Raw genomic sequence first — 51,944 nt, 5'->3', positions numbered from 1 at the left:
GGCGGGGGCGATCCGTGGAGGGGGAGTCGCGCCTCCAGGCCTGGGGAGGAACGTGCCGAGGACGGAGACGACAGAACCGACGTCGTACGACGGCGACAGTGTCGTTCCGCGTCGCCGCGCAAGCCCCGCGCCGTCCCGATCACGCCCCCGGTTATGACCAGATCCCGAGCGAGGAGTACAGTCGGGGCCGCTCCGGAACACGCAACGCCGCTCGGACGGCGAACCAGCCGACCGCCGGGGCACCGTGCTGCACAACTGCACGGCGGCAGAACCCAGGAGCATCGTGTCCACCACGACCACCGGGCACGGCGAAGACCGTGCGTTCAAGGGGAAGGTCACCCTGTTCGCCATCGCGGCGGCGGTCGGTGGCTTCCTGTTCGGCTTCGACTCGTCCGTCATCAACGGCGCCGTCGACGCGATCAAGGGCGAGTTCAACCTCTCCGACGCGGCCAGCGGTTTCGCGGTCGCATCGGCCCTGATCGGCTGCGCGTTCGGCGCCTACTTCGCCGGCCGCCTCGCCGACCGTTACGGCCGCACCCGGATCATGTTCTGGGCCGCCGTGCTGTTCTTCGTCTCGTCGATCGGTTCGGCGTTCGCGTTCGCGACGTGGGACCTCGTGATCTGGCGTCTCGTCGGCGGTCTCGGCATCGGTACCGCTTCGGTCATCGCGCCGGCGTACATCTCCGAGGTCTCCCCGAAGGCGATCCGCGGGCGGCTGGCCTCGTTCCAGCAGCTGGCGATCACGCTCGGTATCTTCGCCGCGCTCCTGTCCGACCAGCTCTTCGCCGTCACCGCGGGCAGCGCCTCGGCCGAGGTCTGGGGCCTTGCGGCCTGGCGCTGGATGTTCCTGGTCGGGGTGATCCCCTCGGTCGTCTACGGCGTCCTGGCGATCACGCTGCCGGAGTCCCCGCGCTACCTGCTCACCAAGGGCCGTGCTGACGATGCGCGCGTGGTGATGGGCAAGATCGTCCCGCGCGACACCGTGAACACGAGCCTGGAGGAGATCCAGGACGGCATCAAGAAGGAAGCCAACGAGAAGAAGGGCTCCATCCGGGGCAACCGCTTCGGGCTCCAGCCGATCGTCTGGGTGGGCATCATCCTGGCCGTGCTGCAGCAGTTCGTCGGCATCAACGTGATCTTCTACTACTCGACGACGCTCTGGCAGGCCGTCGGCTTCAAGGAGGAGGACTCGTTCCTCATCTCCACGATCACCTCGGTGGTCAACGTCGCCGTCACCTTCGTGGCGATCTTCCTGGTCGACAAGGTCGGCCGCAAGCCGCTGCTCGTCGCCGGTTCCGCGGGCATGTTCGTCTCGCTCACCATGGTCGCCATCGCGTTCTCGCAGGCGACGATCGTCGACGGCAGCCCGAGCCTCCCCGGCTCGTGGGGCGTCATCGCGCTGATCTTCGCGAACCTCTTCGTGGTGTCCTTCGGCGCGACATGGGGTCCGCTGATGTGGGTGCTGCTCGGCGAGATGTTCCCGAACCGCATCCGCGCCACGGCGCTCGGCATCGGCTCGGCCGCCAACTGGATCGCGAACTTCATCGTGACGATCTCGTTCCCGGTGCTCTCGGGCTTCAACCTGACGGTCACCTACGGCATCTACGCGCTGTTCGCGCTGCTGTCGCTGTTCTTCGTCATCGCCAAGATCCCGGAGACCAAGGGCCGCTCGCTCGAGGAGATGGGCATCTCCGCCGACGGCGACACGGTGGACGCCAAGGCCTGATCAGGACGGCTGGATCCGCCGGGATCCGCCGGATCGACCGGACTGGAGGCCCGGATCACGTCAGCCGCGAGGCGCGCGTGATCCGGGCCTCCCTTCTGTTAGCATCTATCCAGCAGCGTGCTGATGCGCGCTGACTTCGCGTGTCCACCAGGCCCTCACGGGCTCGGTACCCGACCACCGGTCCCGCTCTCACGAGCGGGCGGTCGCGTGCCAGGACACCAGGGACCACGACCGACGGTCGTGATCGACACAACCGCAACAGGTCCGCAGCGACGTGCGAGAGCACGGCTGCGCGCCGAGAACACAGAAGGAGGACGGCACATGGCCGTCGTCACCATCCGCCAGCTGCTCGACAGCGGCGTCCACTTCGGACACCAGACCCGTCGGTGGAACCCGAAGGTGAAGCGCTTCATCCTCGCCGAGCGCTCGGGCATCCACATCATCGACCTGCAGCAGTCGCTGGCCTTCATCGACCGCGCTTACGACTTCGTCAAGGAGACGGTCGCGCACGGTGGCACGATCCTCTTCGTGGGCACCAAGAAGCAGGCGCAGGGCTCCATCGCCGAGCAGGCGACCCGCGTCGGCCAGCCGTACGTCAACCAGCGTTGGCTCGGCGGTCTGCTCACGAACTTCCAGACGGTCTCCAAGCGCCTCGCGCGCATGAAGGAGCTCGAGGAGATCGACTTCGACGACACGACGAAGGGCTTCACCAAGAAGGAGCTCCTCATCAAGAAGCGCGAGCTGGACAAGCTCCACAAGACCCTCGGTGGTATCCGCAACCTCACGCGGACCCCGAGCGCGCTCTGGATCGTCGACACCAAGAAGGAGCACCTCGCCGTCGACGAGGCGCAGAAGCTCGGTATCCCGATCATCGGCATCCTCGACACCAACTGCGACCCCGACGAGATCACGTACCCGATCCCGGGCAACGACGACGCGATCCGCTCCGTCGGTCTGCTGACCCGCATCGTCGCCGACGCCGCGGCCGAGGGCCTGAAGACCCGCCACAACGGTGGCGACGAGGACGAGGCCAGCGAGCCCCTCGCCGAGTGGGAGCAGGAGCTCCTCGGTGGCGAGACCGCCGCCACGACCGAGGCGCCCGCCGCCCCCGTCGAGGAGAACGACGCTGACGCGCAGGTCGCCGCGAAGGAGATCGGCGAGCCGATCGCCGACGAGGCGAAGAACGCGGAGCCGACGGCCGAGGCCGAGGCAGCCGCGGAGACCACCCCCGCCGAGTGAGTCGCCGGGGCGCCGGACCCCACCGGGTCCGGCGCCCCGACTGCACTCCACTCTCCACACACGTACAGTCCAGAAAGGACTCCAGTCAATGGCAAACTTCACCGCTGCTGACGTGAAGAAGCTCCGCGAGGACCTCGGCGCCGGCATGATGGACGCGAAGAACGCGCTCGTCGAGGCCGACGGCGACTACGACAAGGCCGTCGAGCTGCTCCGCATCAAGGGTGCCAAGGCCGTCGCCAAGCGCGACGACCGTGCCACCTCCGAGGGTGTCGTCGTCGCGACCTCCGAGAACGGCGCCGCCACGGTCGTCGAGCTCGCGAGCGAGACCGACTTCGTCGCGAAGAACGAGAAGTTCACGACCCTCGCCGACAAGGTGCTGGGCGCGGTCGCCGCTGCCGGTGCCGCCGACGTCGCTGCCGCCAACGCCGCACCGCTGGACGGCAAGACCGTCCTCGAGGTCGTCAACGAGTCGGCTGCCGCGCTGGGCGAGAAGCTCGAGGTCCGCACGGTCCGCCGTGTCGAGGGCTCGGCCTTCGAGATCTACCTGCACAAGACCAGCCAGGACCTGCCGCCGCAGATCGCGGTCGTCATCGCGTACGAGGGTGACAACGCCGCCGAGGCACGTTCGATCGCCCAGCACGTCGCGTTCGCGAACCCGACGTACCTGACCCGCGACGAGGTCCCGGCCGAGGCCATCGAGAAGGAGCGCGCGACCGTCGAGGCGATCACGCGCGAAGAGGGCAAGCCCGAGGCTGCGCTCCCGAAGATCGTCGAGGGCCGGGTGAACGCCTACATCAAGCAGGTGTCGCTCCTCGACCAGGACTACGCGAAGGACAACAAGATCTCCGTCGCGAAGGCCGCCGAGAACGCCGGCATCACGATCCAGGGCTTCGCCCGCGTCAAGGTCGGCGCGTAACGAACCCGTGACGGGGTCAGGAACCAACCAGGTTCCTGGCCCCGTTTTTCGCGCGCGCCGGCACGACACGCGCGCGACACATCCGCGAGTACATTTCCACGAGACCACGACGAAGGGTGCGGACCAGATGACCGACGAGAAGACCGGACGACGCCGCGTTCTGCTGAAGCTGTCGGGAGAGGCGTTCGGCGCCGGCTCCCTCGGGGTGAACCCCGACGTGATCGGCACCATCGCCAAGGAGATCGCCGTCGCCGCGCGCGAGGTCGAGATCGCGATCGTCGTCGGCGGGGGCAACTTCTTCCGCGGAGCCGAGCTCTCGCAGCGCGGCATGGACCGCGGGCGAGCCGACTACATGGGCATGCTCGGCACGGTGATGAACGCACTCGCGCTGCAGGACTTCCTCGAGCAGGCGGGCGCTGCGACCCGCGTGCAGTCCGCCATCGCGATGACCCAGGTTGCCGAGCCGTACATCCCGCGGCGCGCCGAGCGGCACCTCGAGAAGGGCCGGGTCGTCATCTTCGGCGCCGGGGCCGGACTGCCGTACTTCTCCACCGACACGGTGGCGGCGCAGCGTGCGCTCGAGATCAAGGCGGACGAGGTCCTCGTCGCCAAGAACGGCGTCGACGGCGTGTACACCGCTGACCCGAAGAAGGACGCCACCGCCGAGAAGCTGCACCACGTGACCTACCAGGACGCGCTGCTCAAGGGCCTCAAGGTCGTCGACGCCACCGCGTTCTCGCTCTGCATGGACAACGGCATGCCGATGCACGTCTTCGGCATGGAGGGCGACGGCAACGTCCAGGCCGCGATCCGTGGCGAGCGCATCGGCACCGTCGTCAGCAACTGACCCCCGGCGCTGACTAGACTCGACGCCAGTACCGAAGGAGTAACACCGTGATCAGTGATGTCCTGACCGAAGCCACCGAGAAGATGGCGAAGGCTGTCGAGGTCGCCAAGGACGACTTCTCGACCGTCCGCACCGGCCGCATCAACGCGGCACTCTTCCAGAAGATCCCGGTCGAGTACTACGGCACGCCGACGCCGCTCGCGCAGCTCGCGTCGCTGCAGACGCCCGAGGCCCGCACGCTCATCGTGACGCCGTACGACAAGACGGCGCTCAAGGAGATCGAGCGCGCGATCGCGACCTTCCCGAACCTCGGTGCCAGCCCGACGAACGACGGCGACATCGTGCGAGTGACGATCCCGGAGCTCACCAAGGACCGCCGCAAGGAGTTCGTCAAGCTCGTTCGGACGAAGGGCGAAGACCACAAGGTCGTCGTCCGGAACATCCGCCGCAAGGCCAAGGACGACCTCGACGCACTCAAGGGTGAGATCTCCGACGACGAGATCTCGCGCGGCGACAAGGACCTCGAGGCCCTGACGAAGAAGCACGTCGACCAGATCGACGAGTCGCTGAAGAAGAAGGAAGCCGAACTCCTCGAGGTCTGATGCGGCGCTCCGACCAGGGCGATGACCGCCCCACAGCAGAGCACGGGCCCGCGTCGAGCGGGCCCGTGAAGAAGGGGCTCCGTCAGGACTTCGATGCGCGCGCACGAGCGGCGCGCACCGACTTCGAGGCGCAGCTCCGCCAGCGCAAGGCCGACTTCGGCGCGCGCAACGAAGCGCTGACCGCGCGGACCGGGCGCAACCTGCCGGCGGCGATCGGCATCGCGCTCGCGTTCGCGGTCGTGATGCTCGGCACGCTGCTCCTGTGGCCGCCGTCCTTCATGGTCGTCGCGGCGTTCCTGCTGGGCGTCGGCGTCTACGAACTCACGAGCGCGATGCGGTTCGCCGGCCGCGACGTCCCGCGGATCCCGAGCGTCGCCGTCGCGATCGCGATCGTGCCGGCGGCGTTCCTGCTCGGCCAGGTCGCGGCGCTGTTCACCCTGCTCGGCGGCATCGTCCTGATCAGCGTCTGGCGACTGCTCGAGGTCGCCGTCGCGCGGCAGAAGCCCCCGGCCGGCAACGTCGCCCGAGACCTCACGAACGGGCTGTTCGTGCAGGCCTACATCTCCCTGCTCGGCGCGTGCGTCGTGCTGCTCTCCGCCCAGCCGGACGGCAACCTCTGGGTGATCGGGTTCATCCTCGTCGTCGTCGCGGTCGACACCGGCGCGTACGCCACCGGGCTGAACCTCGGCAAGCACCCGATGGCTCCCCGCATCAGCCCCAAGAAGACGTGGGAGGGCTTCGCCGGGTCCGTGGCAGCGAGCATCATCGTCGGCATCCTGGTGGCCGTGTTCATGCTCGGGCTGCCCTGGTGGACCGGTGTCCTGCTCGGTGTGCTCATCTCCGGTTCGGCCACGCTCGGCGACCTGACCGAGTCGATGATCAAGCGCGACCTCGGCATCAAGGACATCTCGTCGTTCCTGCCCGGACACGGCGGCCTGCTCGACCGCATCGACAGCATCCTGCCGTCCGCCGCCGTCGCCTACGTGCTGTACCTCGTCGTCAACCACTGACCACTGACCGCTGTCGGGCCGGGCTGAACGCCGCACTCAGCGCGTCCAGGTTGTGCCACGGTCGGGGACTGGCAGAATGACGCCGTGGCCACCACCTTCCCGACCGCAGCCCGTTCCGCCCTCGGTTACGACGTCGACGAAGTCGAGCGTTTCCTCGAGGACGCCCGGCGCGCGTACTCCGCCGACGACAGCGCCCCCGGCATCGAGGCCGCGAAGATCCGCGCCACGGCGTTCTCGATGCGCAAGGGCGGCTACTCCACGTCGCACGTCGACGCCGCACTCGAGCGACTCGAGGACGCCTTCGCGGCCCGCGAGCGTGAGCGGGAGATGAGCGAGGTCGGCAAGAAGGCCTGGTACGCCGAGGCACGGACGAAGGCCTCCGACGTCGTGGCGCGGCTCGAGCGGCCCGACGGGCAGCGGTTCAGCCGGGTCAGCGTGCTCGGCACCGGCTACCACCCGAAGGACGTCGACGCGTTCGCCGCCCGGCTCGCCGGGTACTTCCGCGAAGGCAAGCCGCTCAGCCTCACCGAGGTCCGCTCGATCGTCTTCCGCCCGAAGCACGGCGGGTACCGCGAGGCGCAGGTCGACGCGCTGCTCGACGCCGTCGTCGAAGTGATGCTCGCTGTCCGGTGACGACGCGCTGTCCCCAGGTGCTTCGCTTTCCGTGATCGTTCCGTTACCCTGGTCCTACTCATGGGCAGGCACACGGCAGACTCAAGCTCCGACCGCGATACCCGCGAGCACCTCAGCCTCCAGGCTTCCGGTGAGCGCCGCGCGGCAATGCAGCGAACCCGCACGACGGAGACGTCGGCGTTCGGGGTGACCCCGCAGGCAGCGCCCGCGACGACGGGTCCGGTCGCCACGCCGAAGTCGGTGGCGGCGAACCGCGTCTCCGACGAGCGTGTGGCGTCCTTCGCCCACGATGCGCTGGTCGACGCCGACCAGCGTCCCGCGAAGCAGCGCACCGCGACGGTGCAGCGCCGTGCGACGCCGAAGCTCGTCAAGCCCACCGCGTCCTCGGTGAACGCCGTCGCCCGCAAGCGCGCGGTCGCCCCGATGATGTCCTTCGTCGGCGTGTTCCTGTTCGTCGGCGGCTCGCTGTTCAACCCGCTGCAGGCCGACGTGGCACAGGCCGCCGTCGACACCCCGGTGCTCGTGAAGACGCCGCCGGCGCCGCAGCAGTACACCGCGCACGGCACCTACGCCGTGGCCGCTGCCGACCGTGACGGCTACGACGTCACCGTCCCGGCCCCGAAGGTCGTCAAGCCCGTCGTCGAAGAGGACGAAGCCGAAGCCGACGCCGAGACCACCGACGACAGCGCGGACGCCGCGGCCACCGAGAACCAGCCGGTCTCGGCCGCCAACACGCTCGCCGCCACCGCCGCGACGCCCGACCCGGGCAGCGCGCAGGCGATCGCCCTGCAGCAGGTCACGGCTCGTGGCTGGGGCACCGACCAGTACAACTGCCTGGTCTCGCTGTGGAACAAGGAGTCCGGCTGGCGGGTGAACGCCTACAACCCCAGCGGTGCGTACGGCATCCCGCAGGCCCTCCCCGGCAGCAAGATGGCCACGGCCGGCGCCGACTGGCAGACCAACCCGGCGACGCAGATCACCTGGGGTCTCAACTACATCGCCGGCGTCTACGGCACCCCCTGCGGTGCCTGGGGACACAGCCAGGCCAACAACTGGTACTGATCGGCTGCTCGGGTGCCGCGCAGCAACCGACCGCGGCGTCCCCGTGGTCGCGACGTCGAGCCTGACGAGGAGACCACCCTCGACCGGCTGATGAGCTCGTGGAAGCGCACCGAGGTCCGTCACGGTCGCGAGTACCAGGTGCAGCCGATCTCGGCCGCGTCGGCGCAGAAGGAGTACATCTGCCCCGGGTGCGGCGGAAGCGTCCTGCCCGGCACCGCCCACGTGGTGGTCTGGCGTGCGGACGGCGTGCTCGGCGATGCTGCCGACCTGGCGTCGCGCCGGCACTGGCACAACCACTGCTGGAGCATCGCATGACCGAGCACGACGTGCCGCACGACACCGAGATCCGGTCCGCCACCGTGCTGCCGGCCCGTCGCACCGATGTCGAGCTCGTCACGGACGACCACCTGACGCTCGTCGGTGAACTCGCCGAGCCGGCCGACACCCCGGCTCGCGGGACCATCGTCACGCTCCACCCCCTGCCGACCGCGCACGGGTTCATGGACTCGCACGTCCTCAAGAAGGCCGCGGCACGGTTGCCCGCCCTCGCCGACATCGCGGTGCTGCGGTTCAACTTCCGGTCCGTCACGTCCCCGCGCGGGACGTCCGAGGGCGTCTTCGGCGATGGTGTGTCCGAGGGCTTCGACCTGCGCGCCGCCGTCGCCGAGGTCGTCGACCGTGGCCTGCCGACCCCGTGGCTGGTGGGGTGGTCCTTCGGCACCGAGGTGATCCTCAAGCACGCGCTCGAACACGTCGAGGCCGGCACGGTCGCCGGTGTCGTCCTGCTGTCCCCACCGCTGCACCGCACCTCGGACGAGGAACTCGCCCGCTGGGCTGCCGTCGGGGTCCCGGTCGTGGCGCTCGTCCCCGAGCACGACGACTTCCTGCAGCCCGACGCCGCGGTGGCACGGTTCGCGCTCGCCCCGAACGTCCGGGTCGTGCCCGTCGACGGTGCGAAGCACCTGTGGGTGGGGGAGCGGTACGTGCGGATCGTCCTCGACGCGATCGCCGACCTCGTCGTGCCCGGCAGCGCCCCGCTGCCGACCCACTGGCCCGTCTGAGCGCGTCCGTACGACGCCCTGCGGCCCGCCACCTGCACCAGGTGGGACGGCCTGGAGGCGCGGGTCGCGCCTCCAGGCCGTGGACCGTCAGCGGTCGGTCGCGTCCACGTCGTCGTCAGCGTCCGCAGCGGACGCCGCGGCGGGTGCCGTGCCGAGCAGGCCCGTGGCGTTCGTGAGGACCCCGCGGAGGTTCTCCAGGTAGCCCGCGACGGCTTCGCGTTCGGTGCGGATCGCCGCCAGGCGGTCCTCGGCCTCGGCGATGACGCCGGCGGTGCGCTCCTCGGCGTCGGCGACCATCCGGTGCACCCGGTCCTGCGCGTCGGCGACGATGGTGCGGGCGTGCTCCTGGGCCTCGGCCGTGCTGGTGCGCTCGAGGTCGTCGGCCTCCTGCTGCAGGCGTTCGGCGCGTTCGCGGGCCTCGGTCGCGCGGCGCGTGGCCTCGGCGAGCTGCAGGTTGGCCTCGTCCAGGTACTTCTGCGTCTCGGTCACCGTCTCGTGGTGCTTCCGCAGGTAGTCCTGCTCGGCGTCGTCGCGGCGGGAGGCGAGTTCCGACTCGAGCGTCGTGCGGGCCTCGTCGCGCTCCCGAGCGATCTCGGCACGGACCTCGTCGCGCTCCTTGACCAGGGCGGCGCGTGCGGTGTCGATCTCCTGCCGCAGGGCGGTGCGCTCGGCCTCGAGCACCCCGAGCTCGGCGGTGCGGCGGTCGGCGATCTCGGTGTCGACCTCGGCGTGCTCGCGCTCGCGTCGGGCGGCGATGGCGTTCTCGTGCTCCCGGACGGCACGCTCGGCTGCCGCGTCGGCCTCGTCGCGCTCCTGCGCGATCCGGGCGTCGTGCTCCTCGAGCTCACGGGCGATCCGGTCGGCGGTCTCCTGCACCAGGCGCGCGTTCTCGACGCGGGTCTGCTCCTCGTCGACGCGGAGCTGCGCCTGGGCCGCCTCGATCTCCTGCTCCAGTGCGGTGCGGGCTGCGGCGAGTTCGCGGTCCCACTGGGCGCGGGCCGCGGCGAGTTCCTCGTCGAGCTCGCGGCGGCGGTCCGCGACCTCGGAGTCGAGCTCGGCGCGGCGGCGGGTGACCTCGGACTCGAGTTCGGCGCGACCGGTCTCGAGTGCCAGCGCGTGTGCCTGCTGCTCCTCGTCACGCTCACGGTGCCAGGCGGCACGGCCCTCGGTGACCTCGCGCTCCAGGGCCTCTCGCCGGGTCGTCTCCTCGCGGTCGAGGTCCTCGGTGCGGCGGGCGTGGTCGGCCTCGAAGACCGAACGGCGGTGCTCGGTCTCGCGGTCGAGCTCGGCGGCGGCGGTGCGGGCGTCGGCGGACTCGCGCTGGGCGATCTCGCGCAGCTCGGCGACCTCGTGCTCGACCTGGGCGCGCAGTGCGTTCGTCTCGCGGATGGCGACGGAACGGACCTCGGCGGCCTCGGTCACGGCGGCCCCGCGGATCGCGGCGGCTTCGTTGCGGGCGTCCTGCGTGAGCAGACCGGCCTCGGCGCGGGCACGTTCGACCGTGTCGGCTGCCTCGGCGCGGGCGCGGGTCAGTTCGTTGGTGGCGCGGGTGCGGGCGTCCTCGAGGGTGTCGCGCGCTTCCTCCTGGGCCTCGCGGACGGTGCGCTCGGCTTCGGAACGGCTCGAGGCCCGGAGGCGCTGGGCGTCGATGTCCGCCTGGCTGATGAGGCGGGTCGACTGCTCCTCGGCCACACGCAGGGTGGACTCGAGGCGGGTGCCCAGTCCGCTGTACGTGGGGGTGCCGGCTTCGTCGAGCTCGCCCTGCAGTTCGGAGACCCGGGCCTGCAGGAGACGGATCTCCTTCGCGGCGTCGGCGCGGTCGTTGTTCGACTTGATGAGCTCGCGGCGCAGGTCGTTCAGCGAACGCTCCACCTCGTCGCGGCGGTACCCCCGCAGCTCGGTCCCGAACTCGGCCTCGTCGTTCGCCACGTGTCGCTCCTGGGTGCTCGGCGGAGGGCCTGGATCGGCCCGCGGTCGATTGTAGTGGCGGCCGGAGCGGGTCGTCTGAGTCCGGCGACAGCGCGGATTGATGCGCTGTCCAGCGTTGCTCGCTATCCTGAGTCGCTGATTCGCGCGCCGACATCCCCACCCCGGCGCGGTAGGGAGAGAGTTCGTGCGATTCGTCCTGGCGATCGTCAGTTTCGTCATCGGTCTGCTGCTCGTGGCGCTGGCGGTGGGACAGCGGACCGTGTTCGCGCCGCCGTCCTCGCTCGTGGCCGAGAGCTCGACGACCAGTTCCGCCCCGGTGACCGTGATCCCGGGGACGACGCTCAACGCCAACCCCGGCTACCAGCGCATCAACGTGTCCGGCTCCGGCAAGGTCTTCGCGGCCTACGGCAAGACCGCCGACGTCGACGCCTGGATCGGTGACGCCGAGCACACCACGCTCCGCTTCGACGCCGAGAAGGGCTCGCTGGTCGGGTCGACCTCGGGCAGCGAGACCAGCGTCCCGTCGCCGAAGGGCAGCGACCTCTGGTACCAGGAGTACGACGGTGCCGGGCAGTTCACCGTCCGCCTGCCGCAGGACGTCTCGGTCCTCGTCGTGAGCGACGGCAAGGCCGCAGCACCGAGCGACGTGTCCGTCACCTGGCCGCAGGACACCGCGACGCCGGCGGTCGGTCCGCTCCTCGTGGCCGGCGGCGTGTTCGTCCTCGGAGGCCTCGTGTTGCTCGTCCTCGCCTTCCTGCACCAGCGCCGTGGCCGCGGTCCCCGCCGTCGCAGTGGTGGCAGCCGCCCGCCGCGGGTGCGTGCGTCCCGTCGAGCCGCCGCCGCCGGAGCCCAGGTGCCGCGTCGCGGTCGTCGCGGCACGCGCGCGCTCATCGGCGTCCCGGTGCTGCTCGTCGGCGCCCTGACCCTGGCCGGTTGTTCCTCGGACTACTGGCCGCAGGGCGGCGACCCGTCGCTCGCCACACCGACCCCGACGGCCACCGCCACGGGGGCTGCTGAGACCACCGAGCCGACGGCTGCGACCAAGCAGCAGATCACCCGCATCGTGCAGCGGACCGCCGCCGTCGCCAAGCAGGCCGACGGGGCGCGCGACCGTGACCTGGTCCGGACCCGGTTCTCCGGCGCGGCGCTCGACCTCCGTCTGGCGAACTACTCGATCCGCGGCAAGGACTCGGACGTCAAGGCACCGCCGGCGATCTCGGCCGCGCAGGTGTGCGTCGCGCTGCCGCAGCAGACCGACACCTGGCCCCGAACGGTCTTCACGATCGTCGCCGAGGACTGTGACGCCAAGTCGGCACCGCAGGCCCTGACCCTGGTGCAGGACACGGCCCGCGATCCCTACAAGGTGGCGTACGACGTCTCGCTCGAGGCCGACGCGAAGATCCCGAGCCTCGCCCCGACGACGATCGGTGCCGCCCTGCTCGCGCCGGAGTCGAAGCTCCTGACGATCCAGCCCGACCAGGTCGCGACCGCCTACGGCGACATCCTGTCGAAGGACACCGCCAGCGAGTACGCCGACCTGTTCGCGACCGAGGGCGATGCGCTCCGCACCACCATCGGCAAGGCGTACAAGGACAAGAAGGCCAAGGCCCTGCCGGACACGGCGAAGATCGAGTACTCGTCCGAGGTGCCCGCCGACTCCGCCGTCGCCATCGCGACCGACGACGCCGGCGCCCTGGTCTCCGCGGACCTGGACGAGATCGAGAAGGTGACCCCGACCGCGTCGGGTGCCGAGGTGAACACCGAGGGTGCCGTCAAGGCGCTGTCCGGCGTGGACACGAGCAAGAAGGGCATCAGCGCGACCTACAGCGTCCAGCTGCTCTTCTACGTGCCGCCGGTCGCCTCGGATGGCAAAGTGGTCCTGCTCGGGTTCACACAGGGCCTGACCGCAGCGAGTGAGGTGCAATGAGCAACATCCCCCCGACCCCGTCCGGGCTCCGCGGAGCCGTGGACCTGTCGTCCCTCGTCGACCGCGCACAGCGGCCGCCCCAGCCGTCCGGTGCTCCGGCTCCGGCGGGTTCCGCCGGCGGAGCCGTTCCCGGCACCGAGGCCGGCGCCGTGAACGGTGCCGACCTCACCGTCCCGTCGCTCGTGATCGACGTCACCGACGCGACCTTCCAGGACGTCCTGGAGCTGTCGAACGTCGTCCCGGTCATCGTGGACATCTGGGCCGAGTGGTGCGGGCCGTGCAAGCAGCTCTCGCCGATCCTCGAGCAGCTCACCGCCGAGTACGACGGCCGCGTGGTGCTCGCCAAGGTGGACGCCGACACGAACCCCCAGCTCGTGCAGGCGTTCCAGGCGCAGTCGATCCCGACCGTCGCAGCCGTCATCGGCGGACGCCCGCTCGGGCTCTTCGTCGGGGCACTGCCCGAGGCGCAGGTCCGCGACGTCTACGAGCAGGTGCTCCAGGCCGCCGAGCAGAACGGCGTGGCCGGTCGCGTGAGCGTCGCCGGCGCTGCGACCGACGTCGACGCTGAGCAGGGCGAGCCGGAGCCGGAGCCACTCCCGCCGCACCACCAGGCCGCGTACGACGCGATCGAGCAGGGCGACTACGCCACCGCGATCGAGGAGTACAAGACCGCGATCCTGCAGGACCCGCACGACCAGATGGCCGTGGCCGGGCTCGCACAGGTGTCGCTGCTCGACCGGCTGAACGGCCGGACGGCCGACGAGATCCGTGCGGCCGCTGCCGCCGGACCGCAGGACGTCCAGGCACAGCTCGCGGTCGCCGACCTCGACATCTCCGGCGGGCACGTCGACGACGCCTTCGGACGTCTCCTGGACCTGGTGCCGACGGTGTTTGGCGAGGACCGTGAGGCCCTGCGCGTCCGGCTCGTCGAGTACTTCGAGCTCATCGGCAGCGAGGACCCGCGCGTCGTCGCGGCGCGTCGCCGCCTGGCGAACGCGCTGTACTAGACCTGCGGGGTCCGTACGGCGAAGAAGACGCCGTCGTCACACCGAGACGCCGCCGAATCCGGCGGCGTCTCGGCGTCTCGGGGGCGTCTCGAGGACACGACGGCGTCCCGAGCACAACCGCTCGCCCGGGACGAGACAGACGGGAGGCCCGGTGCCAGCTGGCACCGGGCCTCCCGTCTGTCCGTCGGTCGCGTCGCGGACGCTGGCCGGGCTACTGGGCCAGCTTCAGCCAGACGGCACCGAGCGGCGGCACCACGAGGTGCGCCGAGGCGGGGCGGCCCGCCCACGGGGTGTCCTCTGCGGTGACGACGCCGAGGTTGCCGACTCCGGAGCCGCCGTACTCGGCAGCATCGGTGTTGAGCACCTCGTGCCACTCGCCGGCGGTCGGCAGCCCGAAGCGACGCTCCACCGGCACGCCGGAGAAGTTCACGAACACCGCGACCCGGTCGTCGCCGTCCTTCCGCAGGAACCCGAGGGTCGAGTGCGGTGCGTCGCCGCCCTCGAGCCACTCGAAGCCGTCGGCCGTCGAGTCGTGCGTCCAGAGCGCAGGGGAGTCCTTGTACACGCGGTTGAGCTCCGCGACGAGGTCCTGCACACCGCGGTGGCCTGGCTGGTCGAGGAGCCACCAGTCGAGGCCCTTCGCCTCGGACCACTCGGCGGGCTGCGCGAACTCCTGGCCCATGAAGAGCAGCTGCTTGCCGGGGTGCGCCCACATGAACGCCAGGTACGCACGCACGTTGGCGAGCTTCTGCCACTCGTCGCCGGGCATCTTGCCGTACAGGGAGCCCTTGCCGTGCACGACCTCGTCGTGGCTGATCGGCAGGGTGAACTGCTCGCTGAACGCGTAGACGAACGAGAACGTGATCTCGTCGTGGTGGTAGCTGCGGTACGCGGGGTCGCGCTGCACGTACTCGAGCGAGTCGTGCATCCAGCCCATGTTCCACTTCTGCCCGAAGCCGAGTCCGCCGGCACTCGTCGGCTGGGTCACGCCCGGCCACGAGGTGCTCTCCTCGGCGATCATGACGATGCCGGGGTAGCGCTTGTACGCCGTCGCGTTCGTCTCCTGCAGGAACGAGATCGCGTCGAGGTTCTCGCGGCCGCCGTGGATGTTCGGCAGCCAGTCGGTTCGGGAGTAGTCGAGGTACAGCATCGAGGCCACCGCGTCGACCCGGAGGCCGTCGATGTGGAACTCCTCGAACCAGTACAGCGCGTTCGCGACCAGGAAGTTGCGCACCTGCGGCTGCCCGAAGTCGAACACGTAGGTGCCCCAGTCGAGCTGCTCACCGCGGCGGGGGTCCGGGTGCTCGAACAGCGCGTAGCCGTCGAAGCGACCGAGGGCCCACTCGTCCTTCGGGAAGTGCCCGGGGACCCAGTCCATGATCACGCCGATGCCGGCGGAGTGCAGGCGGTCGATCAGGTAGCGCAGGTCGTCCGGCGAACCGAAGCGTGCGGTCGGCGCGTAGTACCCGGTGACCTGGTAGCCCCACGAGCCGCCGAACGGGTGCTCGGCGAGCGGCAGGAACTCCACGTGGGTGAAGCCGGTGTACTCCATGTGCCCGATGAGCTGGTCGGCGACCTCGCGGTACGACAGGCCGGGGCGCCACGAGCCGAGGTGCACCTCGTAGACGCTCATCGGGGCGTCGTGCGTGGTGGTCTGTGCGCGGCGCTCCATCCACGCGGCGTCGCCCTCGGACCACGTGTACGTGGACTCGGTGACGACGGAGGCCGTCGCCGGGGCGATCTCGGCCTCACGGGCGAACGGGTCGGCCCGCTCCACCCAGCCGGAGTCGGTGAGGATCTGGAACTTGTAGCGCTGCCCGACGACGGCGCCGGGCCAGAACAGCTCCCAGACGCCGAGGTCGCTCAGACGGCGCATCGCGGTGGTGCGGCCTTCCCAGCCCTCGAAGTCGCCGATCACGCGGACGGCGGTGGCCCGGGGTGCCCAGACGGCGAACGCGACACCGTCGACACCGTCGACCGTGCGGGCGTGTGCGCCGAGGTGGTGCCAGAGCTGCTCGTCACGGCCCTCGCCGAACAGGTGCAGGTCGAGCTCGCCGAGCGTCGGGGCGAACCGGTACGCGTCGTCGGTGGTCCAGGTGGCGTCGTCTTCGTCCGTGGACTCGTCGTAGTCGTACTCCGACTCGACGCGGTAGCGACCGAGGGTTTCGGCAGTGGCGCCGGCCCAGAGCCCGTCGCCCTCGTGCGTGAGTTCGATGTCGTCGCCGTCGGGGCGCACGAGGCGCACCGCGCGGGCCAGGTGCCGGACGACGCGGACGCTGGTGCCGCCGTCGACCGGGTGCGGGCCGAGCACGTCGTGCGGCTGGGACCAGCGGCCTTCGGCCACCTGCAGACGCAGCCAGTCCTCGATCGGAGCCGGACGCGGATCCGTGGCCGTACCGGTGGCGGCAGCGGCGGCCGGAGCCGAGGCAGCAGCCGACGCCGAAGCAGCGGCGCTGGGGGCGACCGGCGCGTCGACGGAAGCCGGACGGACCACGGGTGCAGCGCCGCCGGTCGGGGCGGTCGGGGCGGTCGGGGCGTCCGACGATGCCGCGGCTGCCACGGACGGCTGCCGCGGGTGCGTCGGGTCGGCGGGGTGCCCGGCGAGCGTGGCGGACTCCGCCACGCCGCGGTCGGGCGCCTCGCGCTGCGCCGGTGGAGCGCCGGGCAGGTCCTCGTCGGGCGCGGACACCTTCGGCTCGTACCGCGGCACGGCCGGCGGCGGAGGCGGCACCGGCGGGACGGCCGGTCCGCGCTTCGTGGGGTCGGTCGGTTCGGGGGTCATCGGTGGGGTCCTTCCACGACGAGCAGGTGCACGGGCTCCTGGAACGCGTCCAGGCGGACGTAGTTCGACGCGCCCCAGGTCCAGCGCTGACCGGTCACGACGTCACGGACGTCGAACAGGCCCTCGGTCGGCAGACCGAGTGCGGCGAGGTCCAGGTGCACGGTGGTCTCACGGGCGGAGTGCGGGTCGACGTTGGCGACCACGATCACGGTGTCGGGGCGCCCTGACCGGATGTACTCGCCAGACAGGTGCTTCGAGTAGACGACGATCGCCGGGTCGTCGGCGGCGTGCACGTGCAGGTTCCGCAGCTGTCGCAGCGAGGGGTGCGCCGCACGCAGGCGGTTGAGCATCGTCACGTACGGCGCCAGGGACGCACCCTCGGCCTCGGCCAGGGCGAAGTCACGCGGCTTGTACTCGTACTTCTCGTTGTCGATGTTCTCTTCCGAGCCCGGACGGGCGACGTCCTCGAACAGCTCGTACCCGGCGTACATGCCCCACGTCGGCGCGCCGGTGGCGGCGAGTGCCGCGCGCACCTTGTAGCCGGCACGACCGCCGAACTGCAGGTACTCGGTGAGGATGTCGGGCGTGTTCACGAAGAGGTTCGGGCGCAGGTAGTCGCTCGTCTCGTGCGAGAGCTCCGTGAAGTAGTCCTCGATCTCGTCCTTGGTGTTGCGCCAGGTGAAGTACGAGTACGACTGCTGGAACCCGGCCTCGGCGAGCGCGCGCATCATCGCCGGGCGGGTGAACGCCTCGGCGAGGAACACGGTGTCGGGGTGCTCGTCGCGGATCTCACGGATGACCCGTTCCCAGAACCAGAGCGGCTTGGTGTGCGGGTTGTCGACGCGGAAGATCCGGATGCCGAAGTCGATCCAGTGGCGCAGGACACGCTCGACCTCGGTGACCAGGCCCTCGGGGTCGGTGTCGAACTGGATCGGGTAGATGTCCTGGTAGCGCTTCGGCGGGTTCTCGGCGGTCGCGATGGAGCCGTCGGCCCGCTGCGTGAACCACTCCGGGTGCTGGGTGACCCAGGGGTGGTCGGGGGAGCACTGCAGCGCGAAGTCGAGCGCGACCTCCATACCGGTGTTCTTCGCCGTCTCGACGAAGTCGCGGAAGTCGTCCTCGGTGCCGAGGTCGGGGTGGATCGCGTCGTGCCCGCCCTCGGGGGAGCCGATCGCCCAGGGGCTGCCGGGGTCGTTCGGCCCGGGCGTGAGCGTGTTGTTCGGCCCCTTGCGGGCGGTGGTGCCGATGGGGTGGATCGGCGGCAGGTAGATGACGTCGAAGCCCATCCGGGCGACGGCGGGCAGCCGGCGGGCCGCGGTGCGGAAGTCGCCGCTCTTCCAGGAGCCGTCGGGGTTCTTCTTCGCGCCTTCGGAGCGGGGGAAGAACTCGTACCAGGCGCCGACGCCGGCGCGGGTGCGTTCGACGTCGAGCAGCTGGGTGGCGGAGTGGGTCCGGAGCGAGGTGAGCGGGGCTTCCTCGACCTCGGCGACGATCCGCGGGTCGTCGACGGCGGCCAGGCGCTCGGCCGGGTCGAGGTCGGTGTCGCGGACGCGTGCGGCGGCGCGGGTGGCGGCGGGGGAGTCGGTCTCCTCGGCCAGCCGGTCGAGCAGCACGGCACCGTCGAGCAGGGTCGCCTCGGTGTCGACGCCGGCCGCGATCTTCAGGCGTGCGCCGTGCAGCCAGCTCGCCCAGTCGTCGGAGTACGACTCGACGTGCCACGTCCAGACGCCGACGTGGTCGACCTGCACCGTGGCTTCGTAGCGGTCGGTGCCGGGGGCACCGAGGGTCATGGGGACGGTGCGGGTTCCACCGTCTGGGCGTTCGAGGACGAGGTCGGCGCCGATGATGCCGTGTCCTTCTCGGAAGACGGTTGCACCGAACGTGATCACCTCGCCGTCGAATGCCTTGCCGGGGAAGCCGTTCGGCGTCCTCGGGGCGAGCTCGGTGATCGGGATGCGCCCGATCTTCGGGCGGCGGGGTCGGTCTGCGGTGGCCACGGAAGCGACGCTACCCGGCGAGCGGCTCCGCGTTCCCCGGAATCGGCCCGCTGTGGAGGGCCGGGCGCGCCGTGGAGCCTGTTGAGGACCGGACGGGAGGCCCGTGGCGGGGCCGCCACGGGCCTCCCGTCCGCCACCCGGTCGCGACGCCGGGCCGCACCCGCCTGCTCGGCGCTACGCCACCTCGAACAGGTGGATGCCGGGGCCGTAGGCGGTGAAGACCTGCCCGGCGGGACGCAGGCGCTCGTGGTCGCGGTGCTTCTCGCTCGACCAGGCCAGGCGGTACCCGAGGACGTCCTCGCGCACCGGCAGGGTCAGGTCGCGGGTGCGGCCGCTGCCGTGCACGACCACCAGGACGCGGTCGAAGGGCTCGTGCTCCGGCGTCGACTCGACGAAGTACTGCAGGGCGCGATGCACCGGCTGGTCCCAGCCCTCGATCGTCATCGGGTGCCCGTCCGGCCCGTACCAGGACATCCGCGAGGCCCCGGGGGTCTCCTGCCCCTCGACGCCGAAGCGTGTGGGGCGGAGCGACGGGTGCGCCTGCCGGAACCGGGCCAGCGCGGCGACGGCCTCGGTCATCGTCTCGGCGTCCTCGTCGTCGGACCAGTCCACCGGGGTCAGGTCGTCGGACACCACGTAGGCGTTGTTGTTGCCGTGCTGCGTGCGGCTCCGCTCGTCGCCGGCGGTGAGCATCGGCACCCCGGCGGAGAGCATCAGGGTCGCCACCAGGTTGCGCATCGACCGGCCGCGCGCGGCGCGGACCCCTCGGTCGGCGGTGTCACCCTCGATGCCGTGGTTGAACGAGCGGTTGTCGTTCGAGCCGTCGCGGTTGTCCTCGCCGTTCGCCTCGTTGTGCTTGCCGTCGTACGACACCAGGTCGAGCAGGGTGAAGCCGTCGTGCGCGGTGACGAAGTTGACGCTCGCCAGCGGGCCGCGGTCGGCGCCGAAGACGTGACGCGACCCGGTCAGGGCTCCGGCGAGCGCACCGATCCCGGTCTGCGGCAGGCCGGTGCGGCGCTCCTCAGCGATGTCGGTGAGCCAGAACTGGCGGACCGTGTTGCGGAACCCGTCGTTCCACTCGCTCGTGCGGTGCCCGGCTGCGCCGAACTCCCCGGTCTTCCAGCCGTCCGGGCCGACGTCCCACGGCTCGGCGATCACCAGGGTGTCCTGCAGGTCCGGGTGGTTCCGGATGCGCTCGAGCAGCGGGTGCGACGGGTCGAACCGCTGCTCGCCGTCGCGGGCCAGGGCGGCCATCAGGTCGAAGCGGAACCCGTCGACCTGCACCTCGCGCGCCCAGTACGCCAGGCTGTCGAGGATGAGGTCCGCCGTCGCCTCGACCGAGGTGTCGAGCGTGTTCCCGCACCCGGTGGTGTCGTAGTAGGTGTCCCGGCGGGGCGGGTCGGTCTGCGCCCAGCGGTAGCGGTTCGCACCGTCGATGCCGCGCAGGCTCGTCGTCGGACCACCCAGGCCCTCTTCCGCGGTGTGGTTGTAGACGACGTCGAGGACGACCTGGATGCCGGCCTCGTGCAGCAGCCGGACCATGCCCTTGAACTCGCGCAGGACGGCGTCGGCGCCCTCCTGCTGCGCCGGTGCCGAGGCGTGCGCGGCGTGCGGGGCGAAGAACCCGAGCGTGTTGTAGCCCCAGGCGTTCTGCCGGCCGGCCTCGCGGAGCCACCGCTCGGTGTCGAACGCCTGCACGGGCAGCAACTCGAGCGTCGTGACGCCGATGCGGTGCAGGTGCGCGATCGTGCTCTCGTGGGCGACCCCGGCGTACGTGCCGCGCAGGTGCTCCGGCAGGTGCGGGTTCGCGGCCGTCAGGCTGCGGACGTTCGCCTCGTAGACGACGGCACGGTCGAGCGGGACCTGCGGCTTCACGACGCCGCCCCAGTCGAACGCGTCGTCGATGACCACGCTGGTCCAGCGGGGGCCGGACGCCTCGTCGTCGCCGGTCGGCAGGATGCCCCGCGAGTACGGGTCGAGCAGCGGACGCGTCGGGTCGAACTCGTGCCGCGGCCCGACCGGCCCGTCCACGAGCAGGTGGTAGCGGTCGCCGGGCACGACCCCGGGGACCTCGCCGGTCCACACGTCCGTGTCCGGCACGCGCTCGAGCGGGTACCGCGTCGGCCGCACGTCGGAGGGGTCGGCTCCGTCGGCGCTCCCCGCGCTCGCCACGACCAGGACGACGTCCGTCGCCGTCGCGGACCGCAGGGTGAACCGGGGGACGGTCCCGCCCAGGGAGAACCCCGGCGTCAGGTCGATCGCTGTCTCGTGCACGCGACAAGGGTACGAGGACCGGCGCGTATCCTGGACACTGCTCGATCCAGGGGGTGCATTTGTCGGTCTACCTCGACCACGCCGCGACGACGCCGATCCTGCCGGAGGCGCTCGCCGCCTTCACCGATGCCCTGGGCACCGTCGGCAACCCGTCGTCCATCCACAGCGCCGGTCAGCGCGCCAAGATGCTGCTCGAGGACGGCCGCGCCGCCGTCGCCCGCTCGCTCGACGCCGACCCCGTGGAGGTCGTGTTCACCTCCGGCGGCACCGAGAGCATCAACCTCGCCGTGAAGGGCCTGTTCTGGGCTCGCCAGCGCGACCGCCAGCGGCCCCGCATCGTCGTCCCGGGCGGCGAGCACCACGCCACCGTCGACACCCTGACCTGGCTGGAGACGCACGAGGGCGCCGTCATCGACGTGGTCCCGTTGGACGCGCAGGGTCGCGTCGACCTCGCCGGACTGGAGGCGCGGCTCGCCGACGCCTCGGACGTCGCCCTGGTCACGTTCCTGTGGGCGAACAACGAGGTGGGCACCATCCAGCCCGTGTCACGGATCGTGGAGCTCGCGCACGCCGCCGGCGTGCCCGTGCACAGCGACGCGGTCGCCGCCTACGGGCAGGTGCCGGTGTCGTTCGCCGGGTCCGGCCTCGACGCCCTCAGCGTCTCCGCGCACAAGATCGGCGGGCCCGTCGGCATCGGCGCACTCGTGCTCGGGCGGAAGGCCACCGTCGAACCCCTCATCCACGGCGGTGGGCAGCAGCGGCAGGTGCGGAGCGGCACGCAGGACGCCCCGGCGGCTGCGGCCTTCGGTGTCGCGGCCACCGCGGTCGTCGCCGAGCCGATGCCGCACCCGTCGCTCGTCGCCCTGCGGGACCGCCTGGTCGCCGGGGTCCGTGCGGCCGTGCCGTCAGCGGTGCTGATGGGGGACCCGGTCGACCGGCTGCCGGGCAACGCCCACTTCACGTTCCCCGGGTGCGAGGGCGACTCGCTCCTGTTCCTGCTCGACGCCGCCGGGGTCGCGGTCTCGACCGGGTCGGCGTGCCAGGCCGGTGTGCCCGAGGCGTCGCACGTGTTGCTCGCGATGGGGCTGTCGGAGCAGGACGCTCGTGGTGCGCTCCGGATCACGCTCGGCCACACGACGACCGATGCCGACGTCGACGCGTTCCTGACGGCGCTGCCCGATGCCGTCGCTCGTGCCGGTGCAGCTGGGATGGCGTCGCGGGAGCCGCTGCTCGGGCGGTAGTGGTTGACTCCGGCGCAGTCGTTGCGGGTTGCGCCTGGGTGGGACACCGGCGATCTCGGCTGCGACGCTGACGCCGGTCCCCTTCCAGGGCATACTGCTGCTCGTGGTGCCGAGGCCGGACGACGTACACGACGCAGGGGACGTCCGCCGTCCAGCGCGCGTCCGACCGCCGCGGGACGACAACTGGTACCGCTCGACCGAGTGGAACGACGAGATCGCTGCGGCGTTCGAAGCAAAGCTCGCACGTGCGAGATCGTCCAGGCTCGAGTACATCCGCATCCAGGGGGCGACCCTCGCCCTGCAGGGCGAAGCAGACGAGGGCGTCCGCGAGGTCGGTCGGGGGCTGCTCGTCCGGTTCATGGCGGAGATCGAGGCCGTCGGCGGGTCGCAGGCGCGCGTGAACGACGGCGGGGAGGTGCTCGCGATGTCGCTGGCGTTGTCGGGACGTCTGCGTGACGCCGTTGACGAGTACTGGAGCGTCCTCCGGCGCATCGCCGAGTGCGGCTCCGACTCGTTCACCACCGGCATGTCGGAGGTCCTCCTGGCCGAGGTGCTCATGCAGCTCGGCGATCCCTCGTCGCTCGCCGAGGCGGACGCACTGCTCGCCGGCGCCGAGGACTCGATCCGGAAGACGGCGTTCTTCCGCGATCGCGTCGTCCGGTACTTGACAGCGCGGGCCCGCGTCGCGAGCCGGCTGGGCGACCCGGAGTCGGCATCCGGGCACGCCCACGCCGCACTGACCGTGCTCGGGATCGAGGGCAACCCGTTCCCTCGGCACCCGGGTGTCGGTGTGCCGACCGTTCATGCGGACCTGCGTGTGGAGCTGACGCGATTGGCACAAGGGCTTCGGCCCGTGGCGGTTCGGCGACGGTCGTTCCGGTTTCCGTTCCGCAAGGGACGACCGTGACGGCGTGCATCCCGGAACCTCGAACGCCGCACACCCGGGGGACGGGCGCCACGCACGACGTCGAGGGCGGCCCCGGATGGCGGATCCGGTCCGCCGATCTCCGTCCGGTCATCACCGACCTCGCTGCGTTCCGCGCAGGATCGGCAGACGACCCACTCCGTGAGGAGATCGAGTTGCTGTGGACCGGCAAGGCGGGCGATGCGCTTCGTCGTCTCGAACGGGTCGCCTCGACGCAGCGTGTCCGAGCACTGCGGGCCGACTGCCACCGTGACCTCGGCGACACCCGCACCGCTGTGCGCGAGTACGACCTCCTCGTCGCCGAGTGCATCGGGACGACTCGCGAGGCCGTGATGCGGCAACACCGAGGCAAGGCGCTGCTCGCCGCCGGGAACGTCGACCGTGCCGTCGAGGACTTCACACTCGCCGTCGCGCTCAGACAGGCCAGTGATCCGGTGCTCCTCGCGTCGGCTGAGCAGGCACTGGCGGTCGCGCGGTCTCGGGTAGGTGACGGCACTGCGCAAGTGCTCACCGGGAGCGACGAGGTGGACGCACGTCCGCCGGTAGCCTGAGCCCGTGACCACTCCGAGCCCACAGGGCAGCGCCGATCTGCGCCGGGAGCGCTGACCGTGGCCACGACCAGCGGTGAGCACCGTCCGCGGAACGGCACCCGGCGGGACAGCCGCTGGGCCGTCCCGATCCGTCGGGTCTTCCCCTGGTGGTACCTCGGCGGTGCGGTGGCGACGCTGGCGATCCTGATCCTGGTCGATCCCGGCGGCAGCCAGGCCACGGTGGCGTTCTGGGGGCCGATGATCGGGATCGCGATCCAGGACCGCGAGCGAGCTGCGCGTGCTCGACTGGACCGCGGCCTCCCGGTCGACCGACGGTCGCTCCTGTCGCCTCCGTGGCTCGAACCGACCTGCGCGGTGTTGCTCACCGGCGTGGCTGTCGGACTCGGCATGCTCATCAACGCGCTCTTCGGGCACGGCACGTCCGTCACGACGTGGGTCGGGGCGGGGGTGTTCCTCGGGAGCGCCGCGTCCTTGGTCGGTCTCCTGCTGGTCCTGAGGAGCCGACGCCGCCGACGGTCGAGCGGTGCGGGCGGCCAGCCGGACGACGTCAGCTGACGGGGCGCTCCGAGAGGAACCGCCCGGCTCGTCGGTACTGCACGGCCAGTTGCACGACCCCGAGCGCCACCGCGAACGACGCGACGAGCTCGATCAGCTTGATGGGCAGACTGTCCGTGCTCACCGCCGTCGAGGCGGCGAACAGCATCACGGCGCCGAGGATCGGCAGGATCCCGAGCGTGGCTCGACGGTTCTGCACGGCCACCGCGACGACGATGTCCGCGTGCTCGTCGTCGATCGGCTCCTTGCCGGCGATCTGACGCCGCACCGACCGCTGCTCCGCGCGGGAGATCGGGCTGCTCACCGATCGCCAGCGAGTGACGTAGTGACCGGAGCGGAAGGCCCACACGAAACCGACGATGCCGACGACCAGCCCGAGCAGCAACAGCAGGAGCTGGACGAGCAGCTGCACGCCATCGCCGCCACTCGCGTGGCTGCTCCCGGTGGCCGGCACCAGCACCAGTGCCAGGACCACCCCGACCGCCCACGAGACCAGGACGAGTGCCCCCGCCCACACGAACACGCGGGTCCGGCGGCGGCGGAGCCCGTCGTCACTCTGGCCGTCGGCGAGCCGGGCGGCGGCTGCCCACCGCTCGGCTCCGGCTGGGTCGGTTGCGGGGCTGGTCATCGTTCGGGTCCTGACGTCGAGAGTCTCTCGACTCTACGGGTCACGGTCGGTGCGGGTCGCGCGTGCGACTCCGGAAGCGACTGCCATCGGATCCGCACGAGGGGATCGCCACCGACCCGCTTCGTTGTGATACTTGGACATGCTCGAGTTGGTGAGGCCGCAGACGGCGTTGTACGAGGCGTGGGCCGAAGCGCATGCCGAGTGGGGGCCGGGTGTGCACGAGGACGGGTTCGGGATCACCGCCCACGACGACGTCGGCGACGAGGACGGGTTCCGCACCTGGGTCGGCCGACTGCACGCCAGACCCGGGGCGCTCTGGTGGATCGTCGAGGACGGGCGCGTCCTGGGCGGGATCGCACTCCGGGCGCCGGGAGACGCGGCCGGCGTGCAGCGGTTCGGCCATGTCGGTTACGGGATCCGCCCGTCGGCGAGGGGCCGAGGCGTGGCGACGTGGGCGCTGGGCCAGGTGCTCGCGCACGCATCGCGCGTCGGGATCGACCCGGTGATCGCCGTCTGCCGCGATGACAACGACGGCTCCATCGGGGTGTTGGAGCACTACGACGCCGTCCTGCTGTCGACCGAGCGCCGCGGTGGCGTACGGCTGCGACGGTACGCGATCGCCAGGTCGCACCGGAGGCCCGGATGACGGGGCCGGGGCGGGTGTGCGAGGCGTGCGGAGGAAGACCGCGACAAGCGAGACGGACCTGCGCCGGGCCTCCCGGTCGGCCTTCCGGGTGCGCGCCGGACAGGCGGGCGCGCTGGGACCCCGGACCGTCGGCGACGTCGTCGTCAGCGGTCGCCGTCCGTCGGTCTCGGACCGCTCGTGGTGCGCCGCACCACGAGTGACACCGGTACTCGGTGCACGCGCGGCTCCGGGTCTCGCCCCTGCACGCGTTCACCGAGCCACCGTGCCGCCTGGGCCCCGATCGCGAACGTCCCGTTGTCGACAGTGGTGAGCGAGATGTGCCGGATGCTGCCGAGGTAGGTGTCGTCGTACCCGACGAGGGACACGTCGTCCGGGACGACGAGGCCGAGGTCGTCGGCCGCGGACAACGCGCCGATGGCGACGAGGTCGTTGTAGGCCACGAGCGCGGTCGGACGGTCGGCCGTGCCCAGGACTCGTCGGGCCGCCGCGTACCCGCTCTCCTCGCTCATGCCGGCCGGCACCACGACGGCGTCGGCACCGTGGCGGGTCATGGTCGCGCGGAAACCCTGCTCGCGGAGCTCTCCGACGCGCCCCGGGCCGACGAGGTGACCGATCCGGGTGTGTCCGAGCGCGAGGAGGTGCTCTGTCGCGATCGAAGCGCCGGCGTGGTCGTCGTTCACGACCACGTCGGCGTGCAGGTCGTCAGGCTCGTACGTCCCGGCGAGGACCACCGGGACCTCCTGGACCGCCCGACGGAGCGCGGCGTCGTCCTCTGTGGTGCCGACCACGACGATGCCGTCCACCTGTTGTCGCAGGAGCATGTCCACGGGCGAACCGCCCACGCGCCGTGTGGTCGCCGAGTCGACCAGGATGGGTGCCAGTCCGACGGTGTCGAGCGTCGCGGTGAGTCCGGCGAGCAGGTCGACGAACCAGGGGTTCCGCAGGTCGTTCAGGAGCACTCCGACCGTGCCCGTCCGCTGCTCGCCGAGGCTCCTCGCTGCGCGGTTCGGTCGGTAGCCGAGTTCGTCGACTGCTCGTTCGACGGCCGCCCGACGGGCGTCGCTGACTCCTGGGTCGCCGCGGAGCGCGAGTGAGACCAGCGACTTCGAGACCCCGGCGCGCTCGGCGACGTCCCGGATGGTCGGAGCGTGGTGCGGTCTCGACATGAGAGCAGGCTAGTCCTATTCTGGACCGGTCCAGCTAGTTCCAGTGCTGTCCAACGAAGCGAGCGCAGATGCCCCCGAAGATCTCCATGAACGTCACGACGACGTTCCACGGCAACGTCGTCCAGGACGTCCGCCTCGCGAAGGAAGCCGGCTACGGCGGCATCGAGCTGCAGAGCCCGAAGCTCTACCGGTACCTCGATGCCGGCTACGACGTCCAGACACTGCCGCCACTGCTCGAGGGCCTCGAAGTGACGGGGCTCGGTGCCGTGCTCGACATCGAGCGTCAAGGTGCCGGTCGCGACGACTTCGTCGCGGAGGTCGAGCGGATGTGCGGTGTGGCGACCGCCGTCGGTGCGCCCATCGTGCAGCTGTGCACCGGGCCGGTCGATTCCGCCGTCGTCCGTGACCACCGCGCTGGCCGGCTGGCCGACGACGACACCCGGTACCGGGCGACGCTCGGACTCGACGAGGACGCAGCGGTCCGCATCACCGGTGCGAACGTCCGTCTGGCGGCGGACATCGCCGCGGACCACGGGCTCGAGGTCTACCTGGAGCCCCTCGCCTGGGCGCACCTCAACCGATGCCGGCACGCGCTGGACATCATCGAGGAGGCCGGGCGCGACAACGTGGGGATCGCACTCGACACCTGGCACTTCTGGACGACCGGGGACACGCTGGCCGAGGTCCGAGCGCTGCCCGCGTCCATCATCAAGGCCGTCCACCTGTCGGACGGGTTCGACCTGGACCGCGACCGGACGGTTCCCGACCAAGCCGTCCACCGCAACGTCGTCATCGGTGGCGGCGCGATCCCGCTGCAGCAGTGGGTCGACGCGATCAAGGCCACCGGGTACGACGGATGGTGGGTCACCGAGATGTTCTCCGACCGGGCGAACGAACAGGATCCCGCCGTCGTCGCACGCACCATGCACGACCTGACCGCGATCCTGGTGGGCTGATCATGACGCAACGCTTCGCACTCGTCGGTGCCGGCTTCATCGGCGCCGTGCACGCCGCGTCCCTCGCAGCGCACCCCGACGTCGAGTTCGTGGGGATCCACGACGTCGACCGTGACCGCGCTGCATCGCTGGCGGCACGGCACGGCACGCGGGCGCTCACCCAGGACGAGGCGTTCGATGCGGCGCAGGTCGACGCGGTCTTCGTCGCTTCCTCCACCGACACCCACGCGCAGCACCTGCACGCTGCCGCCGACGCCGGGATCGCCGTGCTCTGCGAGAAACCCATCGCTGCCGGGTACGCCGACGCGGTCGCGGTGGTGGAGCACGTGCTTGCCAGCGGCGTGCCGGCGATGCTCGACTTCAACCGGCGATGGGACCGTGACCACGCCGAGTTGCAACGCATCGTCGCCACGGGGGAGATCGGTGCGGTCGAACTCGTCCAGCTCAGCTCCCGCGGCCCGTCCCTGCCGCCGCTCGACTACCTGCGGGTCTCGGGCGGCCAGCTCCGCGACCAGACCGTGCACTTCTTCGACCTCGTGCGGTGGATCACCGGCGAGGACCCGGTGACGGTCGCGGTGGCGGGTTCGGCGCTCGTCGACCCGGCCATCCGCGAGTTCGGCGACGTGGACACATCGGTCACGACCCTCACGATGCCCTCCGGCGCGCTCGTGCAGATCGACAGCGTGCGGCGCACCGGCTACGGCTACGACGAGCGCATCGAGGTCATGGGATCGTCCGGACTCGTCGAGTCGCGGCGGAACCACCGCGGGAACGTCGCTCGTTACACCGATGGGCAGATCTACGCGGACGGACTCCACGACGGCTGGTTCGAGCGTGTGCAGCCCACCTACGCCGCGACGCTCGCCGCCTTCGTCGCGTCGCTCGAGTCCGGATCCGAGCCGCCGGTCTCCCTGGAGGACGGGCTCAGGGCCCAGGCCATCGCCGAGGCGGCCACTCGTGCACTGTCGTCGGGACGGACGGAGCACATCGACTACTGACCCCCGGTCGGCCGAGTCGGACTCGCGCCGGTAGGATCGATGACCATGGTCGAACTGGACTTCACCGAGCAGCTCTCCGCCCTTCGCGAGACCTTCGGCAACATCCGCTCGGTGGTCGACGTCGACCGCCTGCAGCGTGAGATCGCCGACCTCAGCGAGCAGGCCGGGGCCCAGGACCTCTGGGACGACGTCGACCACGCGCAGCAGGTGACGAGTGCGCTCTCGCACCGCCAGTCGGAGCTGAAGAAGATCACCGACACCGAGCAGCGCATCGACGACCTCGAGGTGCTGGTCGAGATGGCGAACGAGGGCGACGACCAGGAGTCCGCTGACGAAGCGCTCGCCGAGCTCAAGGCGATCCAGAAGATGATCGGCGACTTCGAGGTGCAGACGCTCCTCGACGGTGAGTACGACGACCGTCCGGCGGTCATCACGATCCGCGCCGGCGCGGGTGGCGTCGACGCGGCGGACTTCGCCGAGATGCTCCTCCGCATGTACCTCCGGTACGCCGAGCAGCACAACTACAAGACCACCGTCATGGACACCTCGTACGCCGAAGAAGCGGGCATCAAGTCCGCGACGTTCGAGATCGACGCCCCGCACGCGTTCGGCACGCTCTCGGTCGAGGCCGGCACCCACCGCCTGGTCCGGATGTCGCCGTTCGGTGCCGCCGGCAAGCGCCAGACGTCCTTCGCCGCGGTCGAGGTCATCCCGCTCATGCCGGAGACCGCCGTCATCGACATCCCCGAGAACGACATCCGCGTCGACGTGTTCCGCTCGTCGGGCCCCGGCGGGCAGTCCGTCAACACGACCGACTCCGCGGTGCGCCTGACGCACATCCCGACCGGCACCGTCGTCTCGATGCAGAACGAGAAGTCGCAGATCCAGAACCGTGCGGCCGCCATGCGCGTGCTGCAGTCGCGCCTGCTCCTCCTGAAGAAGGAAGAGGAGAACGCGAAGAAGAAGGAACTCGCCGGCAACATCACGGCGAGCTGGGGCGACCAGATCCGCTCCTACGTCCTGGCGCCGTACCAGATGGTCAAGGACCTCCGGACGGAGCACGAGGTGAACAACCCCTCAGCCGTGTTCGACGGCGATCTGGACGGCTTCATCAACGCGGGCATCCGCTGGCGCAAGCAATCCGCTGCCGAGTAGGGCTTCCTGAGCCGCGCGCCTCGCTTGCTTTCCAAGCGGGGCGACCTACCCTGATCCGGTCATGATCAAATTCGACCAGGTCACCAAGGTCTACTCGGGCAACCCGAGTCCGGCGCTCGACAACCTCACCCTCGAGATCCTCAAGGGTGAGTTCGTGTTCCTCGTGGGCGCGTCCGGTTCCGGCAAGTCCAGCTTCCTGCGCCTCGTGCTCAAGGAGGAGAAGCCCACCAGCGGGCAGATCCACGTGCTCGGGCAGCGCCTCGGGTCCCTGGCATCACGGAAGGTCCCGTACTTCCGCCGCAACCTCGGGGTGGTCTTCCAGGACTTCCGTCTGCTGCCGAACAAGAACGTGTTCGACAACGTGGCGTTCTCGCTGCAGGTCATCGGCAAGAGCAAGGGCTTCATCAGCGAGGCCGTGACCGACGTGCTGAAGCTCGTCGGGCTCGCCGGCAAGGCCACTCGCATGCCGCACGAACTCTCCGGTGGTGAGCAGCAGCGTGTGGCCATCGCCCGCGCCGTCGTGAACAAGCCGGCGATCCTGCTGGCCGACGAGCCCACCGGAAACCTGGACCCCACGACGTCCGCCGGCATCATGGCGCTCCTCGAACGCATCAACCAGGGAGGCACCACCGTGCTGATGGCGACGCACGACGCCAGCATCGTGAACCAGATGCAGCGGCGGGTCATCGAGCTCTCGAACGGCACCGTCCTGCGCGACGAACAGTCCGGCGGCTACCAGACCCAGGCCGTCCCGATCCAGCGAGGCACCGTGTCCAACACCACCGGCATCCAGACGATCCCGGGGCTCATCCGATGAGGCTCGGGCTCGTCATGTCCGAGGTCGGCTCGGGCCTGCGGCGCAATGCGTCGATGGTCGTCTCCGTCGTCCTCGTGACCTTCATCTCCCTGACCTTCGTCGGCACGGCGATCTTGCTCCAGATGCAGATCAACCAGATGAAGGGGTACTGGTACGACCGGGCGCAGGTCGCCGTCTACCTGTGCACCGACACCGACACCACAGGCAACTGCACCGGCGCGAAGGCCACCGCCGACCAGCGCGAGCAGGTCCAGGCGCAGCTCGACTCGTCGACGCTCAAGCCGTACATCGAGAAGACCTACTACGAGAACCAGGACCAGGCCTTCACCCGGTTCAAGGAGCAGTTCAAGGACTCGGCCGCGACGGAGTTCGTCAAGCCGGAGTACCTGAACGAGACCTTCTGGGTGAACCTGAAGAACCCGTCGCAGGCAGACGTCCTGGTCGAGAGCCTGTCGAAGGTCGCCGGCGTGCAGAGCGTCGTCGATCAACGCGGGTACCTGCAGCCGATCTTCAACCTGCTCAACGCCTCGTCGTACACGGCGATCGGCATCGCGGCGCTGATGCTCGTGGCGGCGGTGCTGCTCATCGCGACGACGATCCGCCTGTCGGCGTTCAGTCGACGGCGAGAGCTCGGCATCATGCGGCTCGTGGGTGCGTCGAACCGGTTCATCCAGACACCGTTCGTGCTCGAGGGGGTGATCGCCGCCGCCATCGGAGCGGTCCTGGCCGGTGGCGCCATCACCGCCGTGGTCTGGTTCTTCGTCCGGAACTTCCTGGCGGAGCGCTTCACCGGCACGGCGTTCATCGGCATGGGGGACGCGGCCATCGTGGTCCCCGCGGTGATCGTGATCGGGGTGCTCCTCGCCGCGGCATCGGCGTCGATCGCCATCCGCCGGTACCTGAAGGTCTGACGCACACAGCATCCGCGAACGGGCGGCGCGCCGGGAAGGTGCGTCGCCCGCTTCGTGTTGAGTAGTCTGTAGGGCTGCGCGGAACCACCCACGCAGCGCACTGCACCGGTCACCATCGAGAGGAGTCGTCATGGCGAAGGAACGCGGGGAGAAGATCGTCGCGACGAACCGTCGCGCCCGGCACGACTACCTCATCGAGGACACGTACGAAGCGGGCATGGTCCTGTCCGGCACCGAGGTGAAGTCCCTGCGGATGGGGCGCGCGTCCCTGGTCGACGGGTACGCCTACATCGACGGTGGCGAAGCGTGGATCGACGCCGTGCACATCCCGGAGTACACCGAGGGCACCTGGAACAACCACTCGCCGCGGCGGAAGCGCAAGCTGCTCCTGCACAAGCAGCAGATCGTGAAGATCTCGCACAAGACGGCCCAGGGCGGCTACACCCTCGTGCCGCTGCAGATCTACTTCCACGACGGTCGGGCGAAGATCGAGATCGCCGTCGCGAAGGGCAAGCGCGAGTTCGACAAGCGCCAGGCGCTGCGCGAGAAGACCGACAAGCGTGAGGCCGAGCGGGCCATGCGCACCCGGAACCGCGTCGGAGAGTAGCGCCGACGCACCTCCTCGGCTAGACTGAGGGACTGCTCCGACAGGGGCATTGGCAACTCAACAGCGTGACAGCGGCTCGCACGTCCGGCCCGCATGGGGATGATCGGTTTCGACATTGCCTGTGTGCCGACGGGAAGCGGGCCGAGGACCCACGGTTATCTCGTAAACGATCCGTGGAAAACAACAAGTGCCAATTCCAAGCGCACTGACTTCGCTCTCGCTGCGTAAGCAGCCCAGCACATGAAGTCCGTCGGCCAGGTGACCGTCTTCTAACCTGATCCCGACGTCATCCAGAGGACTTGCTGCACGGTTGCGCCTCAGGGCCGTGCGGGACTTGCACTGAGACTGGGCCCGTCGTCCTAGAAGCCGGTAGCAAAGGACGGGGCCGAGCAGAACGAACTATCCGGATACGCCCGTAGAAGACGTCGAATTGCAGCGATGGACGGGGGTTCGATTCCCCCCATCTCCACCATTCGCCGAACGACGAACCGCTGTCACGCTGCGCCACCTGAACGCCCCGACACCGTCCCCTGGACAGTGCCGGGGCGTTCGCTGTTCCGCCACGTCCGAAGACTACGCTCCGGAGCAGGCGCGCAGAACACGCTCGCGTCGAACCCGAACGAGAGGTCAGCACGTGGTGCAGGAGATCGCGATCCGTGTCCGTCTGCGGGAGCAGGAACGAGTGGTGCTCAGCGAGTACGAGCGGATCGTGGGCTCCGTCGCCACGGTCGCCGCTCTCGCCGCATGGCTGCCGAACCCCGACACCCGTCTGGTCGTTCGCGGCCGCGGCGCGGAGCCGGTTCGCCTCGAGACCGTCACCTACGGCTCGGTGGTCGAGATGCTCGTCGTGCTCGACCAGCGCTCCGCCGGGGTCGAGCGTGCCGCAGCCGCCATCGCCGCGCTCATCGAGTCGGTCCGCCACGAGCACGTCGCCGACGACGTCTCCGGGGTCGCCGGAGAACTCGATCGGCTCGACCGCGCTGCCCCGCGCGGACGCTCCGCCGTGGAACGCGCGCTGCGCACGTTCCTCGAGGGGGCACGGTCCGACGTCCTCGAGCGGAAGACGACCACCCGGGTCCGGACCGCGCAGGCGCTGCTCCGACTCGCCGAGGCGGACGCGGTCCTGACGGTCGAGCGGGTCGCCGACGCCCTGGCACCGGTGCTCGAGGAGCACGCGGTCGACGTCGAGCTGGACACCGGCTCGGCCGTGGTCGTCGAGCCGATCGACGGGGTGGAGTCGCCGGAGACCGAGGCTGTGTCCGCCGACGCCGACGTCTCGCAGGCGGATCCGGAGGCCGTGTCGGCCGTCCTGCCGCTGCCGACGGGTGCGAGCAAGGCGAAGTCGAAGAAGGACGACGACAAGAAGAAGTCCAAGAAGGACGACGACGGCAAGAAGAAGTCCAAGAAGGACGACGACGGCAAGAAGAAGTCCAAGAAGGACGACGACGGCAAGAAGAAGTCGAAGAAGTCGAAGAAGGACGACGACGCGAAGAAGAAGTCCAAGAAGAAGAAGTAGCTCGCAGCAGCCCCCGCTAGAAGTCGAACAGGTTCGCCCGGATCCCTCCGGCGCCGTACTCCCGTCGCAGGAGCCCTCGGCGCCGGAGCACGGGCACCAGGTCGCCGAACGTCCGGTGGATCTGCGCCGGGTGCAGGTCGCCCGAGAAGATGATCCCGTCGTTGTCGGCGTCGCTGCCGAGCTCCTCGATGAAGTCCGCGAACTCGTCGGCGGTCCCCACGAACCCCGAGCGTGACGCGATCCGCCCCTGCCGCGCCTTGCGGGTGAGCAGTTCCCGCAGCGGTGCGTCCGGGGTGTCCCCGAGCAGCCCGCGGATCGTGCCGGCCGAGACGTGCTCCCCGAAGGTCCCGTCGGGCACCGGGGCGTCCAGGTCGAGTGCGAGCAGGTCGGTCTCGGAGTCGCTCGACCACGCGATCGCCGCCGCACGCAGGGCGTCGTCGGTGGGGTGCTCGGACGCCGCGACGATCCGGTCGGCCTCCTCCGGCGAGGACACGATCACGGGCTTCAGCACGAACAGGATCCGCAGGTCCGCGGTGGACCGCCCTGCGGCCTCGGCTGCCGCGATCACCCGGGCGCGGTAGTCCGTCACCGCGGCGGCGGACAGCGGTGCGAGTGCGAGCTGCACGTCCGAGTGGGTGCCGGCGAACGCGAGCCCTCGGCCCGAGCCACCGGGGGAGACGACCACGGGGTCCGACGCCAGCGGCAGCGCGTTGAGCGGACCGTCGGCGGTGAAGTGGGCGCCCTCGTGGTGGAACGCGTCGAGCGCGTCGCCGTCCGCGAAGTGCCACGAGTCCGGTGCGCCGACGTACGCGTCGCCCCACGAGTGCCAGAGCCGGCGGAGCAGCGTGATCCACTCCTCGGCGCGGTCGTACGCCTGGTCGTGCGGCAGCGGCGGCAGGCCGGCGTGGCGTGCACTGCCGACGTCGGTGACGACGTTGATGCCCAGCCGGTCCGAGGACAGGTGCGCCAGGGTCGCGAACTGCCGTGCCGCCAGGTACGGCGGAGTGATGCCCGCGTTGACGGTCGGCGCGATGCCGATGTGCGAGGTCGCGGCGAACAGGTACGGGGCGAGCAGCAGCGGGTCGTGCTTCGGGCCGCCGTACGCCTGCCGGATGCGCAGGTCGAGGGTCGCGGGGGAGCCGAGCGAGACGGCGTCCTCGGCGATCACCAGGTCCATGCCGGCCTGCTCGAGCGTCCGGACGGACTCCTGGTACAGGTCCGGCTTCGTCCAGTCGTGGCCCCAGTCCCAGTCGGACCGGCCCCACGCCTGCGGGCCGAAGCCACGTGAGAAGAAGTACCCGAAGTGCTGCAGCCCGGCCATTCAGCGCTCCTGCCGGTCGAGGGCCGGCCCACCGGTGGCCGTGCGCTGCGCGTCGGACGCTCCACGTGCCTCCAGGCCGGCGGCGTCTGCGGACCGCACCGCGACGAGCCCGCGATCCAGGTCGCGGAGCAGGTCCGCGACGTCCTCGATGCCGACCGACAGCCGGATCAGGCCGTCGTCGATGCCCTGCTCGGCTCGCTCTTCCGGCGTGCGGCCGGCGTGCGTGGTGGTCGCCGGGTGCAGGATCAGCGAGCGGACGTCGCCCAGGTGGGTCATCCGGCTGAACAGCTGCACGGCGTCGATGAACGCCCGCGCGGCGGCTTCGCCGCCGGCGAGCGTGAAGGCGAAGACGGACCCGGCCCCGCGGGGCAGGTAGCGCTGGGCGAGGTCGTGGAACGGACTGGAGGCCAGGCCCGCGTGGTCGACGCTCGTCACCTCCGGCTGCTGGTCCAGCCAGGACGCGACGGCCAGCGCGTTCGCGCAGTGGCGTTCCACCCGCAGCGACAGCGTCTCGATGCCCTGGCGGAGCAGGAACGCGTTGAACGGGGACGGCGCCGGGCCGATGCGTGCGGCGACGACGTCGCGGGCGAACACGGCGAAGGCCCGGTTGCCGTACCGGTCGACGTAGCTCTCGCCGCCGAGGGACCGTTCGGGGCTGGTCAGGTGGGTCCAGCGCTCGGGGGCGGCGGACCAGTCGAAGCGGCCGCCGTCGACGACCACGCCGCCGAGTCCGGCGCCGTGCCCGGAGAGGAACTTCGACGCCGAGTGCACGACGATGTCCGCACCGTGCTCGACCGGGCGCACCAGGTACGGCGTGGCGAGGGTGTTGTCGACGATCAGCGGGACGCCGGCGCGGTGTGCGGTCTCGGCGACGCCGGTGATGTCGAGGACGTCGTTCTTCGGGTTCGGGATCGTCTCGGCGAAGAACGCCTTCGTGTTCGGTCGGACCGCGGCGGCCCAGGCGTCGAGGTCACGGGCGTCGGTGACGAAGTCGACCTCGATGCCGAGCCGGCCGAGGTTCTGCAGCAGCAGCCCGCGGGTGCCCTCGTAGATGCTCCGGGCGCTGACGACGTGGTCGCCGGCCTGCAGCAGGCCGAGGAACGCCACGGTCGCCGCCGCCTGACCGCTGCCGACCAGGATCGCCTGGACACCGCGTTCGAGCAGCGCCACGCGACGCTCGACGTCGGCGTTCGTGGGGTTGCCGAGACGCGTGTAGGTGTAGCCGTCGTCGGTGTCGGCGAAGCGGTCGCGGGCCTGGTCGAAGTCGTCGAACAGGAACCCGGAGGACATGTGGATCGCGGGGACCCGGGCGCCGTGCCCGGCGTCGGGCACGAAGCCGCCGTGTACCTGCTCGGTCGCGAAGCCGTGGTCGTCGGTCGCCATGGGACACCTCCGGGGGTCGTCTGGCGGTAGCCTCGCAGCCGCTCGGCGCGGACAGGCGATTGCGGCCCCCGGTTACGCGAGCGCAGCCTCAGACGAGTGCGCGGACCCCGGTGACGACGGTGTCCCAGACCTGGAGCAGCGGTTCGCGCGCCAGCCACACGGCGACGGCGTTCACGGCGACGAACAGCACGAACCACAGGGACGCCGGCACCCGCATCTCGGCCGCGGCGATGTGGAAGTCGGTCTGCACCCGGGCACCGGTGAGCAGCCAGCGGCCGACCTGCACCACCGAGCGCAGGCCGTCGACGACGAAGAACGCCCCGACGGCCGCGACGACGAGGACGGTCGCCTCGGACGGGCGGACGGCCACCCACAGGGCGAGCGCGTCGAAGCCGAGCACGACGAGCAGGCCGAACCAGTTCCGGACGAACGCCAGCGCCACGAGCCCGATGACCGCGAGCACCACCACGGGCAGCCAGCGGGAGCCGTGCAGCACCCCGGTCACCAGGAGCACCCCCGCCCAGAGGGGTGCGCTGTACCCGGCGTACAGGTTCAGGATCCGGACGAGCCACCGGATGCCGCCGGGCACCCGGCCGAGCTGGACCCAGGCCTCGCCGGACCCGTCCGGGTGCAGCTCGATCCGCTGGATCCGCCCACCGAACGGCACGACGACGATCGCGTGCCCGACCTCGTGCGCGATGGTCGCGGCGATGCGGGCCACGCGGCCGACGAACGGCACGAACGGCAGGACGGCGCCGACGAGGAGCGCGACGAAGACGAGGGGCGGGGCTGCGGTGGTCAAGTGACCAGCATCGCAGCCCCGCCCAGGAAGACCCTGCGGGCCCGGCGTCAGGGGAGCCCGGGCGTCGTCAGCACCACCGTGACCAGGACCACGGTGCCGGCGATCGCCAGGGCGGTGAGGACGGCGAGGAAGACCGTCAGGCGGTTCACGCGTCGGCGCCCGGCTATTCGACCGTCACCGACTTCGCCAGGTTCCGGGGCTTGTCGACGTCGCACCCGAGCTGCAGGGCCAGTTCCCGCGCGAGCATCTGCAGCGGCACGACGGCCTCGAGCGGACCCCACGGCGCGGTCATCGCACCCCAGGCCAGGTCACCGGTGCCACGGCGGCCGAGCGCGGGGATGTCCGCCGACTCGCCGCCGATCGTGATGACGAAGCCACCGCGTGCCCGGACCTCGGCGATCGCCGACTGGATCTTCGGCTCACCGTGGTCGATGACGACCACCGGGGTGCCGTCGTCCACCAGCGCGAGCGGCCCGTGCTTGAGTTCGCCGGCGGGGTAGGCCTCGGCCCAGCGGTAGCTGAGCTCCTTGAGCTTCAGGGCGCCCTCGGCGGCGTACGGCAGTCCGGCACCGCGGCCGAGGAACAGGAAGCCCGTCGCCTCCTTGACGCTCGACACCAGCAGCGGCATCCGCTCGGCGGACACCCGCGCGGCGTGCTCGATCCGTGCCGGCAGGTCGAGCAGTTCGTCGACGAGTACCTGCGCGCGCGACGGTTCGATACGGCCGGAGGCCACCATCGCGGAGATCATCGCCGCGACGCCAACGACGACCTGCGCCGTGAACGTCTTCGTGGCGGCGACCCCGATCTCCGGGCCGGCGTGGCAGTCCAGCACGGCGTCCGCTCGTCGGGCGAGCGAGGAGTGCATGTTGTTCGTCAGCGCGAGCACCGGGTGGCGGTCCTCGAACCGGTCCAGGGCGCGGAGCACGTCCGCGGTCTCACCGGACTGGCTGATGGCGACGACCAGGGTGCCCGGACCGAGCACGGCCTGGTCGGCCTCGCTCGCGACGACGATGTCGGTCGGCACCCCACCGATCCCGCGCAGTGCGGTCGCGATCACCTGGCCCGCGTTCAGCGACGTGCCGCAGGCGACGATCGCCAGCCGGTGGAAGCCGGCCAGGCCGAGGCCCACCCACATGCTGCCGTCGGCGGTGCGGCGGGTCACGCGGTCCAGGATCGTCGCGACGACGTCGGCCTGCTCGTCGATCTCCTTCGCCATGTGGTCGGTGTGGTCGCCGAGGTCGAGTGCTGCGGCGGCGAACGGGGACGGCGTGGGGAACGGCACGGGTACCGTGATGCCGTCGGACGACCAGGTCCAGGCCTCACCGAGCTCGACGACGTCGCCGTCGCGCAGCGCCACGAACGTCTCGCACCACTCGGCGATCGCGCCGATGTCGCTCGCCACGAAGTCGCCGCGGCCGGAGCGGGCGACGACGAGCGGCGAACGGTCCGCCGCCACGACCATGCGGCCGTCCCGGGCGTCCAGGACCACGATCGCCCACGAGCCCTCGAGCTGCGCCGTCGCGATCTGCACCGCGAGCATCAGGTCCGGGTCGACCGCCAGCGCCCGCTCGACCAGGTGCGCGATGACCTCGGAGTCGACGTCCGACCGGAAGCGGTGGCCCTGCGCCTCGAGCGTCTGCCGCAGCCGCTCCGCGTTCTCGACGATGCCGTTGTGCACGATCGAGATCCGGCCGGTGCAGTCGGCGTGCGGGTGTGCGTTCGCCTCGCGCACGGCACCGTGCGTGGCCCAGCGGGTGTGACCGATGCCGACGCCGGTGAGCGCGTCACCGGAGCGTGCAGCGACGAGCGTCCGCAGGTCGCCGACGCGGGAGACCGAGCGGATCGTCTCGGTGCGGCCGCCGGCCGTCCGGACGGCGATGCCGGCGGAGTCGTACCCGCGGTACTCGAGTCGTTCGAGTCCGTCGAGCAGGTAGGGGGTCGCGTCGTCAGACACGCGGGCCGCGATGATGCCGCACATCGGCTGTCCCTTCGGGGGAACGAGAGTGGGTGGAACGGGGAGGTGGAACTGGTGCGGCACCGACCGCCGTCGGGTCTGCCGCGCGTCCGGGGCCTCCCGGCCCGGGAACCGACGCCCGTCCTCGGATCAGGCGAGGACGGACGTCGGTGTCGTTGGGCCGAGGGGTTCGGGTACCGGACGGGGTACCGCGGGCTGGCCCCCGGGGGAGGGGCACGGCGGTCGGTGCAGGAGAAGCCTCACCCGCCGCCGACCACACGGCAACACCCGTCGGACGCTCTTGCGGTTCCCCGCGTGCGGGGGCCCACCGCGCTGCGGTCGCGTGCGGACTCCCGCAAGCGCCGTCGCACCAAGCGAGGGACTACGGACGGGAGGCCCGGTACCAGCTGGTACCGGGCCTCCCGTCCGTCCTGTGGTGCGTCTCCTACGTGAGGAGCGCGACCAGGTGCGATCGCGATCGCGCGCCGACCTTGCGGTAGATCTGCGTGAGCCGCAGTTCCACCGTGCGCTGCGACATGAACAGCGACGAGGCGATCTCGCGGTTGCGGTAGCCCTCGGTGACCTTCTGCACCACCGCACGCTCCTCGGCGGTCAGCGACGTGAGCACCGCCGACGCGTCGGGGGCGCTGCGCGGCGTCGCGGGGAACGCCGGCGAGAGCACCGGTGCGGACCGGATCGACGACGAGCCCGTGCCGAACTGCGGCATCGCCGCAGCCGGCGCCGGCGTCACGAGCGGTCGACGCAGGCCGGCCGCCTCGTACGCCGCTGCGGCCGCCGCACCGAGGCGCGGCCGTTCCGCCGGGTTGCCGACCGCGGCCAGCGCCGCGAACGTGCGAGCCCGCTCGTACTGCGAGTCGTGCGGCTGGAACAGTTCCAGCGCACGGCGACGGGCCGGCTCGCGGGTGGTGTCGTCGGCGACGAGCGCGAGGCTCCGCGCCAGCACCAGGGCACCCCAGCGCCCCGGACGGGCGTGGTGGTCCGCCGCCAGGCGGGCCGTGATCGTCCGCGCGTCGTCCATCCGTCCGAGGCGCACGTACGCCTCGACCAGGTCGCCGAGGTGCCGGAGCACCGCGGGGTTCCGGAGCGACCGACCGATGGCGTCGGCGGCCTCGAGCGCGGTGGCTGCCTCGTCGAGGCGGCCGTCGAGCAGCAGGACCTTGCCGCGGAGCGCGTGCAGCTTCGCCGTCGCACCCCAGAGCCGACTCGTCGAACGGTGCTCGAGGCACCGGTCCACGACGTCGAGCGCCTCGGCGGACCGGCCCTCGGCGAAGTGCCGCCACGCGACGGCGATCGCCCGGGAGGGCTCACGCAACCGCTCGGCGACGGACGAACCGGACTCCCACACGTCGATCGCACGGAGCGCCTGCCGGAAGTTGCCGGAGCGCACCTCGTTCTCGGACGTCAGGTAGCGGGCCGCCTCGGTCCACACCGCCGCGGTCTCCGGCCCCCGGGCGAGCACGAGTGCGAACACCCGGCGCGCGCTCCGGTAGCGCTCGCCGATGCTCAGCGCGTGGGCGAGGAGCAGCAGGGCCGGGTCGGACATCGCCACGAGCTCCGACGTCGCGAGCCCGTCGTGCAGTTCGGTGTCGGGCGGCAGCACGCCGTCCACGGCGGCGATGAGCTCCCGCGCGGTCGTCGCGATCTCGAGGGTGTGCGCGGACGCCGACCCCTCGAGCGGTTCGATCCGGTGCAGCAGGTCCTTGGCTTGGTCGAGCTCCCACGCCTCGGCACGGAAGCAGGCCACCATGGCCATCAGCCCGGCGACGGCGTCCACCTCGGCCGGGTCGGTCGCGTCGACGGGGACGAGCAGCTCGTCCGCGTGCACGGCGTCACCGCTGAGGTACTCGGCCGAGTACTGCAGCCGGAGCCGACGGACCTCGTTCGGCGTCGTCCGGAACGGACGGAGCGCCGCGAGGTACCGCGCGGCGAAGCCGAGCAGGCGCTTGCCGAGCATGGCCTCCGCGACCCCGAGGAGCGCGACGTGCTCGTCCTCGGTCCCGCCACCGATGTGCAGGGCACGTTCGGTCAGCGCGATCGCGGCGTGCACGTTGCCGTCCACGACGTACGACCGTGCAGCCTGGAGCAGTGCGACCACGTCGGGGACGTCGTCGACGAAGCTCCGGTGCCACGCGGCCGACCGCGGGTCGCTCTCCGCGCTCGCCGTGGCCAGCTCGGCGTGTGCCGCACGACGGTCACGGGCGGGCATCCGCCAGTAGAGCGCGGAACGCACGAGCGGGTGCCGGACGGTGACGCTCTGCCCGCGGACGGTCGCGAGACCGGCCCCGACCAGGTCGTCCAGCTCGTCCCGGTCCCACGCCGTGGTCTTCGCGACGGGCACCAGGGCGAGCTTCGCGAGGACGTCCAGATCGCGTCCCGCGGCGGGCCCGAGTGCGAGCGCCGCGATGGCCTCGGTCGTCGGAGTGGGTCGGAGCGGGAGCACGATCGGCTCCGCGCCGGTGAGCTGCTCCCGGGTGAGCACCGCGAGCTGTTCGCGGAGCGCGCCGGGGTTGCCACCGGTCTCCTCGGCGAGGACGGCGAGGACGCCGTCGTTCGCTTCGGCGGGTGCCATGGCCCGGGCGAGGATCAGTGCCTCGTCCGAGGGCAGCGGTTCGATGCGCAGGGTCGGCAGGGCCGCGAGCGGCCCGTCCGACGGCACCGAGCGGACCGTCGCCACGACACGCAGGGCGGTGCCCGCGAGTCGTCCGGCGAGGAACGCGATGAGTTCCTGGCTCTCCGAGTCCATCCGGTCGAGGTCGTCGATGAGGACGAGCGTCGGCGGGAGGGTCAGGGCGTGCACGGCGTCGAGGAAGTCGTGCGCCGCCGCCAGCCCGGCCGTCACGGCGGCCGCGGTCCCGCCTGCCTGCAGCAGGTGGGCGATGTGTGCGGTCGCTCGAGGGTCGTCGAGCGCGGTGAACAGGGAGGTCACCCCGGCCAGTGGCCAGCGGGATTCACTCCCGTTGACACCGACCCGGACGACGGGGAGGGAGACGCGGTTCGAGACCGCGTCGAGGACGCTGCTGCGTCCGGAACCAGGGTCGCCGACCACGACCATCGCGGACTCCCGTGGGAGCACTGCGAGGGTCGCGATCCGGTCGACCTCGAGACGTCGACCGGTGAGTGCCATGACTCACCGGCCTCCGGGTCCGGAGGCGGATGCTGCGAGGAGGGCGTCGGCGAACACAGGGGTCGCTGCGACGGGGCGCACGGAGGCGGACCGGACTGCTGCACGGCGGGTGACCGTGGCGGAGTGCGGACGAGCGGCGGCGACTGAGCGCGCGCCGGAACTGTCGTGGATTGGATGCGGTCGACGAGTGTGGGTGCACTCGGTTCCGCTCGGGAACGATGATGTCATCGTCTGTATCACCCCTCGGGTTAGGGTCTTCGGACGAACACGACCGGTCTGTTCCGCCGTCCGGATCTAGGGAATCCGAGAGCGTCACGTGACCTGCCGTCTGGAGCACGATAACTCAGGTACCGGCCCGCCGAGCGGACTCCGGCTCGCAGATGTCCAGAACGGTGCCCCCAGTACGGGGGGCCACGAGGGGGGTGTGGCACCCGCCCTCTGCACCCCGATCCGGGTCCGCCTGACGGAACCGGGGTACAGCTCTGTCCGGACCTCGTTCGTCCTCGCAGGTGTAGCCAGGACGGGATGTCCAACGCCGAACCGACCGACGCCCGCCTCGATGACCGCACCCGGTGGCGCGCCTTCGCCGTGTGCGTGGCGGTCGCAGCCCTGACGATCCTCGACCTGTCCAAGGTGAACGTCGGGCTGCCCTCGATCGAGCAGTCCCTCGGGGCCACCAGCTCGTCGCTCCAGCTCATCGTGGCGGGGTACGCGCTGGCGTTCGGCCTCGCCCTGGTGCCCGCGGGTCGGCTCGGGGACCTGAAGAGCCGGCGCGTCATGTTCATCGTGGGGCTCAGTGCGTTCACCGGATCGAGCCTGCTGTGCGCCGTCGCACCGAACATCGAGGTCCTGATCGTCACGCGGATCCTGCAGGGATTCGCCGCCGGGATCCAGATGCCCCAGGTCATCGGACTGGTGCAGCAGCTGTTCCGCGGACCGGAGCGAGGCCGCGCGTTCGGGCTGTTCGGGGCGATGATCGGCATCTCCACCGCCCTCGGGCCGACCATCGGCGGTGGCCTCATCGCGATCGGCGGCGAGGAGTCCGGCTGGCGGCTGCTGTTCTGGATGAACGTGCCCCTCGGGATCGCCGCGCTGCTCTTCGCCGTCCGCCTGCTGCCGAAGGGTGCCCAGGGGAAGGCGCAGGACCGTGAACTGGACGTCGTCGGCATCCTGCTGCTCGGCGCGGCGATCATCACCCTGATGCTGCCGTTCGTGCTGACCAGCGGCGGTGGTGGTTCCGCGACCCGCTGGTTCTGGTTGGTCGGCTTCGCGGTGTTCCTCGTGCTGTTCGTGCTCTGGGAGCAGCGGTTCAAGCGGCAGGGCAAGTCGCCGGTCGTGCACTTCGAGCTGTTCCGGCTGTCGTCGTACCGCAACGGTCTGTCGATCGTGGCGGTCTACTTCGCGGCGCTGCCGGCGTCGTTCCTCATGGTCACGCTGTACCTGCAGGAGGGCCTCGGGCTCTCGCCCCTGTTCGCCGGCATGGTGAGCATCCCCTTCGCCGCGACGAGTGCCGTGGGCTCCTACATCGGCGGACGGATCGTCGACCGGGTCGGGCGGGCGCTGGTCGTCGCCGGGCTCGGGATGGTCGTCGTCGGCTTCCTGCTGCTCATGGTCGCCGCCGTCGCCACCCCGCCGGAGGTCACCCCGTGGGCGATGGCGGGCGCGTTCCTGGTGGGCGGACTCGGTGGCGGGTTCGTGGTGTCGCCGAACCAGACCCTGACCCTGGCCGAGATCCCCGTCGAGCAGTCCGGGGTGGCGGGGTCGATGCAGCAGCTCGGGCAGCGTGTCGGCACCGCGATCGGCACCGCGGTCGCGACGAGCATCTTCTACGGGATCGTGCGGAGCGAGGCAGCGGGGTCGGGATCTGGCGGGTCCGGAAGCCGTCTTGATGCGTACCACGACGCGTTCCGCAGCGGCACGACGTTCACGGTGTCGCTGATGGCGCTCGCACTGGTGCTGGCCGGTGCGGACCTGGTGGCGCGTCGTCGGGCAGCACGGCGGTTGGACCGGGACTCCGAGGACTCGGACGCGGCTGCGGGGTCCGCCGAGCACACCGGGGCGAACGGATCCGCCGAGCGGACCGAGGCGCCCGGGTCCGCCGAGCGGGGCTGAACTGCCCGCCGACCGTGCCTAGGAGTCGCGGCGGATGACCTCGACGACGGCGTCGTGCACCAGGCCGTTCGATGCGAGCGCGCTGCCGTGCCACGGCCCGGGATCGCCGTCGAGCGAGGTGAAGCGGCCACCGGCCTCTTCGACGATGGGGACGAGGGCTGCGATGTCCCACGGTTTCAGGTCCGGTTCGCCGGCGACGTCGAGGACGCCCTCGGCCACCATCATGTACGACCACATGTCGCCGTAGGCCCGGGTGCGCCAGACCCGGCGCGACAGGTCGACGAGCGGCTCGAGGCGGTCGTCGTCGTCCCACTGCTGGATGCTGTTGTAGCTCAGGCTCACGTCGGCGAGCTCGGACACCCCGGAGACCCGGAGCGGTCCGTCCAGCGAGAACGCGCCGGAGCCCTCGGCCGCCCACCAGCGCTTGCCGAGGGCGGGAGCGCTGACGACGCCGAGCACCGGGCGGCCGTCGACCGCGAGCGCGATGAGGGTCGCCCACACCGGCACGCCGCGCAGGTAGTTGGCGGTGCCGTCGATCGGGTCGACCACCCACTGGCGGTGTCCTTCGCTGACGGCCTCGGCCCCGGTGTCCGCCGTCGTCTCCTCGCCGAGGAACGCGTCGTCCGGTCGCTCGGCGGCGAGTCGCTCGCGCAGGGCCCGTTCGACGGCCTGGTCGGCGTCGGTGACGTGCGTGCTGTCGGCCTTCTTCGTCACGTGCAGGTCGGCGGCACGGAAGCGCTCGAGGCTGATCGCGTCGGCGGTGTCGGCGAGGGAGCGGGCGAAGTCCAGGTCGGCGCTGAGGTCCACGTCGCCCAACCTACCGTCGCTACGCGGCGACGACCTCTTCTTCCTCGAGCCGGGTGACCTCGCGCTCGCGGGCGATGCGGGTCCGGCGGGCGACGAGCCCGTGCACCACGACGCAGAGCAGGAGCGCGGCGGCCAGCCAGAGGGCGAGCACGAGCGACGACCGGCCGAGCGAGGCGTCCGGGAAGTACTGCAGGTCCTGAGCGGCCTGCAGCCATGCCGCACCGCTCCAGAAGGTGTGCAGGGCGGCGAAGAACCCGGGCTGGAACGCCGGCTGGAAGATCCCGCCGGACGACGTGAAGTTCAGCATCACGAACAGCATCGTGAGGATCGGGGTCGTCCACCGGCCGAGCACGGGGTGCAGCCCGACGCCGAGCGCGACGATGATCGCGTCGTAGAGCCAGGCGAACAGGAACACCTGCCAGTGGTGGGTGGTGATGACGCCGTAGATCGGTCCGGCGACGATCACGCCGATGCCGGCGACGACCCCCGCGGTGGCGAGCCCGATGACCGCGGTCCACACGGCGCGGAGCTTCGTCGCGACCGAGGCCACGGCGATCGCGGACGCGTACCCGCCGACGCTCAGGGCCACGAGCAGGAAGAACAGCCCCTGGCCGGTGGTGTCCTGGTCGCCCGTGGGCACGACGTCGACGACCCGGAACGGCACGTGCTGGTCGTAGGCGATCGGCAGGAACACCTTCTGCGCGGCGCTCGCGGTGGTCTCCGACGCGGCGGTCGAGACGTAGAGCGTGGCACCCGTCGCCGTCGGTGCGTACACGGCGGCGAGGTCGCGGTCGCGCACCTGCTGCTCGGCAGCCTTCGTCGATGCGACGACGTGGGCCACGAGGGCGCCGTCGGACTGGTCGGTCACGGTCTGGGCGAACACCTGGGTGGCCGCGCCCTGGCCGACGATGCCGACGGGCAGTTCCTGCGGGGCCGGAGCGTGGAAAGCACCGAGGTAGGCCAGGCCCATGCCGGCGGCCAGGAACAGCGGCACGAGGATGTGCGAGGCGAACGTCAGCAGCACACGACCGAGGCCGGCGGGGCGCAGGACGCTGTCGGACCGCTGCGGCTTCGGGGCTCGTGGGGACTTGTGGGTGGGGGAGTGGTGCGCGTGCGACGTCGTCGTCGTGCTCGGGGACGGGGCGTCGACAGCGGGGGTCGGCGCAAAGTTGTACTTTGCAACTTCAGACACGACCGCAACTGTACAACCCCGATGCGCGCTTGTCGACGCCGGCCCGGTGCCGAGGCGTCGTCCCGTGCGAGGTTGCCCACTCCGTGCGAGACCCGCGAGCCCGCACGGAGTGCACGACCTCGCACCGTTCAAGCGCCCCTCGCACGGTGCGAGGTCTGCACCGTGCGAGGGGCGCGGGAACCGGAGTGGTCACGACTCACCGCGCGCCGGCGCTCGAGTGGTCACGAACTGTCGGGTGCCGCACCTCCAGCCGACAGCTCGTGACCCCTCGACGCACACACCGCGGGGTGTCGTGACCAGCCGCCGACCAGCCGCCGACGAGCCGCCGACCAGCGCCGGCCGGCGACGACCAGCCGCCGGCCGGCACCCCCGGCGCGTTACTCGGAACCGGGGTCGGACGCGCCCATGCCGGTCAGCAGCGCCCGGAACGAGTCGAGCCGCTCGACGCCGGTCGGCCCGAGCTCCCCGTCCTGCACCCGGTCGACGATCTCCCAGTCGTGCGCCTGCGCCAACGGGATGCCGTCCCGCGCGGGCCGCACCGGCACGGCGTGCGACGCGAACGCCCGGAAGACGTTCGCGGGGTCGACGTGCCCCAGCCCGAACGACCGCACACCCGGCGTGTCGATGATCCACCCGCCGTCACGGACCTGCAGCGCGATCGACGACGACGACGTGTGCCGCCCCCGCCCGGTCACGGAGTTCACGACCCCGATCGCCCGCGTCGAGCCGGTCAGGGCGTTCACCAGCGTCGACTTGCCGACGCCGGAGTGCCCGACGGTCACGGTCACCTTGTCGTCCAGGAGCTCGTGCAGCGCCTCGAACGGGACGTCGTCCGATCGGCTCGTCACGATCCGCAGATCCAGGCACGCGAAGTGCGCCAGGAACGCAGCCGGGTCGGCGAGGTCGGTCTTCGTGATGCAGAGGATCGGGTCGAGGCCGGCGTCGAACGCGGCCACCAGGTACCGGTCGATCAGGCGGGTGCGTGGCTCGGGGTCGGCGGCGGCCACCACGATGAGCATCTGGTCGGCGTTCGCCACGATGACGCGCTCGACCTCGTCGGAGTCGTCGGCACTCCGTCGCAGCAGGGTGGTGCGCTCGGCGACCTTCACGATGCGCGCGAGCGACCCCGGGTCGCCCGAGACGTCCCCGACGAGCGACACGTGGTCGCCCGTGACGACGGACTTCTTGCCGAGCTCGCGGGCCTTCGTCGCGGTGATGACGTGGTCGTCGATCAACACGCCGAACCGCCCGCGGTCGACGTTCGTCACCCACCCGACGGGGGCGTCGTCGTACGTCGGCCGGGTCTTCGTGCGCGGTCGGTTGCCCTTCGGGTTCGGACGCACCCGGACGCTCGACTCGTCGTACTGCCCGTACGGCTCGTCCGCGTCGGCGTCGTCACCGTCGGTGTCGTCCCACCAGCTCATGCGTCAGTCCCCACTCACCGGTGCAGCGGCCACCGAGGACGCCACGAGCGCCGCCCACAGCTCCGGGAACTGCGGCAGCGTCTTCGCGGTCGACCCGATGTCGTCGACGGCGACGCCGTCGACGACGAGGCCCACGATCGCCCCCGCGGTCGCCATCCGGTGGTCGTCGTACGCGCCCCAGGCGCTGCCGTGGAGCGGCGCCGGCTCGATCCGCAGGCCGTCGTCGAGTTCGAGCACCGCGCCTCCAGACCGGTTGAGGTCCGCCGCGAGTGCGGCCAGACGGTCCGTCTCGTGCCCCCGCAGGTGACCGATCCCGGTGATCTCGCTCGGGCCGTCCGCCAGCGCGGCCAGCGCGACGAGCGCCGGGGCGAGTTCGCCGCCGCGGCTCAGGTCGAGTTCGAGACCCGGCAAGGAGGCCCCACTCCGGATCCCGACGCCGCCGTCGACGACCAGGTCGTCACCGTCACGGGCCACGCTCGCCCCCCACAGGGGCAGGAGCGTCTCGAGGTCGGCGCCGACCTGCGTCGTCTCGGTGGGCCAGGTGCGGATGCGGACCGTGCCGCCGGCGACGAGCGCGGCGACCGCGAACGGCGCCGCGTTCGACAGGTCGGGCTCGATCGTGACGTCACGCGCGCCGATCGGGCCGGGGTGCACGACCCACTCGCCGACCGACGGCTCGTCGACGCGGACGCCGCGAGCACGGAGCGCCGCGACGGTCATCTCGATGTGCGGCATGCTCGGCAGGCGTTCGCCCACGTGGGTGAGGTGCAGGCCCTCGTCGAAGCGGGGCGCCGACAGCAGCAGCCCGGAGACGAACTGCGAGGACGCCGACGCGTCGATCGTCAGGGCGCCACCGCGGACCGAGCCGGTGCCGGTGAACGAGAACGGCATCGAACCGCCGCCGTCGTCCGTGACGTCGACACCGAGGTCCACGAGTCCCTGCACGATGGCGTGCATCGGCCGCTTGCGGGCGTAGGGGTCGCCGTCGACCGTGACGGGACCGACGGCCAGGGCGGCGAGCGGCGGCAGGAAGCGCATCACGGTGCCGGCCAGCCCGCAGTCCAGGCGGACGTCGCCGTGCATCGGGGCGGGCGTGATCCGGAGGTCCGGGCCGTAGGGGTTCGGGGCGGTGCCCGCCGCCGGCTCGAGCTCCTCGATGCCGACGCCGAGCGCACGGAGGCCCGCGATCATCAGTGCCGAGTCACGGGAGTGCAGCGGGAGCCGGATCGTCGAGGGGCCGTCCGCGAGGGCCGCGAGCACGAGCTCCCGGTTCGTCAGCGACTTCGACCCGGGCAGCGCGACGTCGCCGCGCAGCGGACCCCCTGCGACCGGGGCGATCCAGGGGTCGGCGGGCTGGGCCCCGCTGTGGGAATGCGTCGTGTCTGCCATCGGTTCACCAGGGTACTGAACGCACCGGGAGGATCAGTGGCGACAGCAACACTCGCACGAGAGCGGACCGGCACGGCGACCGTGCTGACCGCGGTGCCGACGACGCTCGGCACGCTCGGCCTAGACTTGGCGGCGATGACGACCGACGAACCGCAGGCAGCTCCGCACCACCTGGTCGACGAGACCGAGGTGCAGCTCGACGCCGTCGAAGAGGAGCACGAAGCCCTCGACGACGCCGCAGACGAGTCGGTGGACGCGAAGACCGTCTCCGAGGCGGAGCTGCGGTCCCTGTTCGAGGACCAGGCCCTGCCCTTCATGGACCAGCTCTACGGTGCGGCCATGCGGATGACCCGCAACCCGGCCGACGCGTCGGACCTGGTGCAGGAGACCTTCGTCAAGGCCTTCGCCGCGTTCCGCCAGTTCAAGCAGGGCACGAACCTGAAGGCCTGGCTGTACCGGATCCTCACGAACACGTTCATCAACACGTACCGCAAGAACCAGCGGAACCCGTACCAGGGCACCATCGACGAGCTCGAGGACTGGCAGCTCGGCGGCGCGGAGAGCGTCACCCAGTCGATCTCCGCCCGGTCCGCCGAGGCCGACGCGATCGACCACCTGCCGTCCTCCGCCGTGAAGGACGCCCTGCAGGCCATCCCGGAGGACTTCCGGATGGCCGTGTACTTCGCCGATGTCGAAGGCTTCTCGTACCAGGAGATCGCCGACATCATGAAGACCCCCGTGGGGACGGTCATGAGCCGCCTCCACCGTGGCCGCCGGCTCCTCCGTGGGCTCCTGGCGGACCACGCCCGTGAGACCGGCATCGTCCCGGACGCAGCGTCGACGGCGACGATGCGTGGACGGGGACGAGGCGCGGCACAGACGACGAAGGCAACCGCGGCCACGGGTCGCACCGGACGGAAGGACGCACGATGAGCGGCTGCGACTGCTCGAAGGCGAAGGCCGAGCTCGAGGAGTTCCTGCACGACGAGCTCCGTCACGAGGACGCCGCGGACATCCGCGAGCACATGGACGGGTGCGAGGACTGCCAGACCGAGCACCGCGTCGGCGTCGTGCTCATGGAGACCGTCCGTCGCGCCTGCAAGGAGACCGCTCCCGACCAGCTGCGCAGCGAGATCCTCGCGCGCATCCGGGTGGAGCAGGCGACGCACTGACGCCGCGCCGGGCTGGGCTTCGCTGGGCTGCGACCTGGCACGGTCTGGTGTCAGCGCCCGGCCTGGAACGCCTGCGCGACCTCGGCTGCGTCGAGGACGGTGTCGTGCACCCGGACGGTGTCCACGTCACCGGTGAAGGCGTAGCCCGCTGCACCGGGCCAACCGGACAGCGTCTGCCGTCCGGCCCGCCAGTGGCCGGGGTACTGCCGCAGCGTGACGGCATCGGATCGGCTGCCCTGTAGCGAACCGTCGACCCAGAGCGTCATCAACCGTGCCTCGAAGGTGGCCACCACGTGGTGCCAGGCGCCGTCGTTCACGGGCGCGGTGGACCCGATGGTGAACTTGAACTGCGATCCGGAGCCCTCGACCCCGAAGCGCAGGACTCCGTCGGCGCCGATGTACAGGTGCCGGTCGCGGTAGGTCGACGCCGCCGATCGGTCCGAGCCGAAGCCGAACACCCGGCCACCGTCGGTGTCGTCGGTCCGGAACCAGGTCTCGATCGTGAAGGTGTTCGGCGCGTCGACCGCGGTGTCCGTGACCGCCCACCCTTCGGCGCCGTCCTCGGTCCAGAACGTCGCGTAGGGGTTCGTCGCGCAGTCCGCGTCGACCCGGGCGGCAGCGGCGGGCGTGAAGGCCCCGTCGGCCCCGGACCCGCTCGAGTCGACGACCTGCGGACCGTTCTTCTCGGCGAAGTCCCACGCGAGTGACGTGCCCGGCGCCGGCTGGTGGAAGCACCCGAAGCCGCCGGTGCCGAGCGCCGAGGCGGTCCCGGTCGAGCCGCTGAACCCGGCGCCCGCGCCAGCTCCGGCTCCTGCTCCGGCGAGCAGGGTGAGGGTGATGGCCGCCGCCGTGAACACCGCGACCGGAACGGTGGTCGACGTCGGGGCGGTGACGGCCGCCGTCCGGGGCTCCGCGACCACGGGCGAGTGGAGATCACGGCGCGGCGTGCCGCAGGTGCGGCAGGGGCGACCGGCGACGATGTCCCGATCAGCACGCCCGGCGACGACGAGCACGGCGGTGACGACGCCGGCCAGCAGCAGGGACGTCCAGTCGCCCCCGCGGATCCAGACGCCCGGCAGCCCGATCCACGGGAACCGCAGCACCCCGACTCCGAGGACCGCCGCGGGTTCGACGGCCGTGCGGTCGGCCGTCGGGTTCGCGTCCCCGCGCAGACGCAGGCCCCCGTCCGGTTCGATGCGCTCGAGTCGGTGCAGACGGAGTCGATCCCGGTGGTCGGGGTCCTCGACGAGCAGCACCCGTCCGGCCTCGAGGTCATCGCGTCCGACGGGCATCGCGGCGACGACGTCCCCGGTCCGGATGCCGGGGGCCATCGAGTCGGAGACGACCGTCGTGACGTGCCACCCGAACGCCGCGGGGAGCGACGCCCACAGCGCGAGCAGCAGCACCGACCAGAGGGCCGTCCGCGCCGAGACCGCGAGGAGCAGCCGGGGCAGGTCGCCGACGCAGCGGACGTGACGGCGGGTGGCGACGTTCGGCATCGGCTGCTCCTCGCGGTCTCGGCGCGGACGGCCCTCTGGTCGGTGCTGCTGCTCGCGCTG

General features: G+C 71.2%; 43 protein-coding genes and 1 other RNA gene. 28 read left to right on the top strand and 16 right to left on the bottom strand.

The genetic code is table 11. The features are described 5' to 3' along the window. Window positions 1–283: 283 nt before the first annotated feature. The 10 genes from DEJ01_RS16345 (at window position 284) to DEJ01_RS16300 (ending at window position 9,096) form a co-directional block, all read left to right on the top strand. The gene (locus tag DEJ01_RS16345) at window positions 284–1,726 is read left to right on the top strand and encodes a sugar porter family MFS transporter (protein WP_258367097.1); all 1,443 of its coding nucleotides are present in this window, start codon (window positions 284–286) and stop codon (window positions 1,724–1,726) included. Window positions 1,727–2,047: 321 nt separating this feature from the next. After that, window positions 2,048–2,965: a 30S ribosomal protein S2 gene (rpsB, locus tag DEJ01_RS16340; RefSeq protein ID WP_027465874.1), complete on the top strand. Its 918-nt coding sequence runs from the start codon at window positions 2,048–2,050 to the stop codon at window positions 2,963–2,965. 88 nt (window positions 2,966–3,053) lie between these two features. Then, window positions 3,054–3,881, top strand: coding sequence for a translation elongation factor Ts (gene tsf / locus DEJ01_RS16335; RefSeq protein WP_027465873.1), 828 nt, complete (start codon window positions 3,054–3,056; stop codon window positions 3,879–3,881). A gap of 127 nt (window positions 3,882–4,008) precedes the next feature. Further along, on the top strand, window positions 4,009–4,728 hold the full coding sequence (gene pyrH, locus DEJ01_RS16330) for a UMP kinase (protein ID WP_071406376.1): 720 nt from the start codon (window positions 4,009–4,011) through the stop codon (window positions 4,726–4,728). Between the two features lie 47 nt (window positions 4,729–4,775). Next, window positions 4,776–5,330, top strand: coding sequence for a ribosome recycling factor (gene frr, locus DEJ01_RS16325; RefSeq protein WP_027465871.1), 555 nt, complete (start codon window positions 4,776–4,778; stop codon window positions 5,328–5,330). Between the two features lie 65 nt (window positions 5,331–5,395). Next, on the top strand, window positions 5,396–6,340 hold the full coding sequence (locus DEJ01_RS16320; RefSeq protein WP_111054744.1) for a phosphatidate cytidylyltransferase: 945 nt from the start codon (window positions 5,396–5,398) through the stop codon (window positions 6,338–6,340). A gap of 84 nt (window positions 6,341–6,424) precedes the next feature. Then, complete coding sequence (locus DEJ01_RS16315) at window positions 6,425–6,973, top strand: DivIVA domain-containing protein (RefSeq protein WP_071406375.1); 549 nt, start codon at window positions 6,425–6,427, stop codon at window positions 6,971–6,973. A 147-nt stretch (window positions 6,974–7,120) separates the two neighbouring features. Beyond that, window positions 7,121–8,035: a lytic transglycosylase domain-containing protein gene (locus DEJ01_RS18480; protein WP_258375741.1), complete on the top strand. Its 915-nt coding sequence runs from the start codon at window positions 7,121–7,123 to the stop codon at window positions 8,033–8,035. A 12-nt stretch (window positions 8,036–8,047) separates the two neighbouring features. Continuing rightward, window positions 8,048–8,350 (top strand): hypothetical protein, encoded by a 303-nt coding sequence (locus tag DEJ01_RS16305; protein ID WP_110863985.1) that lies wholly within the window; start codon window positions 8,048–8,050, stop codon window positions 8,348–8,350. After that, window positions 8,347–9,096 carry an alpha/beta hydrolase gene (locus DEJ01_RS16300; RefSeq protein ID WP_111093592.1) on the top strand — a complete coding sequence of 250 codons (750 nt, stop codon included), beginning with the start codon at window positions 8,347–8,349 and terminating at the stop codon, window positions 9,094–9,096. Before DEJ01_RS16305 ends, DEJ01_RS16300 begins: the two co-directional genes overlap by 4 nt. Before the next feature lie 87 nt (window positions 9,097–9,183). Here DEJ01_RS16300 and DEJ01_RS16295 read toward each other — a convergent pair whose 3' ends face one another. Further along, entirely contained in the window at window positions 9,184–11,025 is a 1,842-nt protein-coding gene (locus DEJ01_RS16295) for a hypothetical protein (RefSeq protein WP_111093591.1), read from the bottom strand. Between the two features lie 184 nt (window positions 11,026–11,209). Here DEJ01_RS16295 and DEJ01_RS16290 point away from each other — a divergent pair, with 184 nt between their 5' ends. Further along, the gene (locus DEJ01_RS16290) at window positions 11,210–12,952 is read left to right on the top strand and encodes a hypothetical protein (protein WP_111054720.1); all 1,743 of its coding nucleotides are present in this window, start codon (window positions 11,210–11,212) and stop codon (window positions 12,950–12,952) included. Then, the gene (locus tag DEJ01_RS16285) at window positions 12,949–13,959 is read left to right on the top strand and encodes a tetratricopeptide repeat protein (RefSeq protein ID WP_111047067.1); all 1,011 of its coding nucleotides are present in this window, start codon (window positions 12,949–12,951) and stop codon (window positions 13,957–13,959) included. The genes DEJ01_RS16290 and DEJ01_RS16285 overlap by 4 nt, the downstream gene beginning before the upstream one ends. A gap of 211 nt (window positions 13,960–14,170) precedes the next feature. Here the strand turns inward: DEJ01_RS16285 and glgB are convergent, their stop codons facing one another. The 3 genes from glgB to DEJ01_RS16270 form a co-directional block, all read right to left on the bottom strand. Then, window positions 14,171–16,741: a 1,4-alpha-glucan branching protein GlgB gene (gene glgB, locus DEJ01_RS16280; protein WP_111093590.1), complete on the bottom strand. Its 2,571-nt coding sequence runs from the start codon at window positions 16,739–16,741 to the stop codon at window positions 14,171–14,173. Further along, entirely contained in the window at window positions 16,738–18,738 is a 2,001-nt protein-coding gene (locus DEJ01_RS16275) for an alpha-1,4-glucan--maltose-1-phosphate maltosyltransferase (RefSeq protein WP_181438481.1), read from the bottom strand. The genes glgB and DEJ01_RS16275 overlap by 4 nt, the downstream gene beginning before the upstream one ends. 174 nt (window positions 18,739–18,912) lie before the next feature. Continuing rightward, a complete protein-coding gene (locus DEJ01_RS16270; RefSeq protein ID WP_111093589.1) occupies window positions 18,913–21,012 on the bottom strand; it encodes a glycogen-debranching protein in 2,100 nt (699 codons plus the stop codon). Between the two features lie 59 nt (window positions 21,013–21,071). On the opposite strand from DEJ01_RS16270, the gene DEJ01_RS16265 reads away from it, so the two are divergent. From DEJ01_RS16265 to DEJ01_RS16250, 4 genes are all read left to right on the top strand, one after another. Beyond that, window positions 21,072–22,253 carry a cysteine desulfurase family protein gene (locus DEJ01_RS16265; RefSeq protein WP_111093588.1) on the top strand — a complete coding sequence of 394 codons (1,182 nt, stop codon included), beginning with the start codon at window positions 21,072–21,074 and terminating at the stop codon, window positions 22,251–22,253. Window positions 22,254–22,356: 103 nt separating this feature from the next. Continuing rightward, window positions 22,357–23,160, top strand: coding sequence for a hypothetical protein (locus tag DEJ01_RS16260; protein ID WP_146247653.1), 804 nt, complete (start codon window positions 22,357–22,359; stop codon window positions 23,158–23,160). Between the two features lie 173 nt (window positions 23,161–23,333). After that, a complete protein-coding gene (locus DEJ01_RS16255; protein ID WP_258375740.1) occupies window positions 23,334–23,729 on the top strand; it encodes a hypothetical protein in 396 nt (131 codons plus the stop codon). Between the two features lie 57 nt (window positions 23,730–23,786). Further along, window positions 23,787–24,284 carry a hypothetical protein gene (locus DEJ01_RS16250; protein ID WP_111093586.1) on the top strand — a complete coding sequence of 166 codons (498 nt, stop codon included), beginning with the start codon at window positions 23,787–23,789 and terminating at the stop codon, window positions 24,282–24,284. Here the strand turns inward: DEJ01_RS16250 and DEJ01_RS16245 are convergent. Next, window positions 24,277–24,912 (bottom strand): hypothetical protein, encoded by a 636-nt coding sequence (locus tag DEJ01_RS16245; RefSeq protein WP_111093585.1) that lies wholly within the window; start codon window positions 24,910–24,912, stop codon window positions 24,277–24,279. The two genes, DEJ01_RS16250 and DEJ01_RS16245, sit on opposite strands and share 8 nt — an antisense overlap. A 151-nt stretch (window positions 24,913–25,063) precedes the next feature. Between DEJ01_RS16245 and DEJ01_RS16240 the strand changes: the two genes are divergently transcribed. Further along, on the top strand, window positions 25,064–25,558 hold the full coding sequence (locus tag DEJ01_RS16240) for a GNAT family N-acetyltransferase (RefSeq protein WP_214564971.1): 495 nt from the start codon (window positions 25,064–25,066) through the stop codon (window positions 25,556–25,558). 143 nt (window positions 25,559–25,701) lie between these two features. On the opposite strand, the gene DEJ01_RS16235 is transcribed toward DEJ01_RS16240, so the two are convergent. After that, a complete protein-coding gene (locus DEJ01_RS16235) occupies window positions 25,702–26,724 on the bottom strand; it encodes a LacI family DNA-binding transcriptional regulator (RefSeq protein WP_111029174.1) in 1,023 nt (340 codons plus the stop codon). A 68-nt stretch (window positions 26,725–26,792) separates the two neighbouring features. On the opposite strand from DEJ01_RS16235, the gene DEJ01_RS16230 reads away from it, so the two are divergent. The 8 genes from DEJ01_RS16230 to DEJ01_RS18255 all read left to right on the top strand — a co-directional run bounded on the left by DEJ01_RS16230 (window position 26,793) and on the right by DEJ01_RS18255 (window position 33,684). Further along, the gene (locus tag DEJ01_RS16230; protein WP_071406362.1) at window positions 26,793–27,680 is read left to right on the top strand and encodes a sugar phosphate isomerase/epimerase; all 888 of its coding nucleotides are present in this window, start codon (window positions 26,793–26,795) and stop codon (window positions 27,678–27,680) included. A gap of 2 nt (window positions 27,681–27,682) precedes the next feature. Then, the gene (locus DEJ01_RS16225) at window positions 27,683–28,678 is read left to right on the top strand and encodes a Gfo/Idh/MocA family oxidoreductase (protein ID WP_111093583.1); all 996 of its coding nucleotides are present in this window, start codon (window positions 27,683–27,685) and stop codon (window positions 28,676–28,678) included. A 45-nt stretch (window positions 28,679–28,723) separates the two neighbouring features. After that, entirely contained in the window at window positions 28,724–29,833 is a 1,110-nt protein-coding gene (gene prfB, locus DEJ01_RS16220) for a peptide chain release factor 2 (RefSeq protein WP_110863996.1), read from the top strand. Between the two features lie 61 nt (window positions 29,834–29,894). Then, entirely contained in the window at window positions 29,895–30,650 is a 756-nt protein-coding gene (gene ftsE, locus DEJ01_RS16215; RefSeq protein ID WP_017888215.1) for a cell division ATP-binding protein FtsE, read from the top strand. Beyond that, window positions 30,647–31,561 (top strand): permease-like cell division protein FtsX, encoded by a 915-nt coding sequence (ftsX, locus tag DEJ01_RS16210; protein WP_027465852.1) that lies wholly within the window; start codon window positions 30,647–30,649, stop codon window positions 31,559–31,561. Before ftsE ends, ftsX begins: the two co-directional genes overlap by 4 nt. Window positions 31,562–31,691: 130 nt before the next feature. Further along, window positions 31,692–32,168, top strand: a complete 477-nt coding sequence (gene smpB / locus DEJ01_RS16205) for an SsrA-binding protein SmpB (RefSeq protein ID WP_027465851.1) — start codon at window positions 31,692–31,694, stop codon at window positions 32,166–32,168. A gap of 95 nt (window positions 32,169–32,263) precedes the next feature. Next, window positions 32,264–32,640: a transfer-messenger RNA gene (gene ssrA / locus DEJ01_RS16200) on the top strand. A gap of 162 nt (window positions 32,641–32,802) precedes the next feature. Beyond that, window positions 32,803–33,684, top strand: coding sequence for a hypothetical protein (locus tag DEJ01_RS18255; RefSeq protein ID WP_111093582.1), 882 nt, complete (start codon window positions 32,803–32,805; stop codon window positions 33,682–33,684). 16 nt (window positions 33,685–33,700) lie between these two features. Here DEJ01_RS18255 and DEJ01_RS16190 read toward each other — a convergent pair whose 3' ends face one another. From DEJ01_RS16190 to DEJ01_RS16170, 5 genes are all read right to left on the bottom strand, one after another. Continuing rightward, window positions 33,701–35,005 (bottom strand): LLM class flavin-dependent oxidoreductase, encoded by a 1,305-nt coding sequence (locus DEJ01_RS16190; RefSeq protein WP_111093581.1) that lies wholly within the window; start codon window positions 35,003–35,005, stop codon window positions 33,701–33,703. Next, window positions 35,006–36,388, bottom strand: coding sequence for an O-acetylhomoserine aminocarboxypropyltransferase/cysteine synthase family protein (locus DEJ01_RS16185; protein ID WP_111093580.1), 1,383 nt, complete (start codon window positions 36,386–36,388; stop codon window positions 35,006–35,008). It abuts the gene before it with no gap. Between the two features lie 88 nt (window positions 36,389–36,476). Beyond that, window positions 36,477–37,190, bottom strand: a complete 714-nt coding sequence (locus tag DEJ01_RS16180) for a M50 family metallopeptidase (RefSeq protein ID WP_071406357.1) — start codon at window positions 37,188–37,190, stop codon at window positions 36,477–36,479. 163 nt (window positions 37,191–37,353) lie between these two features. Continuing rightward, window positions 37,354–39,168 carry a glutamine--fructose-6-phosphate transaminase (isomerizing) gene (gene glmS / locus DEJ01_RS16175; protein WP_111024001.1) on the bottom strand — a complete coding sequence of 605 codons (1,815 nt, stop codon included), beginning with the start codon at window positions 39,166–39,168 and terminating at the stop codon, window positions 37,354–37,356. 421 nt (window positions 39,169–39,589) lie between these two features. Then, complete coding sequence (locus DEJ01_RS16170) at window positions 39,590–42,289, bottom strand: LuxR family transcriptional regulator (protein ID WP_111093578.1); 2,700 nt, start codon at window positions 42,287–42,289, stop codon at window positions 39,590–39,592. 525 nt (window positions 42,290–42,814) lie between these two features. On the opposite strand from DEJ01_RS16170, the gene DEJ01_RS16165 reads away from it, so the two are divergent. Beyond that, a complete protein-coding gene (locus DEJ01_RS16165) occupies window positions 42,815–44,401 on the top strand; it encodes an MFS transporter (protein WP_258375739.1) in 1,587 nt (528 codons plus the stop codon). 18 nt (window positions 44,402–44,419) lie between these two features. On the opposite strand, the gene DEJ01_RS16160 is transcribed toward DEJ01_RS16165, so the two are convergent. The 4 genes from DEJ01_RS16160 to aroA form a co-directional block, all read right to left on the bottom strand. Continuing rightward, window positions 44,420–45,208, bottom strand: coding sequence for an inositol monophosphatase family protein (locus DEJ01_RS16160; RefSeq protein ID WP_084741405.1), 789 nt, complete (start codon window positions 45,206–45,208; stop codon window positions 44,420–44,422). 19 nt (window positions 45,209–45,227) lie between these two features. After that, window positions 45,228–46,400, bottom strand: a complete 1,173-nt coding sequence (locus DEJ01_RS16155) for a hypothetical protein (protein WP_146245672.1) — start codon at window positions 46,398–46,400, stop codon at window positions 45,228–45,230. Window positions 46,401–46,777: 377 nt separating this feature from the next. Beyond that, window positions 46,778–47,824 carry a ribosome small subunit-dependent GTPase A gene (rsgA, locus tag DEJ01_RS16150; RefSeq protein ID WP_111093577.1) on the bottom strand — a complete coding sequence of 349 codons (1,047 nt, stop codon included), beginning with the start codon at window positions 47,822–47,824 and terminating at the stop codon, window positions 46,778–46,780. Between the two features lie 3 nt (window positions 47,825–47,827). Beyond that, complete coding sequence (gene aroA, locus DEJ01_RS16145) at window positions 47,828–49,213, bottom strand: 3-phosphoshikimate 1-carboxyvinyltransferase (RefSeq protein WP_111093576.1); 1,386 nt, start codon at window positions 49,211–49,213, stop codon at window positions 47,828–47,830. Between the two features lie 135 nt (window positions 49,214–49,348). Here aroA and DEJ01_RS16140 point away from each other — a divergent pair, with 135 nt between their 5' ends. Both DEJ01_RS16140 and DEJ01_RS16135 read left to right on the top strand, forming a co-directional pair. Next, window positions 49,349–50,146: a sigma-70 family RNA polymerase sigma factor gene (locus tag DEJ01_RS16140; protein WP_375342388.1), complete on the top strand. Its 798-nt coding sequence runs from the start codon at window positions 49,349–49,351 to the stop codon at window positions 50,144–50,146. Next, window positions 50,143–50,385 carry a zf-HC2 domain-containing protein gene (locus DEJ01_RS16135; RefSeq protein ID WP_027465838.1) on the top strand — a complete coding sequence of 81 codons (243 nt, stop codon included), beginning with the start codon at window positions 50,143–50,145 and terminating at the stop codon, window positions 50,383–50,385. The genes DEJ01_RS16140 and DEJ01_RS16135 overlap by 4 nt, the downstream gene beginning before the upstream one ends. A gap of 50 nt (window positions 50,386–50,435) precedes the next feature. Here DEJ01_RS16135 and DEJ01_RS16130 read toward each other — a convergent pair. After that, the coding region (locus tag DEJ01_RS16130; RefSeq protein ID WP_258375738.1) for a LamG-like jellyroll fold domain-containing protein at window positions 50,436–51,944 on the bottom strand (1,509 nt) is incomplete at its 5' end.

The organism is Curtobacterium sp. MCLR17_040 (genome assembly GCF_003234735.1).
GTDB classification, from domain to species: Bacteria; Actinomycetota; Actinomycetes; order Actinomycetales; family Microbacteriaceae; genus Curtobacterium; species Curtobacterium flaccumfaciens.
Note: the sequence above shows the minus strand (reverse complement) of the source record. Positions and strands in the feature narration are given on the sequence as shown.

Coding starts and splice junctions, on each gene's coding strand:
- prfB (WP_110863996.1), top strand. CDS start 28,724: ATGGTCGAACTGGACTTCACCGAGCAGCTCTCCGCCCTTCGCGAGACC.
- glmS (WP_111024001.1), bottom strand. CDS start 39,168: ATGTGCGGCATCATCGCGGCCCGCGTGTCTGACGACGCGACCCCCTAC.
- DEJ01_RS16170 (WP_111093578.1), bottom strand. CDS start 42,289: ATGGCACTCACCGGTCGACGTCTCGAGGTCGACCGGATCGCGACCCTC.
- DEJ01_RS16190 (WP_111093581.1), bottom strand. CDS start 35,005: ATGGCCGGGCTGCAGCACTTCGGGTACTTCTTCTCACGTGGCTTCGGC.
- DEJ01_RS16135 (WP_027465838.1), top strand. CDS start 50,143: ATGAGCGGCTGCGACTGCTCGAAGGCGAAGGCCGAGCTCGAGGAGTTC.
- DEJ01_RS16230 (WP_071406362.1), top strand. CDS start 26,793: ATGCCCCCGAAGATCTCCATGAACGTCACGACGACGTTCCACGGCAAC.
- DEJ01_RS16165 (WP_258375739.1), top strand. CDS start 42,815: ATGTCCAACGCCGAACCGACCGACGCCCGCCTCGATGACCGCACCCGG.
- DEJ01_RS16245 (WP_111093585.1), bottom strand. CDS start 24,912: ATGACCAGCCCCGCAACCGACCCAGCCGGAGCCGAGCGGTGGGCAGCC.
- DEJ01_RS18480 (WP_258375741.1), top strand. CDS start 7,121: ATGCAGCGAACCCGCACGACGGAGACGTCGGCGTTCGGGGTGACCCCG.
- smpB (WP_027465851.1), top strand. CDS start 31,692: ATGGCGAAGGAACGCGGGGAGAAGATCGTCGCGACGAACCGTCGCGCC.
- rsgA (WP_111093577.1), bottom strand. CDS start 47,824: ATGAGCTGGTGGGACGACACCGACGGTGACGACGCCGACGCGGACGAG.
- DEJ01_RS16225 (WP_111093583.1), top strand. CDS start 27,683: ATGACGCAACGCTTCGCACTCGTCGGTGCCGGCTTCATCGGCGCCGTG.
- tsf (WP_027465873.1), top strand. CDS start 3,054: ATGGCAAACTTCACCGCTGCTGACGTGAAGAAGCTCCGCGAGGACCTC.
- ftsX (WP_027465852.1), top strand. CDS start 30,647: ATGAGGCTCGGGCTCGTCATGTCCGAGGTCGGCTCGGGCCTGCGGCGC.
- ftsE (WP_017888215.1), top strand. CDS start 29,895: ATGATCAAATTCGACCAGGTCACCAAGGTCTACTCGGGCAACCCGAGT.
- pyrH (WP_071406376.1), top strand. CDS start 4,009: ATGACCGACGAGAAGACCGGACGACGCCGCGTTCTGCTGAAGCTGTCG.
- DEJ01_RS16235 (WP_111029174.1), bottom strand. CDS start 26,724: ATGTCGAGACCGCACCACGCTCCGACCATCCGGGACGTCGCCGAGCGC.
- DEJ01_RS16140 (WP_375342388.1), top strand. CDS start 49,349: ATGACGACCGACGAACCGCAGGCAGCTCCGCACCACCTGGTCGACGAG.
- DEJ01_RS16285 (WP_111047067.1), top strand. CDS start 12,949: ATGAGCAACATCCCCCCGACCCCGTCCGGGCTCCGCGGAGCCGTGGAC.
- glgB (WP_111093590.1), bottom strand. CDS start 16,741: ATGACCCCCGAACCGACCGACCCCACGAAGCGCGGACCGGCCGTCCCG.
- DEJ01_RS16185 (WP_111093580.1), bottom strand. CDS start 36,388: ATGGCGACCGACGACCACGGCTTCGCGACCGAGCAGGTACACGGCGGC.
- aroA (WP_111093576.1), bottom strand. CDS start 49,213: ATGGCAGACACGACGCATTCCCACAGCGGGGCCCAGCCCGCCGACCCC.
- rpsB (WP_027465874.1), top strand. CDS start 2,048: ATGGCCGTCGTCACCATCCGCCAGCTGCTCGACAGCGGCGTCCACTTC.
- DEJ01_RS16300 (WP_111093592.1), top strand. CDS start 8,347: ATGACCGAGCACGACGTGCCGCACGACACCGAGATCCGGTCCGCCACC.